Here is a 56,640-nt window from a genome sequence, read left to right as displayed (position 1 = left end):
GCAGCGACTTGGTCTCCGCGGCGAGCACGATCGCGATGGCGATGAGGAGGACACCGATGCAGAGGGTGCCGATGCCGTCCCAGACGCCGTTGCCGGTCAGGAGCGCGATGCCGACGCCGCCGAGGGCGAGGACCAGGCCGACGAGGGCGCCGAGGTCCTCCAGGAGTACGACCGGCAGCTCCGGGGCCTTGGCGTGGCGGACGAACTCCTTCCAGGACTTCTTGCCTCGGATCTCGTTCGACTCCTTGATGGCCGTACGGAACGAGAACGTCTCGGCGATGATCGCGAAAACCAGGACGCCGACCGGCCAGTACCAGGCCTCGATCTCGTGCGGGTCCTTGATCTTCTCGTAACCCTCGTAGATGGCGAACATGCCACCGACGGAGAAGAGCACGATGGAGACGAGGAAGGCGTAGATGTAGCGTTCGCGGCCGTAGCCGAAGGGGTGCTGCGGGGTCGCCTCGCGCTTGGCCTTCTTGCCGCCGAGGAGCAGGAGTCCCTGATTGCCGGAGTCGGCGACCGAGTGGACGCTCTCGGCCAGCATCGAGGACGAACCACTGAAGAGGAACGCCACGAACTTGGCTACCGCGATCGCGAGGTTCGCGGCGAGTGCCGCCACGATCGCCTTGGTTCCGCCTGACGCGCTCATGGGTGTACGTGTTCCCTTCGTCGGTACTCCGGCACTGTTGCCGCCATTCGGCCGGTCATTGTTGCATCAGGGTCGTATCAGGCCACGACGGTGGCGCGGAAGACCGCTCCCGTACCGGACAGTTCGGTCGTTTCGCCCGCCGGGACGAACACCGACTCGCCGGGCGCGAGCGTTACCTCGCCCGCCTTCGGGCGGCCCGCGACCGCGAGGAGGATCTGCGGGGTGGCGGTGGTGACGTCGGTGGGCGCCGCGCCCTCGGCCCGTACGAAACGGGAGAGGCGGAACTCGTCGATGGGCGTGTCGTAGACCTCCTCGCCCGACGGGGAGGCCTCGGGGCGCAGGACGGCCGGCTCGGTCGGCTCGAAGCGGACGATCTTCAGGAGTTCCGGGACGTCGACATGCTTGGGGGTGAGCCCGCAGCGCAGGACGTTGTCGGAGTTGGCCATGATCTCGACGCCGAGGCCGTCGAGGTAGGCGTGCGGCACGCCCGCGCCGAGGAAGAGGGCCTCGCCGGGCTGGAGTTGGACGAAGTTGAGCAGCATGGCCGCGATGACGCCGGGGTCGTTCGGGTAGTGGTGGGCGAGTGTGGCGTACGGGGCGTGGGCGCCGCCCAGGCGTTCGGCGGCGGCCGCGGCCTCGGCGACGGTGTGCGCCATCTCCTCGTGGTCGGCGATCAGCAGGGCCGTCAGGACCTCGCGCAGCGCGGCCTCTTCAGGGTGGGCGTGGAGCAGGTCGACGTACGGCTTGAGGGAGTCGACGCCGAGCGCGGAGAGGGCGTCGGCGGCCTCGACCGGGTTACGGAAGCCGCACAGGCCGTTGAACGGCGTGAGGGCGCAGATCAGCTCGGGCTTGTGGTTGGCGTCCTTGTAGTTGCGGTGCGGCGCGTCGATCGGGACGCCGGCCGCCTCCTCGGCGGCGAAGCCGGCCTTCGCCTGCGCGAGGTCGGGGTGGACCTGGAGGGAGAGCGGGGCGCCGGCGGCGAGCAGCTTGAGGAGGAAGGGCAGGTGCGGGCCGAACTTCCCGACGGCCGGCGCGCCCAGTTCACGTACGGGATCGGCGTCGATGACCTCGTTGAGGGGTCCGCGGTCCGTGCGGGAGGGGGCGCCGGGGTGGGCGCCCATCCACATCTCGGCCTGGGGCTCACCGGTGGGGACGACGCCCAGCAGTTCCGGGATGGCCGTGGTGGAACCCCAGGCGTAGGGGCGGACGGTGTTGACGAGGCGGTCCATGGAGCCTTCCAGCTTTCCTCAGTGCGGTGATGCGGTGATGCGGTGATGGAGGTGGGGGCGTCGTGGGACGTGGCGGCGTCGTGGGACGGGCGTGCCGGTTACGCGGGTGGTGCCGTTGGTGGGGCGATGCCGGCCGAGGCCAGGGAGAGGTAGATCGCGGCGAAGTCGGTGACCGCGAGCAGTTCGGCGAGGGTTTCGAGGAGTTCGGCGTTCTCGCCCGGTGCCTCCTCCGGCGCCAGCGGTTCCAGTTCGCTGATCGCGGTGCCGTGGCTGAGGGCCAGCTCGCGGGCGGCGGGGGCGGCGGTCAGTCCGCCGGTGGCGGACGGGCGGTCGCGCAGCAGGACGACCCGGGCGCGCAGGGCCTGCTGCTCCTCGACGCGGTCGCGGAAGAAGTCGTCGGGGTCGGCGCCGGCCGCGTAGTCGCCGGCGAGCAGGACGCCGTGGGCGGGCAGGGCCTCGGGCAGTTCGGCGGCGAGCGCGGGCAGGCCGGCCAGCTCGGCCAGTACGGCGGCGAAGCGGCGGCCCACGGGGCCGGCGGCGTCGCCCTCGGTCCAGATCAGCGGCAGCGTGTCGGCGAGCTCGGCGGCGAGCGTCTTCGCCGGGTTGTTGTACGTGGCGATGGCCGGGCCGCAGCGTTCGGCCATCCGGTCGAGGCGGTCGGCGACCTTCTCCAGCGTCTCGGGCGGCGCTTCGAGGAGGCCGACGCGGTCGAGCAGCGCGAGGAGCGGGGTGAACAGGGCCCACAGGGCGCCGGGGCCGGCGGCGAGGGTCTCCTCGTACTCCTCGGCGCTCTCGTTCGGGGCCATCGCCATCGGGACGAGGAGGCCTCGGGGGGCGCTGACGGTGTCGGCGAGCGGGGAGGTCTTCGGCGCGACGGCGACGACCGTGATGCCGCGGCGGTACGCCTGCTCGGCGAGGAGCGCGAGGCCGGGTTCGGAGCCGTCGATGGTCGGGATCAGGAGCAGGTCCACGGAGCCGGCCCAGCCGGGGAGGGCCCAGCGCAGGGCCCCGGCGGCGGGGGCGACGCCGGTGGGCTGGAGGCGGATGACGGGGGCGGCGGCGCCGGCGAGGGCGCCGACCAGGTCGGCGACGCCCGCGGCGGCCGTGCCGGGGCCTGCGACGAGGACGGAGCGGGGGCGGCCGTCCGGGCTCAGCTCCGAGATTCCGGCTTCGGCGGCGTGGCGCGCGGCGGTCCGCACCCGTGCGCCTGCCTCGGCGGCGCCGCGGAGGAGGCCGCGGCGGTCGGCGAGGGCGAGGGCGTCCGGGGCGTCGAGGAGGGTCTCGTCGAGCATGGGGCGGTGCCTCCGGGTTGGCGGGGCGGATGCGGGCTCGTGGGGGGGGTGCGGGGCCGGTGCGGTTTGGTGCGGGCTCGTGGGGTGCGGGGCCGGTGCGGGTTCGTGGGGTGCGGGGCCGGTGCGGGTTCGTGGTGGTGCGCCCGGCCTTCGGCCGGGCTTGGGGTTCCCACCCGCACCACCCGTACAACTGAGACGTCGGCTGACGGTCCTCCCGTGGTCGGAACCCGCCGTCGGCGGCGATCCGTCCGTGGGGCGGCCGGGCCGCGCCGCTGCGGGCGGCGGGACGGTCGTCCCGTGGGCGGATCCCACCGTCGGCGGTCATCCGTCCGCCGGGCGGCCGAGCCGCGGCTTCTGCGGGCGCCGGGCCGGTCGCCCTGTGGTCGGAACCCGCCGTCGGCGGTGATCCGTCCGCCGGGCGGCCGGGCCGCGCCACTGCGGGCCGGGCCGGTCGTCCGTGGTCGGAACGCGCCGTCGGCGGAGATCCGTCCGCAGGACGGCCGAGCCGCGCTACTCCGGTCGGCCAGTGGTCGGAACCCCGCCCTCGGCGGCGATCCGTCCGTAGGACGGCCGGGCCATGGTCGGGTCACGCCGTCGGCGGCGAGTCGGCCGTGGGGCGGGCGGGCCGGGCTACTGCGGGTGGCGGGCCTCGTCCACCAGGAGGACCGGGATGCCGTCGCGGACCGGGTAGGCGAGGCCGCAGTCGGGGCTCGTGCAGAGGAGTTCGGGGGTCTCGGCCGCCGTGCGGTCGTTCAGTGGCGCGTGGCACGCCGGGCAGGCCAGGATCTCCAGGAGGCCGGCTTCGAGCGGCATGAGGTTTCCCCTTCGAACAAGCGGTGATGGTGCTGCCCTTTGGGCCAGGTCAGCCTACCGCCGGGGGACGGGGCGCGCCCCCGGCCGCAGAAGGGTGTCAGTCCGCCGCGCGGACCAGCGCCAGGACCTCGTCGCGGATCTTGGCCATGGTGGCCTCGTCGCGGGCCTCCACGTTCAGGCGCAGCAGCGGCTCGGTGTTCGACGGGCGCAGGTTGAACCACCAGTCGGCCGACGCCACCGTCAGACCGTCGAGCTCGTCGAGGGTGATGCCGTCCTGACCTGCGTACGTCGCCTTGACCGCCGCCGTACGGCCGGCCTGGTCGGCGACCGTGGAGTTGATCTCGCCCGAGCCGACGTAACGGTCGTACGAGGAGACCAGCTGCGACAGCGGGCCGTCCTGGCCACCGAGGGCGGCCAGGACGTGGAGCGCGGCGAGCATGCCCGTATCGGCGTTCCAGAAGTCCTTGAAGTAGTAGTGCGCGGAGTGCTCGCCGCCGAAGATCGCGCCCGTCTTCGCCATCTCCTCCTTGATGAAGGAGTGGCCGACGCGGGTGCGGACCGGCGTGCCGCCGTTCTCGCGCACGACCTCGGGGACCGACCAGGAGGTGATCAGGTTGTGGATGATCGTGCCGCCGGGGGTCTTGGCCAGCTCGCGGGCGGCGACCAGTGCTGTGATCGCGGACGGGGAGACCGCCTCGCCGCGCTCGTCGACGACGAAGCAGCGGTCGGCGTCCCCGTCGAAGGCGAGGCCGAGGTCGGCGCCCTCGGCCCGGACGCGGGCCTGGAGGTCGACGATGTTCGCCGGGTCGAGCGGGTTGGCCTCGTGGTTCGGGAAGGTGCCGTCGAGCTCGAAGTACATCGGTACGAGGTCCAGCGGGAGGCCCGCGAAGACGGTGGGGACGGTGTGGCCGCCCATGCCGTTGCCCGCGTCCACGACGACCTTCAGGGGCCGGATCGCGGTCAGGTCCACCAGCGCCTTCAGGTGGGCGGAGTAGTCCTTCAGCGTGTCGCGCTCGGTGATCATGCCGGTCGTGGGCGCGGCCGCGGGGGCGCCCTCCTCCGACCAGCGCTCGACGAGCAAACGGATCTCGGAGAGACCGGTGTCCTGGCCGACGGGGGCGGCGCCCGCGCGGCACATCTTGATGCCGTTGTACTGGGCGGGGTTGTGCGAGGCGGTGAACATCGCGCCCGGCAGGTCGAGGCTGCCCGAGGCGAAGTACAGCTGGTCCGTGGAGCAGAGCCCGATCAGGGTGACGTCGGCGCCGACGCGGGCCGCGCCACGGGCGAAGGCGCCCGACAGGCCAGGTGATGAGGGCCGCATGTCGTGGCCGACCACGATCGCGTCCGCACCCGTCACACGGACGAACGCGGCTCCGAACAGCTCGGCGAGCGTCTCGTCCCACTGATCAGGCACCACCCCGCGGACGTCGTACGCCTTCACGATCTGCGACAGATCAGCAGCCACGGAACAACCCTCCTGAATACGCCATCTCCGGCACGCGTGTGCGGCGCGTGTAGGAGGCCCAACCTACCGGGGGCCGCTCCCGGGACGGCAGAGCGCCCTGGTCGGGGACGTGGCCGTCAGTTGTCCGGGGAGCGCAGGACCCGCAGGTGGCCGCGGCGTCCGACCTCCATGGGGTCCCCGCCTCGACCGCCGCCGCCCTTGCCGCCGGCCTCGGCCGCGCGTTCCTGGGGGCGGGCCGCCTCCCGTACCGCGTTGGCGAGGGCTTCGAGGTCGTCGCCGCTGGGGCGGGACGGAGCGGAGGGATCGGAGAGCCGTACGACCTCCCAGCCGCGCGGCGCGGTGAGGCGCTCGCTGTGCTCGGCGCACAGGTCGTAGCAGTGGGGCTCGGCGTAGGTGGCGAGCGGGCCGAGGACCGCAGTCGAGTCGGCATAGACGTACGTCAGTGTCGCGACGGCAGGGCGGCCGCACGCGGTGCGCGAACAGCGACGTACAGGGCTCACGACGTTGGACGGTACCGCACTCTTGAGCGGGCCGCGACGACTCTCCACCAGGTCACTCCACCGTGTCGCGGTGTGACCTCGACCACGGACCCTCTCCGGGCGGCCGTCCTGACCTGCGCGTAAGGAGGGGAACGGGGGCGGGGACGGCGGTCGATCCGGACAACGTCCGACAGGAATCCGGTCAACCACCGCCAGATGGCCGATCGCGGGAACCTATGGAATCGAGCCCGTGCTTGGCCGGAATGCTCAACTATCGACAGCCGGGGTGCGGGCGACATGGAGGTGGCACGTGTGCACCACGGTCGCCGGGCACCGAGGAGAGTTACGCTGCGTCAGTGATGGACAGTCCTGTGCCGCCGCGCCCCTCGTCCCGTCCGGCCGAGTCCCACGCGGGTGAGCACCCCGCCGGCGAGCCCCACGCGGGCGCGTCCGGCTCCGCCGAGGCCCGCCCTGGCGAGTCGGGCTACGCCGAGGTTCGCCCCGGCGAGGTGCGCCCGGCTCCGGTGGAGCCCCGGACGCGTCGCCGCGACCGGCACGGCCGCGGGATGCGGGGGCCGGTCGCCCCGCCGCAGGTGCCGTTGTCCGCGAGCCGGGCGGACACGTTCCGCGATCTGGTCCTCGACTCGGTGGAGCGTCTGGAGCGGCGCTGGCCGCAGCTGGCGGACGTCGAGTTCATGGTGCTCGACGTGCCGCCGTCGGCGCCCGGCGAGGCCGTACCGCTGGGCGGCTCGGCGCCGGCGGCGAAGGACGGGCCGGCCCGTGTCGTCGTCTACCGGCGGCCCGTCGAGATCCGCTCGAAGAGCCGCGACGAACGGGCCCTGCTCGTCCACGAGGTCGTGGTGGAACAGGTGGCGGAGCTGCTGGGCCTCTCCCCCGAGTCCGTGGACCCCCGGTACGGGCAGGACTGATCCGCGTACGGCGCACTGATCCGCGTACACCGGCGATCCGCGTACACCGGCGCACTGACCCGTGTACGGCCGCTGGCCTGCGTACGGCCGCGCTGACACTCGTACGCGCGCACTGACCCGCGTACGCGCGCGTGGTCAGTTGTCCAGGACCGAGAGGTTCTGCTTGGCCGTCGGGACCTGGACCGTGCCGCGGTCGTCCGCGAGGGTCTGGACCGTGAACATGGGAATGCCGTCGTCCGGGACCGCCAGCATGCGGGCCGCGTGGATCGGGCCGCCCGAGACCGGTTCGACCGTCAGGGCGTAGGAGCCCTTCAGGCCGGCCGGGACCACGTCCGTCACCTTCACCGTCGTCCCCGCCTTGACCGAGACCGTCTTGGAGACGGGCGTGCCGCCCTGCGTACCGGCCGAGGCGGTCACCTTGACCTGGGCCGCGGCGCCCGGCGCGGTCAGGGTGAGCGTGGAGCCGGTCGCGCGGTTGTCGGCGACGGTGGCCCGGGCGCTGATCGCCGCGGTGGCCGGGATGAACGCGACCTCCTGCTTGTCGCCCTTGCCGCGCACGACGCGCAGGGCGGCGACGAACGGCGCCGACTTCTTGGCGTCCGAGGGGGTGAGCAGCAGGGAGCCGGCCTCGCCGCGGGTGACGTCCGCGAGGTCGACGGCCGCGGTCATGCCCGACTTCACGTGCAGGGCCTGCGCGCTGGCCGGGACGATCGTGCCGTTCTCGCCGACCAGCTGGATCTTCAGCTCGGCGTCGTCCTCGCCGGGTGCGTACGCCACCAGGCGCACCGAGGTGGCGTCCGCGGGGATGCCGGGCAGGACGGCGGTGCCGGCCGGGTCGGCGGAGGCGGCGAGCCAGTCGCTGCCGAGCTTGTCGTCGGCGGAGCCGATCACCGCGCCGACCCGGCCGCTGCGGGTCGTGACGTGGACGGTCACGTCGGCTGTGGGGGCCTCTCCGGTGAGCGTGGAGAGCAGGACGGGGACGCTGGAGTGGGCCGGGACGGGGATGCCCTCGGTCAGCTGCGACTTGAGCTCGCCCTCGGGGCCGTAGAGCTCGATGTCGGCGACGGCGGCGGTGGCGTCGGGGTTGGTGAGGTGGACGTAGTCCTGGCGCTGCTTGGCCGTGGAGGCGGCCGGGAACCAGAAGTCCGTGTCGGGGGCGGTGCAGGTGACGCCGAGCAGGCCGCGCGCTCCGCCGGCCGGGACGACGGTGGTCTGCTGGACCGTCCAGCCGGGGGCGAGGCCGCCCGTGGCCGAACCGGCCAGGGCGGGGGCGGCGCCGCCGTTCGCCTCGGCGGCGACGGGCTTGCCGGGCTGGGTGACGGTGGCCGGGGCCTTGGCGGCGCCGGGCTTCTTGGCCGCCGTGCCGCCGGGGGTGGCGGCGGTCGGGGCGGCCTTCAGCTCGGCCTTGGCGACGGTGCCTGCCTTGGCGGTGGTGCTCTTTCCGGGCGGGGTGTACGAGGTGTAGTCCGTCTCGGCCACCTCGGACGTGCTCGGCGCCGGGCACAGCAGGCTGGAGCGCTCGACCGGCATCGGCTCCGTGGCGATCGCCGCGACCGGGGTGGTGCCGTCGGGCGCGGTCAGGGCGGCGAAGCCGGTGAGGGCGGCGAGGGCGGTGGCGACCGCGATCAGGGAGAGGGTGGTGCGCTTCACTGGTTGCTGCTCCCGTCGGGACGCTGCTCGGTCTCGTAGCCGTACGTGTACGGGTCGTACGCCGCCTGCTGCTGCGGGTCGTAGCCCTGCTGGTCGTAACCCTGCTGCTGGTACTGCTCGTACTGCTGCTGCGGGTCGTAGGCCTGCTGGGGGTACTGCTCGTACTGCTGCTGGTACGGGTCGGTGCCGTACTCGGCGTACTGCTGGGGCTGCGCGTAGTAGCCCTGCTGGCCGTACTGCTCCTGCTGCTGGTCCTGGTGCTGCTGCGGCCAGTCCTCAGCCGCGTACGCCTGCTCCTGCGGTACGGGAACGGGCTCGGGCTCCTGCCCCTGCCCCTGCCCCTGGGCGGCCTCCGCCTCCGCGGCGGCACGCAGGCGGCGGGCGCGGCGGCCGTCGCCCTCCATCGCCTGGGCGGGGATGACGACCTCCTCCTCCGGCAGGTCGTCGTCGATCTCGCGGCGCCGCCCGGGCAGGGCGAGGACGAGAAGCACGACGGCGAGGCCGACCTGGGCCCAGATCCACAGGGTGTGGGTGAACGGCTGGTCGTACGTGAGGTCGAGCCGGCCGCCCTCGGCGTCGAGCTCGAAGCCCTGGGCCCAGCCGTCGACGGTGGTCTTCTTCAGTTCCTTGCCGTCGAGGGTGGCGGTCCAGCCCTCGTCGGCGCGGTCGGCGATGCGCAGGACGCGGCCGGCGGGGCCCGCGGGGATCTCGGTGTGCGCCTCGACGGGTCCGGCGGCGACGGCGACCGGCGCGGCGGCCGGGTCGGCGGTCTTCGCCGCGTCGGCGGGCGCGGGGACGATGGTCGCGCGGGCGACCACGCGCTCGCGGTCGACGCTCCAGAGCGCGCTGCCGTCGAGCTGGCTGAGCCGGCTCAGGCCGGGGGTGGCGTCGAGGACGCGGCTCATCTGGCGCGGCGCCCCGTCCCGTACGAGGACGTAGCGGATCGCGAACCCGCTGAGCTCCTCGGTCTGGTCGGCGCCGGAGCCGGCGACCAGGTGCGCGACGACCTTGTCCAGGCGCGGGTCGCTGCCGCCGGCCTCGGTCAGTTCGGCGTCGCCGAGGCGGCCGCCGGAGCCGCGGACCAGGGTGTACGCGACCTCGCCGGGCGAGGTGCCGCCGAGGATGAGGGTGCGGGGCTGGTCGGGGTTGCCGCTCTCTTCGGCGACGAACGCCGGGACCTGGACCGGGTCGCGCCGGGTCAGCGGGCCGTCGGCGCCGCCGATCATCCAGCCGGCGGCGGCCACGACCGGGCCGAGGGCGGCGGCGAGCGCGATGAGCGCGGCGACCGGCTGGCGCCAGCCGAAGCCGTGCGCGGCGACGCGGGTGCGTCCGCGCTCGGCGCCGATCATGCCGGCGGCGATCAGCGCCGTGCCGTAGACGAGGGTGGCGGGACCGGCCCAGCCGGTGCCGCCCGCGCCGTTGGAGAGCACGGCGAAGAGGAACCCGACAAGGGCGGCGGTCCAGGCGACGCCGACGGCGAACCGCCGCTCCTCGCGCAGCAGTCCGGCCAGGGCGGCGAGCACGATGCCGATGAGGAGGAGGCCGCCGGTGGTGCCGGGGCCGCCGGGGCTGATCCCGAGCAGGTCGAGGGCGGAGGCCGTACCCGTACGGATGTCGAGTCCCGCCTCGCGCAGGAAGGCGGAGGGGCTGGTCAGCAGGGAGAGCGACCAGGGGGCGAGGACGAGGACCGGGGTGCCGACGGTGGCGAGGAAGCGCAGGCCGTAGGCGGTGATGTCGTCGCGGCGCAGGACGAGCACGGCGATACCGAGGACGACGGCGAGCGGCCAGACGATCGGCGTGAACGCCATCGTGAACGTCAGCAGGAAGGTGTACGCCCAGGTGGCGCGCCAGCTTCCGCGGCCCTGTCCCTGGGCGGTGAAGCCGTGGGCGGCGACGGCCGCGCGGGCGATGAGGGGAAGCAGGATCGCGAGGACCGCGGTGCCGAGGCGGCCGGCGGCGAGCGCGCCGGTGGCGGCGGGCAGGAAGGCGTACGCGATGGCGCCCCAGGCGCGCAGCAGCGGGGACTCGACGATCGGCCGGGCGGCGAAGTAGGCGGTGAAGCCGGCCAGCGGGACCGAGCAGACGAGCAGCACGGTGAGCGCGAAGGAGGTGGAGCCGAGGAAGAGCGCGGAGAGCCCGGCGAGGACGGCGAGGTACGGCGGTGCGGTCTGGGTGCCGCCGGTGCCGAGGGCGTGCCAGCTGTCCGCGTACCGTCCCCACAGCTCGGAGACGGAGTCGGGGGCGGGCAGCAGGGCGCCGCCGGCGAGCGAGCCGCCGCCGAAGAGGCCGCGGCAGGCGACGACGGAGACGAGCAGGAGGAGGGCGAAGAGGACGGGCCCGGGCTTGCGGGCGATCTTCTTCAGCCGGGCGAACTGCTCGATCTCCATGAAGTCGGCGTCGTCGCCGCCGGGGCCGGATTCGACGGCGCCGTGGCGCGAGCCGCCGGAATCGGCGTCGGAGCCACCGAAGTTCGCGACGATCTGTTCGGCGGTGGCGCGGACGGTGGCGCCGGGCGGCGGGAAGAGCGGGCGGAGTTCGCTCGCCGGGACGGCGGGGTTCTTGCGGCGTCTGCGGGCGGCGAGGATCTTCTCGGGGCGCAGCAGGGTGGCGAAGAGGCCCATGACCTCGTCGACGGCCTGGCCGGGGACCTTGCCGACGAGGTAGGCGAGGGTGCGCAGCAGCGTGCCGACGATCAGCCGGATCAGTACGTAGGGCAGGGCGGCGCCGCGGCTGTTGGCGAGGAGCGTGTAGACCGCGCCGGCCTTGTCGACGCGGTGCGGGTTGGCCACGGAGCGGCCGGCGCAGTCGACGGTGCGGCGTTCGCGGGCGGAGGCCTCGGCGTGCCGCAGGACGGCGTCGGGGGCGACGAGAACGCGGTGGCCGGCGGCGTGGGCGCGCCAGCACAGGTCGACGTCGTCGCGCATCAGGGGCAGGCGCCGGTCGAAGCCGCCGAGTTCCTCGAAGACGTCGCGGCGGATGAGCATGCCGGCGCTGGAGACGGAGAGGACGGAGCGGACCTGGTCGTGCTGGCCCTGGTCCTGTTCGCGGCGGTCGAGGCCGGTCCAGCGGCGGCCGCTGCGGGCGATGGAGACACCGGTTTCGAGCAGCTGCCTGCGGTCGTACCAGCCGCGGAGCTTGGGGCCGACGACGGCGGCGTACGCGTCCGAGTCGGCGACGCGCAGGAGTTCGGCGAGGGCGTCCGGCTCCGGGGCGCAGTCGTCGTGGAGCAGCCAGAGCCACTGCACGGGCTCGCCGTGCGGCAGTTCGGGCAGGTCGTAGGCCTCGTCGCTCCAGGTTCTGCTGACCGGGTCCCAGCCGCTGGGGCGCTTCAGATAGGTGAGCTCCTCAGGTCCGAGCACGGGCGCGGTGCGGGCGGCCTCCTCGACGGCGGCACCGAAGCCCGTACGGCGCGCGAGGTGCAGCACGCGGTCGACGCCGATCGCGTCGGCGAGCAGCTGTGCGGAGTCGTCGGCGCTGCCGGTGTCGGCGGCGACGACGTTCTGCACGGGGCGTTCCTGGGAGAGCAGCCCGGCGAGGGCGTCCGGCAGCCAGCGGGCGCCGTCGTGGGCGACGAGCACGGCGGTGACGACGTGTCGCGGAAACTCAGGAGTTGAGGACATCGAGGTACGGGCCCTCCGGCCGGGGGTCGCCCGCGGGGGGCGTGGGTACGTCTCGGACGGGGCCCCACACTAACGGCTGTCAACAAGACGGTCCGCCTCCTGTGGACAGAGCACAGGAGGCGGACCGTTCGTTGTGTACGGGTGTGGGTGGTTCGGCGGGTGCGGATGCCGAAGGCGTGGGAGCCGTGTACTTCAGACGGCGGCCTTCTTGAGGCGGCGGCGTTCGCGCTCCGACAGACCGCCCCAGATTCCGAATCGTTCGTCGTTCTGCAGGGCGTACTCCAGGCATTCGGAGCGGACCTCACAGGCGAGGCAGACCTTCTTGGCCTCGCGGGTCGAGCCGCCCTTCTCGGGGAAGAAGGACTCGGGATCGGTCTGGGCGCACAGCGCGCGCTCCTGCCAGCCGAGTTCCTCGTCCGCGTCCTCGACCAGCAGTTCCTGGAACAACTCGGTCATGTGCGCCCCTCGTCTGTCTTCGCGTCCCCGTGATGTTGCCGCTACCGATTCCGGCCGAACGACACGAGTGAAATTACAAGTTCGTGCTCTGTGCGAGTCAAGCCGGAATCTGCTATTGGGCCCGGTATTCACTCTGCGGAACCAAGGCTATGCGGAAAGTGTTCAAATCACCAAAAACCTGACACATGCCACGGGCCTGGCCGCACCGTTCCCTCTCGAGGAGAGAGACGCCCGGAGCGTGGATCTTGTTGCGATCCAGCCACGGAAGCGATCCGGATCACAGTCTGATCACGGGACCTCAGCCGCGTTTACGGGCACGGATGTTGCGCCATGTCTCCCGGTCGGCGCCTGAACAAACCTTTCTCCAGGCACGGTAACCGGATGAGGTGAAACATTACCCCCAAAACGGGCATTGAGTTGACAGTCGGGTGGCCCGCCCGTCACCTTTGGTGGCATGCCAGCGACCTCAGCGCCCGCCGCGACCCACGCCCGTGGGTTCCGCCGCGCTGTCCAGGCCCGCTGTTGCTGTTGCTGTTCCAGCTGTTGATGCCCCCGAGCTCCAGCGCCTTCTCCGTATGTGCTGCGCCAGCAGCGTTTCCCGCGTGACCCCCCTGCACGACTTCTGTTTCTGCCGAGGAACCCCGCACCCATGAACAGCGACAGTGACCTTCAGATCGCCGGCGACATCCTCGAGGTCCAGCACCTCCTGCAGCCCGCCCGCGAGCACCCCGCCAGCGTGGCCGAGTTCGTCGGCCTCGCCCGCTCCATCGCCGCCGACCGCGCGCAGTGGGCCCCCCACGTCGAGTACGACGCCACCACCCGCTGGTACCACCGGCTCCGCACCGGCCCGGGCTACGAGGTGTGGCTGCTCTCCTGGGTCCCCGGCCAGGGCAGCGGACTGCACGACCACGGCCCGTCATCCGGCGTACTGACCGTCCTGGAGGGCGAACTGACGGAGCGTACGGAGAGGGGCGTACGGACGCTGTCAGGGGGCGCGCAGCGGGTGTTCGCGCCGGGGTACGTGCACGAGGTCGTGAACGACTCCCTCGAACCGGCGGTCAGCCTGCACGTCTACTACCCGGGGCTGACGGAGATGCCCATGCACGAGTCCCGCCAGGCTCAGTGCGCCCCGGCCGCCCCGGCCCATTCCGCCCCGTCGACCCCGGGTGTCGTACCGGCCTGACAGACTGATCCACATGCGCATTGTGGTTCTGGCCGGTGGCATCGGTGGTGCCCGCTTCCTTCGCGGCCTCAAGCAGGCGGCTCCGGACGCGGAGATCACGGTCGTCGGCAACACCGGTGACGACATCCATCTCTTCGGGCTGAAGGTCTGCCCGGACCTCGACACGGTGATGTACACCCTCGGCGGTGGCATCAACGAGGAGCAGGGCTGGGGCCGTGAGGACGAGTCCTTCACGGTGAAGGAGGAGCTCGCGGCGTACGGGGTGGGGCCGGAGTGGTTCGGCCTCGGCGACCGCGACTTCGCGACGCACATCGTCCGTACGCAGATGCTGGGCGCCGGCTATCCGCTCAGCGCGGTCACGGAGGCGCTGTGCGCGCGCTGGCAGCCGGGCGTGCGGCTGCTGCCGATGTCCGACGACCGCGTCGAGACGCATGTCGCGATCGAGATCGACGGCGAGTCGCGGGCGGTGCACTTCCAGGAGTACTGGGTGAGGCTTCGGGCGTCCGTGGACGCCCAGGCCGTGGTGGCGGTCGGCGCGGAGGCGTCGAAGCCGGCGCCCGGTGTCCTGGAGGCCATCGCGGAGGCGGACGTCATCCTCTTCCCGCCGTCCAACCCGGTCGTGTCGATCGGCACGATCCTGTCCGTGCCGGGCATCCGCGAGGCGATCGCCTCTGCGGACGTGCCGGTGGTCGGCCTCTCCCCCATCGTCGGCGACGCGCCCGTGCGGGGCATGGCGGACAAGGTCCTGGCGGCGGTGGGCGTGGAGTCCACGGCCGCGGCGGTGGCGCGGCACTACGGCTCGGGGCTGCTGGACGGCTGGCTGGTCGACACGGTCGACGCGGGCGCGGTCGAGGACGTCGAGTCGGCGGGGATCCGCTGCCGGGCGATCCCGCTGATGATGACGGACCTGGACGCGACGACGGCGATGGCACGCGAGGCGCTGACGCTGGCGGAGGAGCTGGCGGAGGAGGTCCGGGGATGAGGGGTCCTGCGGACGGCGGGGCGGACGGTGCGGTGCCGGGCGGGGCGGTGGCCGGTGGCGCGGTGGCCGGTGCCGCGGTGGCCGGCGCCGCGGTGACCGGCAGGGCGGTGGCGGGCCGCGCGGCGAGCGGTGGCGCGGTTACCGGGGGCGCGGCGATGGGCCTCGCGGCGACCGGGGGCGCGGTGACGGGCAGCGCGGTTGCCGGCGACGCGGTGGGGGGTGACGGGTATCGGGTGTGGGCGCTCGGTGGGTTGCCTGAGGTCAAGGCCGGGGACGATCTCGCCAAGCTGATCGCTTCCGTCTCCCCCGGTCTCGAGGACGGTGACGTCCTGGTCGTCACGTCCAAGATCGTGAGCAAGGCGGAGGGGCGGGTGATCGCCGCCGACGACCGGGAGGAGGCGATCGACGCCGAGACGGTACGGGTGGTGGCGCGGCGCGGCACCCTGCGGATCGTCGAGAACCGGCAGGGCCTCGTCATGGCCGCGGCCGGGGTCGACGCCTCCAACACCCCCGCCGGGACCGTCCTGTTGCTGCCCGTCGACCCGGATGCCTCCGCCCGTGCGATACGGGACGGGCTGCGCGACGCGCTCGGCGTCGACGTCGGTGTCGTCGTCACGGACACCTTCGGGCGGCCCTGGCGCAGCGGACTGACCGACGTGGCCATCGGCGCGGCCGGTGTGCGCGTGCTCGACGACCTGCGCGGCGGGACCGATGCGTACGGCAATCCGCTCAGCGCGACCGTCGTCGCCACCGCCGACGAACTCGCCGCCGCCGGCGACCTGGTGAAGGGCAAGGCGAGCGGGCTGCCGGTCGCCGTCGTGCGCGGTCTGCCGCACGTCGTGGACGCCTCCGCCGAGGAGGGCGCGCGGGCGCTGGTGCGCGGCGCCGCCGACGACATGTTCCGGCTCGGGACCTCGGAGGCCGTGCGCGAGGCGATGTCCCTGCGGCGTACCGTCCGGGAGTTCACCGACGATCCGGTGGACCCGGGCGCCGTACGGCGGGCCGTCGCCGCGGCCCTCACGGCCCCGGCGCCGCACCACACCACGCCGTGGCGGTTCGTGCTCCTGGAGTCGGCGGAGTCACGGCTGCGGCTGCTCGACGCGATGCGGGACGCGTGGATCGCAGACCTGCGGCGGGACGGCAGGTCGGAGGAGTCCATCGCCCAGCGGGTGCGGCGTGGGGACGTGCTGCGCAACGCGCCGTATCTGGTGGTGCCGTGTCTCGTGACAGACGGCTCGCACCACTACGGCGACCCGCGCCGGGACGCCGCCGAACGCGAGATGTTCGTGGTCGCGGCGGGCGCGGGCGTCCAGAACTTCCTGGTGGCGCTGGCGGGCGAGCGGCTGGGCTCGGCGTGGGTGTCCTCGACGATGTTCTGCCGCGAGGTCGTACGGGACGTCCTCGGGCTCCCGGACGACTGGGACCCGATGGGCGCGGTGGCCGTGGGTCGCGCGGCGGCGCCCCCGAAGGAACGGCCGGCGCGGCAGGCGGGGCGGTTCATCGAGGTGCGGTGAGGGGGTTGGGGGTGAGGCTGGGGTGAGGCCAGGGTGGCGCCCGGGTGAGGCCTGGGAGGTCGGGGTGAGGCCCGGAGGGCCGTCTGGGCGAGGCCCGGAGGGCCGTCTGGGCGAGGCCCGGAGGGCCGTCTGGGCGAGGCCCGGAGGGCGGTCTCGGGTGAGGCCCGGAGGTCGTCGGGGTTGAGGCCGGCAGGCCGGTCGGGTGCGGCCCGGAGGGTCGTGGTTGAGGCCCGGAGGGCGGTCTGGTGATGCCCGCAGGGCCGTCGGGGTTGAGGCCCGCAGGCCGGTCCGGCGAGGCCTGAAGCGTCGGGGTTGAGGCCCGGAGGACGGTCCGGTGAGGCCCGCACGGCCGTCGGGGTTGAGGCCCGCAGACCGGTCCCGCGAGGCCCGGAGGGCCGTCGGGGCTTGGCTTTGCGGCTCCCGTTGCCCGTTCTCAGAGCGCCGCGATGTTGCCCGGGGTCATGCGCGGTGCTCGGCGCGGTGGCGTCTGGCCGCTGAGCAGGATCAGGCGGGCCGCGCGGTGGCGTTGGCCCGCGTAAGGGGCGAGGAGTTCGAGCATCGCCGCGTCGTCGGTGGTCCGGTCGCCCGCGAGGGCGTAGCCGACGATGCTCGGAAGGTGGTAATCGCCGACGCTCACCGCGTCCGGGGCGCCGTTGCTCCGCTGGATCGTCTCCGCCGAGGTCCAGGGGCCGATGCCGGGGATCAACTCCAGCCGCTTCTGGGCCTGTTCGGGGTCCATCGCCGCGGCCTCCTCCATGCGGCGGGCCACCTTGGCCGCGCGCAGGATCGTCGCGGCGCGCTTGTTGTCGACGCCCGCGCGGTGCCACTCCCAGGACGGGATCAGCGACCAGGTGCGCGCGTCGGGCATCACATGGAGGCGGTGGCCGTCGGGGCCGGGGGCCGGCTCGCCGTACTTCCGTACCAGCAGCCGCCAGGCTCGGTAGGCCTCGTCCGTGGTGACCTTCTGCTCCAGGATCGAGGGGATCAGCGACTCCATCACCAGGCCCGTGCGGGTCAGCCGGAGGCCGGGGCGGCGGCGGTGCGTGGCGGCGAGGAGGCGGTGGCGGGGGGTGAAGGCGTCCGGGTCGTCCTCGGCGCCGAGGAGCTGCGGCAGCCGGTCCAGGAGCCAGTCCGCGCCCGGGCCCCAGGCCTCGGCCTCCGCCGTGCCGTCGGCCTGCCGGAGGGCGACCCTGAGCGTGCCGGGGCCTTCCGGCGTGCGGACCGCGCGCCAGACGGAGCCGTCCGGGGTCGTACGGAACGTGGGGTCGGCGGGGCCGCGGCGGAGGGGGCCGAGGGTGAGGCCGAGGTCCGTGGGGGCGGCGGGGGTCCAGCGGCGGGTCGCCCCCGAGACGGGGGTGGGTTGCCGGGAGGCGGGTATGGGGATGTGGCCGCCGCGCACGGTGGTGCGGGTCGTGGGGGTGCGGGGGGCGAAGCGGCCGGCCATGGGTATGAGCGTAGCCGGGCGGGTGCAGGGCGGTGGGTGTGCGGCCCCGGTCCTCGGGGTGGACCGGCCCGGAACGGGCGTCGGCCCCGTGGGCGGCGGGCGCAGGGGGCGGACGCGCCCGCCAGGGCGCCGTTCCGTTGTGCCCACCCGTTCCGCCCCAGCGGAACGAATGCCCACAACGGGGGTGGGAGGCGGAACGAATGCCCCCACAACCGGGTGGGGTGGGGCGGAACGGGTGCCCGCAACGGGGTCGGCTACTGGTCCGAGGAGAAGCGGATGGCGCCCGCTGGGAGGTGCGTGTCGCACCAGATGCGGATGCCGTCGCGGAGTTCGTTGTCCGGGCCCACGTGCGCGCCGTCGCCGATGACCGCGCCCGTCAGGACCGTACGCGCGCCGATGTGGGCGCCCGCGCCGATCAGGGAGTCGGTGATCACCGCGCCCGATTCGACCACCGCGCCCGCGTGGAGCGTCGAGCCCGTGATGCGGGCGCCCTCGCCGACCACCGCGCCCGCGCCGACGACCGTGCCGCCCGTTAGCTTGGCGTCCGGGGCAACCCGGGCCGTCGGCAGGATCAGGCGGTCGCCGCAGCGGCCCGGGACGGCCGGGGACGGAGCGCGGCCCAGGACCAGGTCGGCGGAGCCGCGGACGAAGGCCTGGGGCGTGCCGAGGTCTAGCCAGTATGTCGAGTCCACCAGGCCCTGGAGATGCGCACCCGTGGCGAGCAGCTCGGGGAACGTCTCCCGCTCCACTGAGACCGGGCGCCCCGTCGGGATCGTGTCGATGACCGAGCGGCGGAAGACGTAGGCCCCCGCGTTGATCTGGTCGGTGACGATCTCCTCGGGCGTCTGCGGCTTCTCCAGAAACGCCGTCACCCGGCCCGTCGGGTCCGTCGGCACCAGGCCGAACGCCCTGGGGTCCTCGACCCGGGTCAGGTGCAGCGAGACGTCCGCCCCCGAGGCGTCGTGCGTGGCGACCAGCGCCCCGATGTCCAGGCCGGTCAGGATGTCGCCGTTGAAGACCAGGACCGGCTCGTCCGGGCCCGAGTGCAGGCGCGAGGCGACGTTCCGGATCGCGCCGCCCGTGCCGAGCGGCTCCTCCTCGGTGACGTACTCCAGGCTGAGCCCCAGCGACGAACCGTCCCCGAAGTGCGGCTCGAAGACCTCGGCCAGGTAGGACGTGGCCAGCACCACGTGCTCTACGCCCGCCGCCCTCGCCCGCGCCAGCTGGTGCGTCAGGAACGGCACACCCGCCGCCGGGACCATCGGCTTCGGCGTGTTGACCGTCAGGGGCCGCAGCCGTGTGCCCTTGCCACCGACCAGGAGGATCGCTTCTGTCACCTGTCGTCTCTGCTTCCTGTCCGGGGCCGGTCTCATCGCCCGTCACGCTCGTCTGTTCGCTCGTCTGTCGCTCGTCCGGGCGATATGACCGGTCAGTTTATGCAGATGGTCGGACCGGCGACCCCATCACCGTCGCCCCTGGTACTTCGCCGACGTGCTCCGGGTGGTGCCGAGCTTCCCGTAGAGGCGCGCTCCGGGGCAGGCCGTGGCGTAGCCGTCACGGTGTCCCGCGATGGTGTGGAACGTGACCTTCTTGCCTTTCTTGTACTTCCCGCCCGCCGAGGTCAGCGTCGTCTTCCCCTTCGGATTTCCCCCGTGCAGCCCCAGCTTCCATGCCGTCAGCTTCGCGATCGCGTTCGTCACGGCGGCCGGCGGGGTCGTCGAACTGTAGGTGCCGAGGACCGCGATGCCCATGCTGTTGGTGTTGAAACCGAGCGTGTGCGCGCCCCGCACCGGCTTGGCCACGCCCCCGGCGCGGCCTTCGTAGATGTTTCCGCACTTGTCGACGGCGAAGTTGTAGCCGAAGTCACGCCAGCCACTGCTCAGGGTGTGGTAGCGGTAGATACTGCGGAGGACGGAGGGCGCCTGCTTGCAGGTGTAGTTGTTGCCGGTCGCGGTGTGGTGCACGAAGGCCGCCTTGACCGACTTGGTGTAGATGAAGCCCTTCTCGCGCAGCTTCTCGTCGGCCCCCCAGCCCTTGCGCGTGATGATCTTCGGGCGGGGTCCGATGTACGGCTTGGCCGCGGCGGCGGCCGGGATCGCGGCGGGGGCGAGCGCCGTGCGCGTCTGGGGGTCCTGGTCGGTGGCCGGCTCCTGGTCCTGGTCCTGGTCCTGGTCCTGGTCCTGGTCGGTGGCCGGGTCCAGCTCCGGGTCCCCGCCCGTCTCCGGGCCCGGGTCGACCAGTTCGAGGCGGAGCCCGGCGGGGAGCGGATCGGCGGCGGCCGCGTGGCCCTCGGGCCGTTCCGGCTGTACGCGGATCTCGACGCCGTCCGAGTCGCCGACCCACAGCGGCGCGGTGGACCCGCGAGCCGCGGCCGACGCGGCCTCGGCGGTGCCGGGGTCGGCCCCGTGCTCGTCGTTGTGGACCTCCACGTCCTGCCACTCCGACCAGTCCGCGCCCCCGTTCGGTCGGGTGCGGACCTGGACCGTGCCGTGCAGGTGCGCGCGGGCGTCGTCCCAGACGACCCCCACGAGGGAGAAGGGTCTGACGTCCCGTCGGGTCAGGCCTTGCGCCGCCCCTGCCGAACCGGCGGGCCCGATGGCCCGGCGGCCGTCGCCGAGCGGGGCGAGCGGCGCGAGCGGCAGGGACTGGGTGGACCCGGCGACGACGTCCGCCTGCGGGGCGAGTTCCACGGCGGACCCCGCCGCGGACTGCGCGGCGGACTGCGCGGCGGACTGCGCGGCGGACTGCGCGGCTGATGAGGCTGACTTCGAGGCGGGCGACACGGCGGGCGGCGCAGCGGCTGACGCGGCTGATTTCGCGGCGGGCGACACGGCGGACTCGACGGCGGACTGCCCGGCGGGCGACACCGCGTTCGGTACCGCGGCCGGCACCGCGTTCGGCGCGGCGGGCGGCAACGCGGTCGGCGCCGATGGCGCTGCCGACGGCGCCGAGTTCGGCGCCGCCGGGTCGCCCGGCTGTAGCGATGCCGCCGGGGTCGCGAGGGAGAGCGGCAGGGCGAGCGCTGCCGCGCACGTGATGGCGATCGAGGAGACGAGGTTGGCACGCATGAGGCGATCGTCCGTACCCCAGGCCCGTTCCGCTCGGCGGGATTCCGCCCGGAAACTGACGGCCCGTCGGTCCGACCGGAGGACGGTGTCACCGGTACGGCGGGTCCCCGCACCCCTCCCCGCGTACCCTTGCCCGCGTGAACGCCAGCGACCGCACCCCCGCCGACCTGCTGCGATCCGCGCTCGCCGCGGACCCCGCCCGCCCCTTGGTCACCTTCTACGACGACGCCACCGGTGAGCGCGTCGAATTGTCGGTGGCCACCTTCGCCAATTGGGTGGCGAAGACGGCCAATCTGCTCCAGGGCGAGCTCTCCGCCTCCCCCGGCGACCGGCTCGCGCTGCTGCTGCCCGCGCACTGGCAGACCGCCGTCTGGCTGCTGGCATGCTCCTCCGTCGGGGTGACCGCGGAGCTCGGCGGCGACCCGGCGGACGCCGACTACGTCGTCGCCGGACCCGACACGCTCGACGCGGGGCTCGCCTGCTCCGGGGACCGGATCGCGCTCTCCCTCGCCCCGCTGGGCCGCCGCTTCCCCTCCGCGCCCGCCGGGTACGCGGACTACGCGGTCGAGGTGCCGAGCCAGGGTGACCGGTTCGCCCCGTTCATCCCGGTCGACGCGGACTCCCCGGCGCTCCTCATCGACGGTACGGAACTGACGGGCGCCCAGCTCGTCGAGCGGGCCCGCGCGGACGCCGAGGCGCTCGGCCTCGCCCCCGGGGCGCGTCTCCTCTCCGGGCGTCCGTACGACACCTGGGACGGGGTCTCCGCCGGGCTTTACGCGCCGCTGGCGGCCGGCGCGTCCGTCGTCCTGTGCCGGAACCTGGACCGGCTGGCGCCCGACGGGCTCGAGAAGCGGGTGGAGAGCGAGCGGGTCACCGTGACCGCCGTATGACGCCCGCGGCGGTATGACGCGCGCTGCCGCCGTATGACGCGCGCCGCCGCATGACGACCCGCCGCTGCATGACGCGCGCCGTCATATGACAACCCGCTGAGGTTCCACCCGTATGGCGCACCGACTCGCCGAGTCCCCGGGTCCGTGCGTCAACTCCGGTACATGATCGGCGGATGGACTCAGACGTGACGGACAGTGCCGGCACGCCCGCCGAACCGGAGGCCCCGCGCAAGCGTCACTGGCTGCGCTGGACGGCGCTCGGGGTCTCGGTCGTCCTCCTCGCCGGGGCGGGTGCCGGCTGGTGGGTCTACCGCAAGCTCGACAGCAACATCACCACCGACACCGATGCCGCCGCCGAGCTGCTCAGGTACGAGAAGGAGCGGCCCACCGCGGTCCCGATGGGCGGCCAGAACATCCTGCTGATCGGCTCCGACACGCGGTCGGGCGCGGGGAACACCACGTACGGGAAGGACAAGGGCACCCAGCGCTCCGACACCACGATCCTGCTGCACATCTCGGCGGGGCGGTCGAGCGCGACGGCCGTGTCCATCCCGCGCGACCTGATGGTGACGATGCCAAGTTGCCGCACACCGGACGGAACGCGCACACGGGAACAGTTCATCCAGTTCAACTCGGCCTTCGAGATCGGCGGCACGGCGTGCACGATCCGGACCGTGGAGCGGCTGACCGCGGTCCGGATCGACCACCACATGGTGATCGACTTCCGGGGCTTCAAGAAGATGGTCGAGGCCGTCGACGGGGTGGAGATCTGCCTGAAGGAGCCGATCGACGACAAGGACGCCAAGCTGAAGCTGCCGGCCGGGCGCCAGACACTCCGCGGCGAGCAGGCGCTCGGCTTCGTGCGGGCCCGCAAGACGCTCGGCGACGGCAGCGACACCGAACGCATGGACCGCCAGCAGCAGTTCCTCGGCGCCCTGGTCAGCAAGGTGCAGAGCAACGGCGTCCTGCTGAATCCGACCCGGCTCTACCCGGTCCTGGACGCGGCGACGAAGTCGATCACGACGGATCCCGGCCTCGACTCGCTGCGCGACCTGTACAACCTGGCCCGGTCGATGCGGGCGATCCCCACGGAGAAGGTGCAGTTCCTCACGGTGCCGCGGCGGCCGTACTCGTACAACCCGAACCGGGACGAACTCGTACAACCCGAGGCGGGTCAACTCTTCAAGCGGCTGCGCGAGGACGCGCCCGTCACGGTCACGCCGGGCGGCGCGCCCTCGCCGTCTCCCCGCGCGCGTGGGGGCGGGGTCACGGACAGCGACGGGAAGCCGGACGACGGGAGTTCCCCGGGCCCGACGCCGAATCCGACCTTCGCGGGGCGCAGCGCGGCGGAGGGCGCGTGCTCCTAGGGGCGGGTGAGTAAAGGGGATTCCAAGGGGAGGGCGCGGTGGATGAGTTTGGGCAAATTGCCCAGTTGTAAGGGGCGTGGAATTTGTCACGGACGTCGTCGCACGCTGAACTGGGCGGATAGTGTGACGCGATCCGGTGCTCACGACCTCCTGGTCGCGCACTCAACGGATCGAACGACCGAGCGCCAGTCGGGGGAGGCGCCTCGCGTGGCACCGACGGAGGATTCAAGTAACCGTGGACGCGCACAGCCGTGGACAGGCGGATGAGATCGACCCCGCCGACCAGTGGGTCCTCAACCCGCAGACGGGCAACTACGAACTGCGACTGAACCACTCCGCTGGGCAGTCGGCACCGTCCCGCCCCCGCGGCGCCACCACTCCGGGTCCGAGATCCGCCGAGGGTTCCCGCTCCGCCCAGCGCTCCCGTACGACCGGAACTCCGACCGAGGCTCCCGTACCCGGCCAGCGCCGGCGCCGCGCCCCCGAGGGCCCCGGTGGCGGGCAGCCGCACCCGAGCCGTCGTAAGCGCAAGCCCGCGAAGTCCCGCAAGAAGAAGGCTCTGATCTGGACCGGCGGGACGATGGCGTTCCTGCTCGTGGCCGGCGGCGTGGGCGTGTACGCGCTCTATGACCACTTCAACGGCAACATCAGCACCATCGACGTCGGCGACGCCGCCAAGGGCGGCGACACGATGGAGGGGCCGCTGAACATCCTGATCATCGGCAACGACGTCCGCACGGGCGAGGGCAACACGAGTTACGGAAACAAGGACAACGTCACCGGCCACGCCGACACGACGTTCCTCTTCCACGTCTCGGAGGACCGCACCAACGCGACGGCCCTGAGCATTCCCCGGGACCTCAAGATCAAGATCCCGGACTGCCCGACGAAGCAGCCGGACGGTTCGACCAAGGTCATCCCCGGCTCGGTCACGACCACGAAGTTCAACGAGTCGTTCGGCGTGAACGGCCGCGACCCGGGCTGCACGATGCGCACCGTGAAGGACCTCACGGGCGGGATCGAGATCAACCACTTCATGATGGTCGACTTCAACGCCGTCAAGACGCTGTCGACCGCGGTCGGCGGCGTGAAGGTCTGCCTGAACAAGCCCATCCGCGACAAGAGCTACTCCAAGCTCAACCTCTCGAAGGGCGAGCACACGATCATGGGCGAGGACGCGCTCGCGTTCCTCCGCAACCGGCACGGTCTCGGCAACGAGAGCGACCTGGACCGGATCAAGATGCAGCAGCAGTTCCTCGCCTCGATGATCCGGCAGATGAAGGAGGACACGCTCGACAGTCCGACGAAGCTCTACAAGGTCGCGGACGCAGCTACCAAGGCGCTCACGGTGGACAAGGGCATAGGCACCGCCATGAAGCTGACCACCCTCGCCAAGGAGCTCGGCAAGGTCGACCTGAAGAACATCAGCTTCATGACCGTTCCGGTGGTCGACAACCCGGACGAGCCGCCGAACAAGAGGGCGACCGTCGTCCTCGACCAGGTCAAGGCGCCGCAGGTGTTCAGCATGGTGCAGAACGACGTCTCCTTCACCGAGGTGAAGAAGAAGCAGCAGGACGCCAAGAACGCGCAGGCTCAGGCCCAGGCGAAGCTGCTCCAGGGACCGCGCGCCGAAGCCGTCGACGTACGCGTCGACGTCTACAACGGCAGCGGCATCCAGGGCGCGGCGCAGTCGACGATCAACTGGCTGCAGGTCGAGCAGGGCGTGACGCGGTCCACGAACAAGGCCAACGCCCCCGAGAAGGCGGCGAAGACCACGCTCACGTACGCACCGAACCAGGCCGACCAGGCCCGCAAGCTCGCTGACCTGATGGGTCTGCCTGCCACGGCGCTCAAGCCCGGCACCACGGACGCCGCGGAGCGCGAGCCCATGACGCTCGTCCTCGGTTCCGACTTCAAGGGCGCGGGGGTGCCCATCACCGCTCCGGTGAAGGCCCCGGATGTGGGACAGGTGGAAGCCGACAAGAAGGTGTGCGCCCAGTGACCCGGGAACACCGGGCCGTGGCGCATTCCTGAGACGAGGGGGACCAGGGGTGGGACAGAACAGCGTGCGCAGGGAGGGGACGCGGGAGCGCGTCCCGCACGCCCGCGATTTGGGCTGGGACGAGAGTCTCTATGGGGATGGGGACGGGGGCGAGCGCGCTTCGGCCGACCGCGCTTCGGCCGACCGCGCTTCGGCCGACCGGACGTCGGGCGAGGGGACTTCGGGCGACGGGGGCAAGGGCGGCAGTGCAGGCGAAGGGGGCCGTACGAGCCACCGGCGCAAGGGACCGCGCAGACGCGCCAAGAAGAGCGGCAAACGCAAGGTGCTGCGCTGGGTCGCGGCGACCCTGTCGTTCCTGATACTTGGGACGGCCGCCGCCGGATACCTGTACTACCAGCACCTCAACAACAACATCCGCGGCGGCAGCCGCGCCGGCGGCGACAGCGGCGTGAAGAAGGCCGCGCCGAACGCGCTCGGCGACACCCCGCTCAACATCCTGCTGATCGGCTCCGACAGCCGCGCCGACGCCAAGAACGTGGCGCTCGGCGGCGGAAAGAACGAGCGGGACCGCAAGCCGCTCGCCGACGTGCAGATGCTGCTGCACATCTCGGCGGACCGGAAGAACGCCAACATCATCTCGATCCCGCGCGACACGATCGTCAGGATCCCGGAGTGCAAGGACGAGAAGGGCACTACGTACCCTGCCACGACCACCAGCCCCATCAACGAGACCCTGGCCCGCGGCGGTCCGGGCTGCACCCTCACCACGTGGGAGAGCATCACCGGCGTCTACATCGACCACTGGATGATGGTCGACTTCGCGGGTGTGGTCGCGATGGCGGACGAGGTCGGCGGCGTCCCGGTCTGTGTGAAGACCGGCGTCCACGACAGGTCGACCCGACAGGTGAAGGGCGGTTCCGGCCTGAAGCTGAAGGCAGGAACCACCGAGATCAAGGGCGAGCAGGCGCTCCAGTGGCTGCGCACCCGGCACGCGTTCGGCAACGACCAGAACCGCGCCAAGGCCCAGCACATGTACATGAACGGCATGATGAAGAAGCTCCAGGAGCAGAACGCCTGGACCGACACGGGGCGGCTCACGGGCCTGGCGGAGACCGCCACGAAGGCGCTTACGGTCTCCGACGAGATCCGTTCGGTGTCGAAGCTCTTCGATCTGTCGATGCAGCTCAAGAACGTGCAGCTCGACCGTCTCACGACGGCGACGGTCCCCACGGTCGCCTGGTCCGGGAACAAGGACAAGCTGGAGATGGTGCAGAGCTCCGCCGACAAGATGTGGGCGATGCTCCGCGACGACGTCGCCTTCGACAAGAACGGTGACCCGGCCGGCGCCAAGCCGTCCGCGTCCGCCTCCGCGAAGCCGAAGGGCCCGACGGCGGCCGCGCCCGGGACGCTCGGCGTCACAGTCGTCAACGGCACGGCGGGTGACGGTCAGACGGCCACGGAGGGCCGGGCCAGCACGATGGCCGAGACCCTGCAGGGCAAGGGGTTCACCCAGGCGGAAGCCTCGCGGAACGCGGAGCCCCGCAAGGACACCGTGGTCAAGTACCCCAAGTCGAGCGGCGATCAGGGCAAGGCGGACGCGCTGTCCGTGGCCAAGGCGCTCGGACTGCCCGACTCGGCCGTCCGCGCGGACGCCGAGGCGGAGAGCATCACCCTTGTCATCGGCGCGGACTGGCGCGAGGGCGCCACGTACGAGAAGCCGAAGACCGAGGCGGGCGACCTGCCGGAGGGCGCGGACGACAAGGTGGCCTGCATGGACGTCTACAGCGTCTACAAGTGGGACGGCAAGAGCTGACCGCGTAGGACGTGTTACGGCGACGGCCGGGCCCCCGCACAGGGACCCGGCCGTCGCCGTATTCGTACCTCGTACCTCGTACCTCGTACGGAAGTGATCAGACCTTCGCGGTCTTCACGGCCGGGCGGCGGCTCGCGATGACCTTCTTCGCGAGGGCGCGCGGGCTGGTGAGGAAGCCGTAGCCCCAGGACATGTGCATCGTCGCGAGGGCCAGCGGGATCTGGAGGCGGGCCTTCAAGGGGAGGCCCTTGCCCGCCGGGATCGAGCCCGCGATGATCGCGGCCAGATAGCCGGCCGGGATCAGGAAGCCCAGCGGGGTGAGGACCGCGCCCACCACCACACCGGCCGCGATCGCGCAGACGGCGGTCGGCGGGGCGAGGTAGCGGAGGTTGATGGAGCCCTGGTGGTAGCGGGCCACGACATGGCGCCAACGGCCGTAGTCCTTGTACTGCTTCGCCAGCGCGCGCACGCTCGGCCGCGGGCGGTACTGGACGCGCAGCTCGGGCGAGAACCAGATCAGGCCGCCGGCCTCGCGGATACGGAAGTTCAGCTCCCAGTCCTGGGCGCGGATGAACTCGACGTTGTAGCCGTCCTGCTGCTCAAGCGCCTCGCGGCGGAAGACACCCAGATACACGGTCTCGGCCGGGCCCGCCTCGCCGCCGGTGTGGAAGGCCGCGTTGCCGACGCCGATCTTCGAGGTCATCGCTGCGGCGACCGCGTGCTCCCAGTCGTTCTCGCCCTCGGCGTGCATGATGCCGCCGACGTTCTGCGCGCCCGTCTCCTCCAGGAGGCGGACGGCGGTCGCGATGTAGTTCGGCGAGAGCATGCCGTGACCGTCGACCCGCACCACGACCGGGTGGCGGGAGGCCTTGATCGCCGCGTTGAGGGCGGCGGGCGTCCGGCCTGTGGGGTTCGGCACGGTGTGGACCCGAGGGTCTTCTCGTACGAGTTCGGCGGCGATCTCGTCGGTACGGTCCGTGGAGGGGCCCAGCGCGATCACCACCTCCATCTCGCCGTCGTACTCCTGCTGGAGGATGTGACGGACCGAGTTGCGCAGGTGCCGCTCCTCGTTGAGGACCGGCATGATCACGGAGACGGGGGGCTGCATGTGTTCCTCGGGGGTCCGGGGGTCGTCCCCCGGGAGACAGCAGTATCGCCGGACACGTTACCGCGAATGGGGGACAGGGAGCGCGTCACGCGGACCGCCGCACCCTTGCGCTGATCGTATGGGCCTACGGTGCTCACGGTTCCCCTTGTCACACCCGCGGAGGTGTCCCCCGGTGCCCACACCGCCCCGCACGCCCCGTCCCCGGCCCGCCGCCCGTCCCGTACCGGGCCGCCGCGTCAGACGGGCCGAGCGGCCAGGGCAGCCAGGGCGGCCCCGGTGGGGCATGCGGATGGCGACGACGCTGTCCGTGCTCGTCCTGGGCGCCGGCGGGATCGGCCACGCGCTGGTCACCGGCCTGGACACCGGGATCACCCGGGTCGACCCGTTCAAGGACATGAAGAACCGCCCCCAGGCCGGGCACGGCATGAACCTGCTGGTCGTCGGCACGGACGGGCGCGACGGGATCACGGAGGAGCAGCGCAGGGCGTACCGGCTGGGCGGGGAGCCCTGCCACTGCACGGACACGGTGATGATCGTGCACATCAGCCAGGACCGGGAGCGGGCGAGCGTGGTGAGCCTGCCCCGTGACTCGTACGCCGAGATGCCCGAGCATGTCGACACGACCACGGGGACGCTCCACCAGGCGCACCCGGTGAAGCTGAACGCCGCGTACGCCGAGGGCGGGCCCGGGCTCACGGTGCGGACCGTCGAGAGCATGACGGGCGTCAAGATCGACCACTATCTGGAGGTCGACTTCACCAGCTTCATGAAGACGGTCGACGCGGTCGGCGGGGTGGAGATCTGTACGACGCGGCCGATGAAGGACCCGTACACCGGGCTCGACCTGGCGGCCGGGCCGCACGAGCTGACCGGCGGGCAGGCGCTGCAGTACGTACGCTCGCGCCATGTCGACGGGGCGGCCGACATCGGCCGGATGCAGCGCCAGCAGCGCTTCCTCGCCGCGCTGGTCGACCGGGCGACGAGCGGCGGGGTGCTGCTGAACCCGGTGCGGTTCCAGGAGGTGGCCACGACGATGCTGAGTTCGGTGCGGGTCGACCGGGGCTTCGGTACGGAACAGCTGCTGGCCCTCGCGAAGGCGATGCGGGGCTTCACCCCGGCGTCGTCGGAGTTCGTCTCCGTACCGGTCGGGGAGATGAGCTTCCCGGTGAAGGGCATCGGCTCGACGGTGAAGTGGGACGCGCCCAAGGCGCAGAAGCTCTTCCAGGCCCTGCGGGACGACCAGCCGCTCGCGCCGCGGCGGGAGGCGGCGAAGGGCCCGGGGCCGGCCGTGGTGGACGTGGCGCCGAAGACGATCCGGGTGCAGGTCTACAACGGGACGCGGACGGACGGCCTGGGCCGCAAGGTGGACGACGCGCTGCGGGCCGCGGGCTTCGACACGACGCGCGCGCCGCGCACCGGGGACGGGCCGGAGCGGGCCCGCACGCTCGTGGAGTACGACCCCGGCTGGGACCGCTCGGCGAAGTCGCTGGCGGCGGCGTTGCCGGGGGCGGAGTTGCGGGAGGTGAGGGGGCTGGGCGGGATGCTGCGGGTTCTTGTGGGCGGGGACTACAAGGGGGTTTCGCCCGTGCGGGCGGCCGACACGTCCAAGGGGCCGTTCGAGGCGGTGACCGGGGACCGGGTGGTTTGTCCGTAGGCACCGGTCTTGGGGTGCGGGGGCAGTCGGAGCGGACGCGCCCGCCAGGGCGCCGTCCCGTGTGCCCACCCGTCCCGCCCCAGCGGGACGATTGCCCACAACGGGGTGAGGTGGGCGGCTCTCAGTCCTCGTAGCCCTCGGCCGCTCTCTGTTCCCTCAGGTCCTTGATTGCGCGGCGGCGGGCCAGGCGGTGGGTGCGGCGGATCTGGGCCTCCTGGTAGCGGCGCTTGTCCCGCTCCGTCTCGGGGATGACCGGCGGCACGGAGCGCGGCTTGCCGTCGGCGTCGACGGCCGCGAAGACCAGGTAGGCGGAGCCGACCTGCTGAGCGGGGGTGGACTCGTTCCAGCGTTCGGCCATGACCCGGACGCCGACCTCCATGGAGGACCGGCCGGTCCAGTTGACCTGCGCCTTCACATGCACCAGGTCCCCGATCCGTACCGGCTCCAGGAACACCATCTCGTCCATGGACGCCGTCACGGCCGGCCCGCCGGAGTGGCGGCCCGCGACAGCGCCCGCCACGTCGTCCACCAGCTTCATGATCACGCCGCCGTGCACCGTACCCAGGAGGTTGGTGTCGTGGCTCGTCATGATGTGGCTGAGGGTGGTGCGGGACGCGGAGGTGGGCTTGCCCGGAATATCGCCTTCCGGGCGGTCCGTGCGCTGGGCCTGGTCTGTCATGCCCTCCACCTTATGCCGGGTCCCGGACCCGTCCCCTTTGCATCAGCTTGGCAACAGCGCCGCCCCGATTCCCCACCCGGCCTGTCGGGCCGGAGGCGGCGGCCTGCACACTGGTCCGCATGAATGACTGGCCCGAAGACAGCGGATACGGCCGTGGCGGAGCGAACTCGCAGCCCGAGGGCGCTCGCCGGATGCGCCATGTGCAGCGCCCGCAGGTCCCTCAGCAGCCGCAGCAGTACGGCCAGGGACAGCAGGGCTACAACCCGAACTTCACGCAGCAGCAGGCGACGGGGTACGACAGCGGCTACAACACCGGACAGGTCTACGGCGGCCCGCAGGGCGGAGGCCGCGGCACCGTACCGCCGCAGCACGACCCCCGGTACGCGCCCCAGCCGCAGCCCGGCCGCCCCGCCCCGGACTGGCGTCGCCGGGTCAAGATCGGCTCGATCGTCCTGGTCGTCGCCCTGCTCGGCTGGAGCGTCGGCACCTACGCCTGGGCCAGCTCCCGGATGCGTAACGAGGTCGATCTCGCCAAGGTCATCGAGCGGCCGGCCGAGGGCGACTGCACGACGTATCTGATCGTCGGCTCCGACAGCCGTGAGGGCATGTCGGCCGAGGAGAAGAAGAAGCTGCACACCGGTTCCGCCGAGGGCAAGCGGACCGACTCGATGATGATCCTCGCGGCCTGCTCCAGCGGGAACACGATGGTCTCGCTCCCCCGCGACTCGTGGGTCACCATCCCGTCCTTCGTCGGCTCGGAGTCCGGCAAGAAGTACGGGGCGCGCGGCGGCTCCAAGCTCAACGCGGCGTACGCGATGGACGGGCCGGAGCTCCTGGTCCGTACGGTCGAGTTCAACACCGGGCTCCGCATCGACCACTACGCGGAGATCGGCTTCGCCGGTTTCGCGAACATCGTGGACGCGCTCGGCGGTGTCGAGCTGAACATCGAGAAGGGCTTCAAGGACAAGAAGTCCGGCGCCGACTTCCAGGCGGGCGAGCAGACCCTCAACGGCGAGCAGGCCCTCGCCTTCGTCCGTACCCGGTACGCGTTCGCCGAGTCGGACCTCGCGCGGACGAAGAACCAGCAGAAGTTCCTCTCCGCCCTGGCCAACCAGGCGGCGACGCCGGGCACGATCCTCAACCCGTTCAAGCTGTACCCGACGCTGGGCGCCGGCCTGGACACGCTGGTCGTGGACAAGGACATGTCGGTGTACGACCTCGGCAAGATGTTCTTCGCGATGAAGGGCATCAGCGGCGGCGACGGGAAGTCGATGAACATCCCGATCTCGGGCAGCGCGCCGCAGGGCTCGCTGAAGTGGGACATGCCGAAGGTGAAGCAGCTGGTGTCGCAGATCCAGAACGACGAGCCGGTGACGGTGACGTCGGACCGCTGACGGGCGGGGGCGACCGGCGGGGTGACCGGCGGGTAGGGGCCTAGCCTGAGAGAGAGGTTTCCTACCCGAGCACCCGAGGCGGTGTGTCATGTCCGAGGAGAGCAGGTACTGGGCTTCTGGAAACTGGCAGGTCTCCGAGGGCGATGTCGACGAGTTCGTCGACCGCTGGAGGGCCTTCCTCACGTGGACCAGGGAGGCCAACGACGGCTTCCTCTCCGCGCGGCTCATCCGTGATCTGAACGAGCCGCGCCACTTCGTGTCCTTCTCCTCCTGGCGGGACCCGGCGGCGATGAAGGAGTGGCAGAGCAAGCCCGAGTTCGCCGAATACTTCGGCGCATGCCGGGCCCTGTGCGACGACATGTCGAGCGGCGGTTACGAGCTGGCTGTGGCCGTGTGAGCGAGTAGAACCGCCGTCACCGAGTCGGTCGTCGGCCCCCGTCGGCGTGGCCCGACGCCGGGCCGACGTCCTCTTCGCGATGTCCCGCGACTCCACCTCGGACGGCACCGCGCGCCCCCTCGGAGTACTGACCCCCACCCCTGGGACCCCCATCAGATCCGGAGCCTGTCGGCAGGAGAGTGGTGGGTGACGGCAAGCGACGCGTGTTGCCGGAGATGTCCTGATCATCCTGCTACGTTCCTGCTCGCGTGCCACCCCCCTGCGACCTCGGCAGTGGTTGCTGACGTGCAGTGTCGTGTTGGGCGCATACCGACCTCACAGCAATGAGGAGCGTACGTAGTGATCAGATCCGTACCGCTGAGGCGCCCCCTTGGGGCAGCGTTCTTGGCCGTATCACTCGCCGGCGTGTTCGGCATGCAGGCGTCGCCGGCTCTGGCGCTGGCCGCAGCCCAGCCGTTGTGTTCGACGGCGGACGTGCTGGACGGCAGCCACTTCGAGATCGACGAGAACGCCAACCTGGTCGTCAACGGTGCGGCGGCCACCTGCATCGACTGGCTCGCCGGTGGCACGGGCACCCAGTTCCGCAGCGGCGTGCTGGTGAAGCCCGACAGGCCGAGCGGATCCAACGACAACTCGTTCGGCCAGGGCACGGACGAGAACGACACGACCCCGACGATCGTGACCGGCTCGGTCCCGCCCAACAAGAGCGACCTGCGGAACTTCGGCGTCTACACGGAGACGAACACGACGCCGAAGTTCCTCGAACTGTTCTGGCAGCGGGTGAACAGTCCGCAGGGCACCACGAACATGGACTTCGAGCTGAACCAGAAGTTCTGCAACCCGTTCGGCCAGCCGACGAACTGTGCGGACAACGGGCCCGTCGAGACCGCCACCCCGGTCCGCACTGTGGGCGACAAGCTGATCACGTACGACCTCTCCAGGGGCGGCACCGTTCCGACCATCTCCATCCGCGAGTGGGGCGGCACGGTCTGGGGCCCTGCGAACGTCATCAGCGATGGCGCGAACCCGGACGCGCTGGGTTCGGTCAACACCAGCACCATCACCGCCGCCAATTCGGGCGGCCTCGGCCAGCTGGACCCGTTCACCTTCGGTGAGGCGGCGATCTCCTTCGACGCGCTCTTCCCGCCCGGCTCCGACTGCAGGACGTTCGGCTCTGCCTACGTGAAGAGCCGCGCCTCGGACTCGTTCAACTCCGAGCTGAAGGACTTCATCGACCCCACGCGGGTGAACATCACCAACTGCACGTCGCTCATCACCACCGCGACGCCGAGCGTGACGATCGGCGACCCGATCCGTGACACCGCCACCCTCGGCGGGGGCGCCAGCCCGACCGGAACGATCCTCTTCGAGCTCTTCAACAACGCGCAGTGCAGCGGCACGCCGGTCTTCACCAGCACCGTCAACGTGAACGGCAACGGCAACTACAACTCCGCGCAGTTCACCCCGACCGCCGTCGGCACCTACTTCTGGACCGCCGAGTACAGCGGTGACTCGAACAACTCGCCGTCCTCCACCTCCTGCGGCGATGCCAACGAGTCGTCCGTGGTGACCAAGACGATGCCGTCGATCACCACAGACCTCTCCGCCGACGAGATCATCGTCAACGGCACGGCGTTCGACACAGCGACGCTGACCAACGCGACCCCCGACGCGGGCGGCACGGTCACGTACACCGTGTACACCGACGCGGCATGCACGCAGAACCCGCGTGACGCCGGCACGAAGACGGTCGTGAACGGAGCCGTGCCCAATTCGAACACGCTGACGTTCACCACGACCGGCACCTTCTGGTGGCAGGCCAGCTACAGCGGCGACGCCAAGAACAACCCCGCGACGAGCGCCTGCGAGACCGAGCCGCTGAGGGTGGTCAAGGCGGCCGCGAACATCTCGACCGAGCAGTTCGTGTACCCGCAGGACAGCACTACGGTCACCGCCACGGCCGGTGGGCAGCCGACCGGAACCGTCGTGTTCAAGCTGTACGGCCCCAACGACACCACCTGCTCGATGCCGCTCCTCACCACGGCCCCGATTCAGCTGGTCAACGGCCAGGCCTCGACCAACAACACCACCTTCCGGGTGGACGCCGACAACGACGGCGACTACAAGTGGACGGCCGCGTACAGCGGTGACGACACCCACGACCCCGTCACCAGCCAGTGCGGTGCGGAGCACACGAACATCACGATCACCGACAGCTAGTTCTGCGGCGCGGATGATCCTCTGACACCGCGACGCAACACTGCGGCCCCCGGCACGATGCCGGGGGCCGCAGCCGTACCGCCTACGCCACGCCCTACGGGAGGTTGCGGGTCAATGATGCGCTGGACCTGGTTGGTGTCTTCGTAGATCCGCGGCGCCGAAGAAGGTCAGGTCACCGTCCACGCGCTCGGACTTGGCGGCGACGGGAAGTCGATGAACATCCCGATCGCGGGCAGCGCGCCGCAGGGCTCGCTGAAGTGGGACATGCCGAGGGTGAAGCAGCTCGTGTCGCAGATCCAGAACGACGAGAAGGTCACGGTGACGTCGGACCGCTGACCTTCCGTGCGCCCGCACGGGAAAGGCCCGCCGGCTCACGGCGGATTCCAGCGATCGTCGCAACACTTGATCAGTTGTGTGCGGTCCCAAGCAGTTCAGAGAGGCGCTCGGCTGGGCTTTCCCAGCCGAGCGCCTTTCTGGGTCTGGCGTTCAGCTCCGCGGCCACCGCGCGTAGGTCCTCGGGTGTGTGCCGGGAGAGGTTCGTTCCTTTCGGGAAGTACTGCCGGAGCAGGCCGTTGGTGTTCTCGTTGGATCCGCGCTGCCAGGGGCCGTGGGGATCACAGAAGAACACGGGCACGTCGGCGGCTGCCGAGAACACGGGGTGGTGTGCCATCTCGGCGCCTTGGTCCCAGGTCAGGGAGCGTTTCAGGTGGGCGAGGAAGGGTTTGAAGGCTGCAGTGAGAGCGGTGCTCAGCCCCAGCGGGCTGTAGCCGTGCGGGAGGTGCACGAGCAGCGTGTATCGCGTGCTGCGCTCGACCAGAGTGCCGATCACTGAGCCGCTCTTCTCGCCGACGATCAGGTCGCCCTCCCAGTGGCCGGGAACGGAACGGTCTGCTGCTTCGGCCGGGCGCTCGCTGATCACCGTCATCGATCGGCCGAGGCGTGGCCGGCGCTCGTGGGCTTGTCGCCGGGGCTTGCGCAGGGACCGGCCGGTACGAAGGCGTCGGGTGAGCTCGTGCTGTAGGCCCTCGTCGCCCCGCGCATAGAGGGCGCGGTAGATCGTTTCGTGTGCGACGTGCCTCTCGGGCCGATCGGGGAACTGGGTGCGAAGCACGTTCGCGATCTGCTCTGGACTCCACCGCAGCGCCAGGCGCTCCTGGACGAAGGCCCGCAGCTCAGGGACCTGTTCGACCTTCCTTGGCTTCGGCCGCAGCCGACGCGTTTCCGCACGCTTGTGGGCTGCGAACGGCCGGTAGTACGACGAGTGGCGCCGCCCTACGTTGGAGTTGCCATTGCGCCTGACTTCGCGGCTGATGGTCGAGGGACTTCGTCCCAGCTTGGCCGCGATCTGGCGGATGGAGAACCTCTCTCGCAGCAGGTCAGCGATCTGGATGCGCTCGGCCTCGGAGAGATAGCGGCAAGAGGCGGCGGCCTGCCGCCTCACCCTCTCCGCATGGAGAGGGTGAGGGGCGAAGTCGCGACGCTCGCCCGTGATGGGCTGCACCGCGGGCCTCAGCTGCTTGCCTACGGCCCTCGAGGTCTTCGAACGCTCTGCCCCACCGTTCAGCCATTCCTGTCCGGTTCGACGGTTGATGCCGACGATCCGACTAGCCGATCTGATGCTCACGCCATCGTGAACGAGTTCAAGAAACCTTCGTCGCTCCTCGGCCTTCGGCCGACCTCGTCCAGCTCCGCTGTCCATCGCATCCCATGCATCGCTTGGGCGTTGCGACGATCGCTAGAACTCAAGCACGACCGGTGGGGCCTTTCTCTGTTGCTCAGCGGACAGACGCGACCCAGGTCACGGGTCGATGTCGAGGACGCAGTTGTACACGCCCGGCGGCAGGTTGTTGATGTTGAGCTGCACGGAGGCCCCGGGATCCCCGGGGCCCGCGCTGTGGCTGTTGCACGTGATGGTGGACACGATCTCGCCCGACCCCTTGTCGTCGATGCGCACCAGGACGTCCGCCAGCGGCGCGTTCGTGAACGTGGCGGTGGCCGCGGTGGTCGCGCAGGTCGACCCGGCGACGACCGTGACCTGCTGGTTCGTCTGGGTCGCGGCGCCGTATCCCGGGGGAGGCGTCTTCTCGTTGATGGTGTACGTGCCGGCCGCGAGCCCCGATACGCAGACCTCGCCGGTGGTCGGGTCCTCGTCGGGCACCGCCATGGACCCGTCGTCGGTCACGTCCTGGTTGTAGCCGCCGGGGCCGGTGATGTTGAAGACCGTGCCGGTCCGGTTGACCAGGGGGTTGCCCTCCTTGGTGCTCTTCTTGAAGATCTTGAGCGCGCCGGGGCGGGCCACCTCGCCGATGCAGAACGAGATGTGGCTGAGGCCGTAGAAGCGGTTGTTGCTCGGGTTGACCGGGGAGTGGAGCCCCGTGTCGGCCGTGTTGCCACCGGGCCGGTAGTCGTAGAAGTTGACGTTCGGACCGCCCTTGACGGCGACACCGAGGGCGGTGAAGTCACCAGTGAAGGTGTAGTCGAACACCTGCCCCTGCGTGGCGTTGCGGACGTCAATGGTGAGCGAGCCCGTCAGCCCGTTGAAGGACAGCGGGATCGGGGTTTCGTCGTTCGCTTCCGAGGGGTCGTTGATCCGGTGCTCGAACAGATAGGCGCCCGGCATGAGCTGGGCACAGTTCTGGTTGCCCACTGCCTCCACGGGCTGCTCGCCGTCCCCGCTCGGGGGCCCGGCCACCCGCGGCTGGGCGCCCGCCGTGGCGGCGAAGGGGAGGGCGAGCGCCGTGGCCACGCCCACGCAGAGCAGCGAGGCCCTGAGTCTCGCCCGCCTCGGCCGTGTCGTTTCCCGGGATGCTCCAACGGTTACTGCCATGTGGTTGCTCCACCTTTCGTGCACGAGACCCCGGCCATGTCTCTGGCCAGTCGGGCGTCGAGCCATCGCAGAGTTTCGCCAGAGATCGAGCTCCCACGGCCACGCCACGAGCATCACTACGCCGACCAGACGCAGCCAACAGCCCGGTAGGCCCAGTGCCGTGACGCATTCGGAGCAGCCGTGACGCCTACAGCCACGTGCCGGCGCCGGAAGGGGCTCCAGCCGTGCAACCGGCGGGTAGGGGCCTAGCCTGAGCGGAGGGGAACCCCTGCCGAGGTGGTGTGTGCCGTGTCCGAGGACAGCAAGTACTGGGCTTCTGGAAACTGGCAGGTCTCCGAGGGTGATGTCGACGAATTCGTCGACCGCTGGCGGGCCTTCCTCACCTGGACCAAGGAGGCCAATGACGGCTTCCTCTCGGCGCGGCTCATCCGTGATCTGAACGAGCCGCGCCATTTCGTTTCCTTCTCCTCCTGGCGAGACCCGGCAGCGATGAAGGAGTGGCAGAGCAAGCCCGAGTTCGCCGAGCTCTTCGGCGCCTGCCGCGCCCTGTGCGAGGACATGTCGAGTGGCGGGTACGAACTGGCTGTCGCTGTGTGAAGCAACGAGGGAAGCGCGTTTCACTCGATGCCGCGAAGGAGCCCGCTCTCCAGCAGGTCGAGCGCGCCCGGCGGCTTCCGGATGTGCGGTGCGCACCCCGGGCAGGCGTAGACGTTGAACCCCGGGCCCGAGCCCGCGTGCACCTCGGAGACGACCACGGGGTCCGCGGTGAGCCGCTCGCAGCGGACGCACATCCGCGCGGGCACCCGGGCGGGGCGTCGCGCGGCCATCAGGCCGCACCGACGAGGCCGACGAGGTGCGTGTCGAGATCGATCCCGAAGTCCGCGGCGAGGACGAGCGCGAGGCGGCGGCTCCGTTGCTCATCGGCCCGCAGGTACGGACGTACCAGCGCCGTCTCCGTACCGTCGAGTGGGACGTCGAGCCCGTACGGCGAGCGGGGGGTGGGGAGTTGGGCCGCCGGGGGCGGGGTGAATCCGGGCACGGGCGGTGCGCACAGGCGTCCTGCGGCGCGCGACACGCTCCGTAAGGCCGTGCAGGTCCTCAAGGACGAAGGGCTGGTCCACACGGTCACGGGCATGGGCGTCTACGTCGTCGACGAGACGACCAAGTAACGGCAGTGGCCCCCGGCATACCGCCGGGGGCCGTGGCCGTACCGCCTACGCCGCGCCCTACGGGAGGTTGCGGGCCATGACGATGCGCTGGACCTGGTTGGTGCCTTCGTAGATCTGGGTGATCTTGGCGTCGCGCATCATGCGCTCGACGGGGTAGTCGCGGGTGTAGCCGTAGCCGCCGAGGAGCTGGACGGCGTCGGTGGTGACCTCCATGGCGACGTCGGAGGCGAAGCACTTGGCCGCGGCGCCGAAGAACGTCAGGTCGCTGTCGACGCGCTCGGACTTGGCGGCGGCGGCGTAGGTGAGCTGGCGGGCGGCCTCGAGCTTCATGGCCATGTCGGCGAGCATGAACTGCACGCCCTGGAAGTCGGCGATCGGCTTGCCGAACTGCTTGCGCTCCTGCACGTAGCCCTTGGCGTAGTCCAGGGCGCCCTGGGCGATGCCCAGGGCCTGGGCGGCGATGGTGATCCGGGTGTGGTCCAGGGTCTTCATCGCGGTGGCGAACCCGGTGCCCTCCGCGCCGATCATCCGGTCGGCGGGGATGCGGACGTTGTCGAGGTAGACCTCGCGGGTCGGGGAGCCCTTGATGCCCAGCTTCTTCTCCGGCGCGCCGAAGGAGACGCCCTCGTCGCCCTTCTCCACGACGAACGCGGAGATGCCCTTGGAGCGCTTGTCGGGGTCGGTGACGGCCATCACCGTGTAGAACTCCGACACCCCGGCGTTGGTGATCCACCGCTTCACACCATTGAGCACCCAGAAGTCGCCGTCGCGGACCGCACGGGTCTTCATCCCCGCCGCGTCCGAGCCGGCGTCGGGCTCGGACAGGCAGTACGAGAACATCGCATCGCCCTTGGCCAGCGGACCGAGGTACTTCTGCTTCAGCTCCTCCGAACCCGACAGGATCACCGGCAGCGAGCCGAGCTTGTTCACCGCCGGGATCAGCGAGGAGCTGCCGCACGCCCGGGCGACCTCCTCGATCACGATCACCGTCGCCAGCGCGTCCGCGCCCGCGCCGCCGTAGGACTCCGGCACGTGCACCGCGTGCAGGTCCGCCGCGACCAGCGCGTCCAGCGCCTCCTGCGGGAACCGGGCCTCCTCGTCGACGGCCGCCGCGAACGGCGTGATCTTCGCCTCCGCCAGCGCACGGACCGTCTCCCGGAGCATCTCGTGCTCCTCGGACAGGCGATACAGGTCGAAATCAGACGAACCCGCCACGTTCATTCACTCCCAGACTCTGCTAACTACCGTTAAGTAACCCAAAGGGTAGGGCGTGTCCGGGCGGCGGGCCAGGGCCCGACTATGCTCGGGCAGGCATTCCGCCCGACCTCACTGGAGTCCCGTATGGCCCTCAAGATCACCGTGATCGGCACCGGCTACCTCGGCGCCACACACGCAGCGGCCATGGCGGAGCTCGGCTTCGAGGTCCTCGGCCTCGACGTCGTGCCCGAGAAGATCGAGCTGCTCGCCACCGGTCGCGTACCGATGTACGAGCCCGGCCTGGAGGAGCTGCTCTCCCGGCACGTCGCCGGGATCGAGGGGTCGACGGGGCGACTGCGCTTCACGACCTCGTGGGAGGAGGTCGGCGCCTTCGGCGACGTGCACTTCGTCTGTGTGAACACGCCGCAGAAGCACGGTGAGTACGCGTGTGACATGTCGTACGTCGACGCGGCGTTCGGCTCACTGGCGGGCGTGGTGCGGGACGGCGCGCTGGTCGTCGGCAAGTCGACCGTGCCGGTCGGCTCGGCCGAGCGGCTGGCGGCGCTGCTGCCGGAGGGTGTGGAGCTGGCCTGGAACCCGGAGTTCCTGCGGGAGGGCTTCGCCGTGAACGACACGCTGCGCCCGGACCGGGTGGTGGCGGGCGTGCGGAGCGAGCGGGCGGAGAAGCTGCTGCGCGAGGTGTACGCCGGGCCGATCGGCGAGGGCACTCCCTTCGTGGTGACGGACTTCCCGACCGCGGAGCTGGTGAAGACCGCGGCGAACTCCTTCCTGGCGACCAAGATCTCCTTCATCAACGCGATGGCGGAGGTCTGCGAGGCCGCGGGCGGCGACGTCGCGAAGCTGGCGGAGGCGATCGGCTACGACGAGCGGATCGGGTCCAAGTTCCTGCGGGCCGGGATCGGCTTCGGCGGCGGCTGCCTGCCGAAGGACATCCGCGCGTTCATGGCGCGGGCGGGCGAGCTGGGCGCGGACCAGGCGCTGACCTTCCTGCGCGAGATCGACTCCATCAACATGCGGCGGCGCGGCCAGATGGTCGAGATGGCGCGGGACGCGGTGGGTGGCGGGTCGTTCCTGGGGAAGCGGGTCGCGGTGCTCGGCGCGACGTTCAAGCCGGACTCGGACGACGTACGGGACTCGCCGGCGCTGAACGTGGCGGGCCAGATCCACCTCCAGGGCGGCCAGGTCACGGTGTACGACCCGAAGGGCATGGAGAACGCGCGCCAGCTCTTCCCGACGCTGGGGTACGCGCCGACGGCGCTGGACGCGGTGCGCGGGGCGGACGTGGTGCTGCACCTGACGGAGTGGCGCGAGTTCCGCGACGAGCTGGACCCGGCGGAGCTGGCGGAGGCGGCCGGCTCGCGGGTGATCCTGGACGGCCGCAACGCGCTGGACGCGGAGCGGTGGCGCGGGGCGGGGTGGGTGTACCGGGCGATGGGGCGGCCGCGGGCGTAGGGGGCGACGGGGGCGGGTTCCCTCGCGGGGCGGGTTCCTGGCGGGGCGGGTTCCCTGGCGGGGTGGGTGCCTCGCGGGGTGGGTTCCTCGCGGGGCGGGTGCCTCGCGGGGCCCCCGCCGACGCGCCAGTTTAGCGTTGTGGGCGAGAACCCGACGCCGGGTGCGTTCAGCGCGAAGGTCCCGGCTCCTTCGGGAGGCGGGACCTTCGCGTACTCAGGCCGCGCGGCGCATGCGGGTCGTGCGGGAGAGGAACTCCGCCTCGCGGAGGGTGCGGGTGGCGTTGGCGTGGGAGAGGGCGACCAGGTCCGGGGCGGGCCAGTCGCGGCGGAGGAGTTCGGCGAAGAGCGGTGCGTAGCCGACGGCCGGGTCCGTGGTGTGCGAGAGGCCCACGCAGTGCGGGCCCGCCAGCGCACGGACGCGGTCGAGGGCGCCGGCGGTCGCCGACAGGTCCTCGGTCACCGGGACCATGCACACGCCGCCGTTCTCGCCGATCAGCCCCAGGACGTCGTCCGGCAGCTCCTCCGGGTCCGCGCGGGTCAGCAGGACCGGGGCCCTGGTGAGCGCGAGGGTCCGGCGGATCGACTCCGGGTCGGCCCCGGAGAGGTCCACGACGAGCCCGAGCCGGTTCATCTCCCGTACGGCCTCGCGGGCGAAGCCGTCGAACCGGGTCAGGCCGACCGCCCGTACCCCGAGCGCGTGGTACGCCCGCAGCGCGGCGATCGAGCCGGACAGCGCCGACCAGCTCACCGGGCCCAGGAGCGCGGCGACCCGGCCGCAGTTGACGGCGTGGGCCATCTCGGCGGTGGTGTGCGCGAGGCGCAGGTCCTCGGGGCAGGTGGCGACGAGCGCGCGGATCGCGTCGATCCGCCGCAGCGTGCCGATCACGCCCTCGTCGGGCTCGGTACGCAGGGACCAGAGCTGCGCGGACGTCTCCGCCGCCCGCACCGGCGGAAGGTCCTCGGGGTCGAACGCCCGGGGTGGGTCGGTGTGCCCCTCGACGACGGGCTGCGCCGCGAGCAGCGCTTGCGCGCGGGTCAACTCGTCGAGCGGCGGCGGTTGTTCAGGGATGTCGAGGTCACCGGAGGCGGCGCCGGTGTGCTCGGCGGTGAAGGGGTGGTGATCTTCCAGATCTGCCATGGCGTAACAACTCCGAACTGAACGAGGCAGTACCGCCCACCGTGACACGCAGCCCGACGTGACGGGCGGTGGAGTAGCCCGTTCGGGGGACGACCGGGTCACCACAGCGGGTCACCGCGGAGGGTCATCACACCGGGGGCACCGCCCGGGTCACCCGGCCGGGTCACCAGGCCGGGTCACACGGCCGGGTCACACGGCCGGGTCACACGGCGGGTCACACGGCGGGTCACTCAGCCGGGTCACCACAGCCGAGTCACCACAGCCGGATCCCGACCGGCCGTCACCACGGCCGGTCACCACGGCCGCTCGCCAGAGCAGGCCGCCATGGCCGGGCACCGCGGCCAGGGCCCGACCGGCCGTTCGCCGGTCCCGATCCGCCCGGGCACCCCCGCCCCTCGCCTCGCCCTCAGGGCGTCGGGCCGTCCAGGGAGGCGAGTGTCGCGTTCGACGGGGCGCGGTGGGCGCTCAGGTCTCTGGAGACCGCCTCCGCGTCGCGTAGGGCGCGGACCGCGTTGGACCAGGTGAGCTTCGCGAGGTCCGCGTGGGACCAGCCTCGGTGGAGCAGTTCGGCGATCAGGTTCGGGTAGCCCGCGACGTCGTCGAGACCGGACGGGGTGAACGCCGTACCGTCGTAGTCGCCGCCGATGCCGATGTGGTCGATGCCGGCCACCTCGCGCATGTGGTCGAGGTGGTCCGCCACCGTCGCCGCCGTGGCGATCGGGCGCGGGTTCTCGGCCTCGAAGGCGCGGTGGAGCTTCATCGCCTCGGGGGTGGTGTCGAGGGGGTGGAATCCGTGCGCCCGCAGGTTCTCGTCCGCCCGGGCCGTCCACTCCACGGCCTCGGGCAGGATGAACTTCGGTACGAACGTGGCCATCGCGACACCGCCGTTCGCAGGCAGCCGCTCCAGCACGTCGTCGGGCACGTTCCGCGGGTGGTCGCAGACCGCGAGCGCCGAGGAGTGCGAGAAGATCACCGGCGCGACGGAGGTGGCGAGCGCGTCCCGCATCGTCGTCGCCGCGACGTGCGAGAGGTCGACGAGCATCCCGATCCGGTTCATCTCCCGGACGACCTCGTGCCCGAAGGGGGAGAGCCCCCCGACGCCCGGCTCATCCGTCGCCGAATCCGCCCACGCGGTGTTGTCGTTGTGCGTGAGCGTCATGTACCGCACGCCCAGGGTGTGCAGCGCGCGCAGGGTGGCGAGGGAGTTGTTGATGGAGTGGCCGCCCTCGGCGCCCTTGAGGGAGGCGATACGGCCCTGCTGCCGCGCCGACTCCATGTCGTCCGCGGTCAGCGCGGGGGCGAGATCGGCGGCGTACCGCACGAGGAGCTGGTCGACGATGTCGATCTGCTCCAGGGTGGCGCTGACCGCGTCGTCCCCGGTCAACTCGCAGGACACGTACACCGACCAGAACTGCGCGCCGACCCCGCCGGCGCGCAGCCGGGCGAGGTCGGTGTGGAGCGTGCCGGTCTGGTCGGCCGCGATGTCGAGCCGGTCCAGGTCGTAGTGGACCTGCTTGCGCAGCGCCCACGGCAGGTCGTTGTGGCCGTCGACCACGGGGTGATCCGCGAGCAGTTCGAGCGCCTCCGCCAGACGCTCCGACGCGCTCACCGGGCTGCTCACCTCGCGAAGCCGAACGTCTCCGAGCCCTCGACCTTGGCCCGCAGCCGCTTGCCCTTCTCGGTCGCCTGGTCGTTCAGCTCCTGCTGGAACTCCCGCATCCGGCCGAGGATTTCGGCGTCGTGCGCGGCGAGGATCCGGGCGGCGAGCAGACCCGCGTTGCGCGCGCCGCCCACCGAGACCGTGGCCACCGGCACACCCGCCGGCATCTGCACGATGGAGAGCAGCGAGTCCATGCCGTCGAGGTACTTCAGCGGCACCGGCACGCCGATGACCGGCAGCGGGGTGACCGAGGCGAGCATGCCCGGCAGATGGGCGGCGCCGCCGGCGCCCGCGATGATCGCCTTCAGGCCGCGGTCGGCGGCCTGCTCGCCGTACGCGATCATCTCGCGGGGCATCCGGTGGGCGGAGAGGACGTTGACCTCGTACTCGATCTCGAACTCGTCTAGCGCCTGGGCCGCGGCCTCCATGACCGTCCAGTCGGAGTCGGACCCCATCGCGATGCCAATGAGCGGATTACTCAACGATCGTTCCTCGCAGATAGCCGGCGGCGTGACGCGCGCGCTCCAGCACGTCGTCCAGGTCGTCGCCGTAGGTGTTGACGTGCCCCACCTTGCGGCCGGGCTTCACGTCCTTGCCGTACATGTGGATCTTGAGCTGGGGGTCGCGGGCCATGCAGTGCAGGTAGGCGTAGTACATGTCCGGGTAGTCCCCGCCCAGTACGTTGCACATGACCGTCCACTTCGCGCGCGGGCGGGGGTCGCCCAGCGGCAGGTCGAGGACGGCCCGGACGTGGTTGGCGAACTGCGAGGTGATCGCGCCGTCCTGGGTCCAGTGGCCGGAGTTGTGCGGGCGCATGGCGAGCTCGTTGACGAGGATCCGGCCGTCGCGCGTCTCGAAGAGCTCCACGGCCAGATGCCCGACGACGTCGAGCTCCTTGGCGATCCGCAGCGCGAGCTCCTGGGCCTGTCCTGCCAGCTCGTCCGACAGTCCGGGCGCGGGGGCGATCACGGTGTCGCAGACGCCGTCGACCTGCTGGGACTCGACGACCGGGTAGGCGACGGCCTGGCCGTGCGGGGAGCGGACGATGTTCGCGGCGAGCTCGCGCGTGAAGTCGACCTTCTCCTCGGCGAGGACGGCGACACCCGCCAGGAACGGGTCGCGGGCCTCCTCCTCCGTACGGACGAACCAGACGCCCTTGCCGTCGTAGCCGCCGCGCACGGTCTTGAGGATGACCGGGAAGCCGCCCACCTCCGCCGCGAAGGCGGCCGCGTCCGCCGGATCGGCGACGATCCGGTGGCGGGGGCTCGGTGCGCCGATCTCGTCGAGCTTCGCGCGCATCACCCCCTTGTCCTGGGCGTGCACCAGCGCGGCGAGGCCGGGGCGGATGACGATGCCGTCCGCCTCCAGGGTTCGTAGATGTTCGGCGGGGACGTGTTCGTGATCGAAGGTGATCACGTCACAGCCGCGCGCGAAGTCACGCAGCGTAGCCAGGTCGCGATAGTCGCCTATGACGACCTCGCTCACCACCTGGGCCGCCGAATCCTGCGGGGTGTCACTGAGCAGCTTGAACTTGATGCCGAGGGGGATGCCCGCCTCGTGGGTCATACGGGCGAGCTGACCGCCACCGACCATGCCGACTACCGGGAACGTCACCCTCTTAGGGTATCCGCACGATGCGTGGAGCCTCTCCCGCCTGTGCTTTACGACAGCGGAACGGGATTTTCCGTGGTTTGCAATGTCCCCGGGCGGGCCACAGATGGGCTGGTTAGCATGGCTGGGTGACACATTCGAACGGACGGGGCTGATTGATCACCATGAGTGAACGAAGCGCACTACGTGTGCGGCTTGACCAGCTCACACGCGAGTTCGCGAAGTTCGGCGCGGTCGGTGGTGTCGGCCTGCTGGTGGACCTCGGGGTCTTCAACCTCATCCGCCACTTCACGGATCTGCCCGTCGTCCGGGCGAGCATCATCGCCACGGTCGTCGCGATCGGCTTCAACTATCTGGGCTTCCGGTACTTCACCTACCGGGACCGCGACAAGAGCAGCCGGACGAGGGAGATGTCGCTCTTCCTGCTGTTCAGCGTCGCGGGTCTGGTGATCCAGAACGGTGTGCTGTACGCGGCGACGTACGGTTTCGGCTGGGACACCCCGCTGCAGAGCAACTTCTTCAAGTTCTTCGGGATCGGCGTCGCGACGCTGTTCCGCTTCTGGTCGTACCGGACGTGGGTGTTCCGGACGTTGCCGGCCCGGGAGGCCGTGCAGACCGCGGAATCGTTCCTGGAGCAGGCGCCGAAGCAGTCGACGAGGAAGCAGCCGGACCGGGTGCTCTGAGCCGCGTGTTCTACGGCTTCCAGCGTTCTAGCGGACCGGGCGCTCTCGCGCTTCGTCCTTGCGGCCTCTGACCTCGCGGCTCAGGAAGAGCGCGAAGACCGGGGGATGCTGCTGGAGCAGCTCCAGACGGCCGCCGTCCGCCTCCGCGAGGTCCCGGGCGACGGCCAGACCGATGCCGGTGGAGCTGCGGCCGCTGACCGCCCGCTCGAAGATCCGCGCGCCGAGATCGGCGGGAACGCCCGGCCCCTCGTCGGTGACCTCGATCACGGACTGGTTGCCGGTGACGCGCGTACGGAGCGCCACGGTGCCGCCGCCGTGCATGAGGGAGTTCTCGATCAGCGCGGCGAGGACCTGGGCCACGGCCCCCGGGGTGCCGACCGCGCGCATGCCCTGCTTGCCGGAGTGGACGATGGCGCGGCCCGCGCTGCGGTAGGCGGGGCGCCACTCCTCGATCTGCTGCTTGATCACCTCGTCGAGGTCGAAGGCGAGAGCGGAGCCGGTGCGGGGGTCGCGGGAGTTCGTGAGCAGCCGCTCGACGACGTCGGTGAGCCGCTCGACCTGGGTGAGCGCGATCGTCGCCTCCTCCTTGACCGTGTCGAGGTCGTCGGCGACGGCGACCTCCTCCAGGCGCATCGAGAGCGCCGTGAGGGGCGTACGGAGCTGGTGCGAGGCGTCGGCGGCGAGCCGGCGCTCGGCGGTGAGCATCCGGGCGATCCGCTCGGCGGAGGCGTCGAGGACGTCGGCGACCCGGTCGAGCTCCGGCACGCCGTACCGCTTGTGGCGTGGGCGCGGGTCGCCGGACCCGAGGCGCTCGGCGGTCTCGGCGAGGTCCGTGAGCGGGGACGTGAGCCGGTTCGCCTGCCGTACGGCGAGGAGGACGGCGGCCACGACGGCGAGCAGGGCCACGGCGCCGATGATCAGCAGGGTGCGGGTGACCTCGCTGGTGATGGTGGAGCGGGACTCCTCGACGGTCACGGTCTCGCCGCGCTCGCCCTCGGCGCTCCCGCGGATGACGCTGCCCTCGGGGCGGGTGCCGATCTCGATGGGGGCGCGGCCGGGGATCTCGATCAGGGCGTACCGCTTGGCGCCGCTCTGCTCGGCGAGGATGTCGGGGTTGACGGGCTCCCCGCCGAAGAGCCGGCTGTCGACGATGGAGACGAGCCGCAGGGCCTCGGAGTCGATGCTCTCCTGGGCGCTGGAGGAGATGGTGCGCGTCTCGACGATCACGAGGGACACGCCGAAGACCGCGATGACGACGAGCACTACGGCGAGGGTGGAGTTGATCAGACGACGACGCACGGGTTCCAGCCTACGGGGGCGGGCGACGGCGACGCGTCCGCGTCAGCTCTTCTCGAAGCGGAAGCCGACGCCGCGGACCGTCGCGATGTAGCGGGGGTTCGCCGCGTCGTCGCCGAGTTTCTTGCGGAGCCAGGAGATGTGCATGTCGAGGGTCTTCGTCGAGGACCACCACGTCGTGTCCCAGACTTCCCGCATCAGCTGGTCGCGGGTGACGACCCGGCCCGCGTCGCGGACGAGCACCCGGAGGAGGTCGAACTCCTTCGCCGTCAGCTGGAGCTCCTCGTCACCCATCCACGCGCGGTGCGACTCGACGTCGATACGGACGCCGTGCGTCGCGGGGGCGACGGCCGGCTCCGTGGCGCCGCGCCGGAGCAGGGCCCGGACCCGGGCGAGGAGTTCGGCGAGGCGGAACGGCTTCGTCACGTAGTCGTCGGCGCCCGCGTCGAGTCCGACCACCGTGTCGACCTCGTCGGCGCGGGCGGTCAGGACCAGGATCGGGACCGTGTGCCCCTCGGAGCGCAGCCGCCGGGCGACCTCCAGGCCGTCCATCCCGGGCAGCCCCAGATCGAGCACGACGAGGTCGATGCCGCCCTGGAGTCCGGCGGCGAGGGCGGTCGGTCCGTCCTCCCGCACCTCGACCTCGTACCCCTCTCTGCGCAGCGCGCGGGCCAGCGGCTCCGAGATGGATGCGTCGTCCTCGGCGAGCAGTACACGGGTCATGGAGTGATGGTAGTCCGCACCGCCGATGCCCCGGGGCATGATCCACAGGCTCGCCAGGGACCCTGCGGATCAGGGGCGTTAACCTGCACATGACCTTCGAATAGGGCCTGTTGGTTCCTTGGTCACCTGTGATCCATCTCTCAAGTCCTTTCATATCAGGCACTGTCGTGTCGTATGGTGTCGAGAGTTCTGATGCGGTAATCGAGGACCTTTGGCCTGCTTCGGGCGCCAAGGGTCCCTTTTCTGCGCGAGGTCGGCTGCGCCGGCCTCGAGGACAGTGCAACGACCTGTGGGCCGGGTTCCGTGACGTGATGACGCGTCCGGGGCGTGGATCCCGGCGCGGTGCGACCGCTCCCGCCGGTGCCGGCCTCCCCCACCGGGCGCACCACGCTCACAAGGCGCGCGTCCCGACAGAGCAAGGATCGACATGGCGTCCAGCCTGACGAAGGATTCGGCAAGCAGTCCTGATGCCGAGAAGACCTTCTTCGGCCACCCCCGCGGTATGGCCACGCTTTTCATGACGGAGCTGTGGGAACGCTTCTCCTGGTACGGAATGCGCGGCATTCTCGTGCTCTACCTGGTGGCCGCCGTGCTCGACGGCCCGCTGGAGGACCGTGAGGCACTCGCCGCCTCGATCTACGGCGTCTACAACGCGGTCGTCTACATGGCCGCCATGCCCGGCGGCTGGGTCGCCGACCGCCTCTGGGGCGCGCGCAAGGCCGTCCTCGTCGGTGGCATCGTCATCGCCCTGGGCCACTTCACGCTGGCGATCCCGAACAACATCGCCTTCTTCTGCGGTCTCGGACTCATCGCGGTCGGCACGGGCCTGCTGAAGCCGAACATCTCCGCGATGGTCGGTGGCCTGTACGAGGGTCAGTCCGGCGCCCGCCGCGACGCCGGCTTCACGCTCTTCTACATGGCGATCAACGTCGGCGCCATGATCGCCCCGCTGGTCGTCGGCTACCTCGGCGAGAACGTCAACTGGCACCTCGGCTTCGGTGTCGCCGGTGTCGGCATGACCCTCGCCGTCGTGCAGTACGTCCTCGGCGGCCGCTACCTCGGTGAGGTCGGCAAGGAGCCCAGCACCCCGGCCACGCCGGAGGAGAAGCGCGCGGTGCTCCGCAAGTCCGGACTGTGGGCCGGTGTCGCCGTCGTCGCGCTGCTCGCGGACGTCGTGCTCGGCACGTTCGACATCGAGCACATCGTCAACGTGCTGGCCATCCTGGGCATCGTCGTCCCGGTCGTGTACTTCCTCGCGATCTTCCGTAACCCGGCGCTGAAGAGCGAGGACCGCCCGAAGATCAAGGCGTTCATCTGGTTCTTCGCCACCGCCGTGCTGTTCTGGATGATCTACGACCAGTCGGGCTCGCTGCTGACGATCTTCGCCGACAACAAGACGGACCGTGTGATCGGCGGCTGGGAGTTCCCGGCCTCCTGGTACCAGTCGGTCAACCCGATGATGGTCATCGTCCTGGCGCCGGTCTTCGCCGCCGTGTGGGTCAAGCTCGCGCAGCGCAACCGCGAGCCCAGCACGCCCATGAAGTTCGCCCTGGCGATGCTGCTCATCGGTGGCTCCTTCGCCATCATGGGCCTGGCGGGCGCCGCCGCGGCGAACAGCGAGACCGGCAAGGTCACGGTCTTCTGGCTGCTGAGCGTCTACCTGGTCCAGACCCTGGGCGAGATGTGTCTGTCCCCGGTGGGCCTGTCGCTCTCGACCAAGCTGGCCCCGAAGCTGTTCGTCGGCCAGATCATGGGTCTGTGGTTCCTCGCCACCGCGACGGGCAACGCCCTGAACGGATGGACGGTCAAGCTCAACGCCCCGCTGGGTGACGCCGCCTACTACACGATGTGGGCGATCATCGCCGTCGCGGCGGGGCTCGCCTTCATGACGGCCGGCAAGAAGATCCGCGCCCTGATGGGCAACGTCCGCTGACGACCCGCTCCGTACGGGCCTGAGGGCCGCCCGCACCAGTTCCGGTGCGGGCGGGCCCTCCGCCGTTTCCGTACGTCCGTCAGCGCCTCAGACGCGCCCACGGCGTGAACGTGAACACGGCGCCGCCGAGGAGGATCACCGTGCCCGCGACCAGGGCGAGGGCGCGTAGGGCGCCGTCGTCCTCGGCGCCGGTGTTCGCGAGGCCGCCGCCCGAGCCGGCGGAGCCGGAGCCGGAGCCGGAGCCGGTGCCCCCGGCCGTGGATCCGCCCGCCGCGCCGCCGTCCTGCTTGGCGGTGTCGAGCTCCAGGGAGGCCTGGACGGCGCCCTTGACCTGGCAGGGGATCACGATCGGCGAGCCGCCGAGCGAGACGTTGATGGTCAGGGTGCCGGGGCTGAGCGTGGACTTGCCGCTCGCGCCGGGCTTGTACGTGCCCTTCATGTCCGGCAGGTCGACCGGCTTGCCCTGCTCCAGCGGGGCGGGGTTCGCCGGCCCGTCGACCTTGACCGTGCCGCTGTCCGCGCCGCCGAGCTTGACCGCCATGGACGGCTTGAGCGCGCCCGCGGGAAGCGGGGCCGGGCTGTTCATGACGCCCTTGGCGGTCTTGACCGTGAGGTCGTAACTGCCGCCGTTCTTCTTGGCGTTGATGGTGACCTTGGAGGTGATGTTCGCCGGGCCGGGCGACTGGCAGGAGAACTGGACCGAGACCTCCTTGCCCATGAAGTCGGTCTGCCCGCCGCCGCCTCCGGAGGAGCTGCTGCCCGAGGAGCTGCCGCCGGAGGTGCTGCCGCCCGAGGTGCTGCCGCCGGAGGTGCTGCCGCCCGAGCTGCTCGTCGAGCCTCCTGACGAGCCCCCGCCAGCCGTCACCTTGATCGTCGCGCCGACCGCCACCGTCTCCTTCGGCGAGCACTTCGTGTCCGTCGACATCGGCTTCGAGACGTTGATGTTGTACTTGTCCGGCGTCAGCGTGATCTCGCCCGCCTTCTCCAGCTTCAGCTTGCCCTTCATGTCCGGCAGCACCATCGGGCTGTTCTTCGGGATCGGCGGGTTCTGCCGCGGCCCCTCCATGGTGAGCGTGCCGCTCGCCGCACCGCCGATCTTCATGACGCCCGTCGGCTTGACCGTGTCCTTCTCCAGGTCGATGACGTCGGGATTCTTCGACGCCGCCTCGACCGTCTTCCAGACGACCTCGACCTCGTCGCCGACCTTCGCCTCCGCCGGCGCGGTGATCTGCACCTTCGTGGTGCCCTGCACCGGCGGCATACCGGAGATGGCGGGCGGAATGCACTCTGTCTTGAACGAGACCTCGGCGGCCTGAGCGGGGCTGGCGGCCAGCATGATCCCCGCGCCGCCGAGCATCAGCGCGACTCCCGCCGCGCTCATCCTCCGTTGCGTGCTCACTGATGTCCCTTCGTCGTCGGGCTGTGCTCTGACGGTGCGGACGGTGCGGAGTCCGGGGTGAACCACGGCAGGACCGCGGTGGTTATGGATTCGTCCCGCTCGGGGACGGGGCCGAGTTGGGACGTACGTACGAGAGTGCGGCGACGGCGGTGTCCCGAGCGGGCTCCGGTGGCGGCGCCGGGCCGGACCCGGTCCACCACCGCCATGCCGACACGGAACAGGGCGGCCGGGACGACCACAGCGAGCAGCAGCCAGAACAGCGTCACGCCCCAGGGCCGGCCGACTCCCCACGGCTGGTCGACGAGGACCTTGCCGGCGTACTTCACCGACACCTCGTAGTCGCCGTGCGCGCCCGCCGCCAGCTCGACGGGCAGCGTGATCCGGGCCTTTCCGCCGGGCTCGATCGTGCCGCGCCACTGCCGTTCCTCGTACTGCGGTGAGAAGACGCCGTGGCTCGTGCCGACCTGGAAGACGGGGTCCTTGACGGGGGTCTGGCCGAGGTTGCCGACGGTGAGGACGACCTCGCGGCGGGCGGGCGCGCCGAACCACACGAGGACGCCGCTGGAGCCTTCGAGGCGTACGGAGGCGAGCACGGCGAGCCTGCCGACGCCGGAGGCCTCGGGAAGCGGAGCTGTCGGATGGCCGGCGACGGTGAACGCCACGTCCACCACGTCCTGCTGCCCGGTGACTCCGGCGACGTGCACGACGCAGGGGCAGGGCTTGGGCGGTTCGGCCACCGGCATCTTCTGGCTGAAGGCGCCCTGAGCGTCGACGGTGGCGGCCCGGCCGAGGGTGTTGGCGCAGGAGTTGGTGCCGCCGATGACGCCCTTGCCGGGTGCGCCCTGTCCGCACATCAGCAGCATGAGCAGCGCGCCCGGCTTCCACCCGGCCCCGCTCACGGTGATCTCGCCGCCCAGACCGCCCTCGGCCTGCGACAGCGCGACGGTGGGCCCGGGGGCGTTCGCCCGGGCGGCGGGCGGCAGGAGGGCGAGTACGAGCGCGGCGAGGAGCAGGCCCACGGCGACCCCGGCCGCCCTTCGGTGGCCGCGCGCCGCACGGGCGCCCGCCTCGGCGAAGGCGGCGGCCACGCCGGCCACGCGGACCGGCCCGATGGCCGGACGGCCGCTTCGCGCCGCGAGGCGGCGCGCCGGGGCCGCCGGTCCACCGTCGGCACGGGGAGCCGCGACCGTACCGCTGCGTGCCTGGAGGGCACGGACTCCGTCTGCCCGGCTGCCGTCGTCTGCCGGGCATGGGCCGAGCGCTTCACGACGGGGGCGGGGCGCGTCGTCCACGCGCGGGGCGACGGCCGGCGCCGCGCCGGAACCCGCCGCGCGGGCGCGCGTCACAGCCGCGCTCGGCGCGTCGGCGCCCACGACGAGCCGAACGCTCCGGTCAGCCCGCCCCGTACGGCTCACCCTCATCGGTCCGCTCCTGCCGTCACGTCCGCCAACTGGGGTTCCTCCACGGGGAGTCCGGGGTCTTCCGCGGCCCGGTCGCGGCGTCTTCGGGCCACGAGTACGGCCGCTCCCGCCGCCGCGAAGAGGGCGCCCGCCCCGGCGGCGAGCGCGCCGCCGGACACGAACACGCGCTCCGCGCGGGCCTCCGCGGCCGGGGCGCCGGGGGCGGTCGCGCGGACGTGGAGGGTGACCGAGTCGAGGGCGGGCGGGTCGGGCCAGGGATCGGCGCGGGTGGCGTGCTCGCCGGGGCGGAGGGTGAGCGGCAGGGCGCGGGAGGGGCGGTCGAGGACCGTCCCGAACACGCCGTCGGCGCGCACGGAGAGCCTCGGCGCGAGGACCGTGCTGCCCCGGTTGACCAGGGTGTAGTGCAGGGTGCCCGAGGCGTCGAGCCGTACCTTCTCGACCGTGAGCGCCGCCAGGCTCGGCCCGCTGACCCGCAGATGCACCGGCACCCGCACCTCGCGCCCGCCGGCCTCCGCCGTGACTGTGCCCCGGTGCTCTCCTGGGGCCGTGTCGGCCGTGACGGTGACGGCGAACGGGACGTCCGCGCGGGTCCGCGCCGGTACGGTCACCGTCCGCGCGGCGAAGGCGAGCGGGGCACCCTGCCCGCTCAGCCGTACCGTGAGCGGCCGTGTGCCCGGGTTGCTCACGGAGAGGGTGTCCTCCAGGACGCTGCCGGCCGCGCCTTCGAGGTAGACGTACGGCCGTCCCTGCGCCGCCTCAGCCGTCCACCCAGGAGCGGGCGCGGGCGCCGCCGCCACCGCCGTCCATCCCGGCGCGGGCGCGGGCGCCGCCGCCACAGCCCCGAGCGCGACGGCCACCACCCACGCCCCCCGCATCAGCGTGCCGTGCGCCGGGTGAGCCAGAGCACGCCGGCGGCGCCGGTCAGGAGCACCGTGCCGCCGAGGGTGCCGAGCGCCGTCGCGGAGTCCAGCGGGCCGGTCTTCGGCAGCTCGCCCCCGCTCGTGGACGGGGTCCCACCGCCCTCGGCCGTGACGTCCAGTTCCAGCGACGGCGCAGGGTTGTTCTTCGGGGTGCAGACGGCGGCGTCCATGCCGAGCGCGTGGACGGTGAGCAGCCCGGCCGTGAAGGTGACCTTGCCGCTCTTCTTCGGCGTGTACGTGCCCGTCAACTGCCCGATCTTGATGGGCGTGTTGGGCGGGATGGCCGCCGTGTTCGGCGTCCCCTTGACCTTGAGCGTCCCCTCGTCCGCGCCGCCGAGCTTCAGTTCGGCGCGCGGGGTCATGACGCCTTTGGGCAGCTCGATCGGGCTGTCCGAGACGCCCTTCTCGAAGGACATGGTGATCGTGTAAGAGGCGCCGCTCTTGACGGCCTTGATGTCGACGGGCGAGACCGCGGCCTTGGGCCCGATCTTCGTCTCGCAGGCGTAGTCGACGTCGACGACGGTGGCCTGCGCGGCGGGAGCCGAGGCCAGGACGGCCGAGCCCGCCACCGCCGCTGCCAGCGTGAACGCTGTTCTCCTCCGGTACGGCACCTCTAGCACCCCTCACCGCAAAGTTACTGACGGCTTATCAGATTGCGCGTCAAGGTACGCCTGGGGCGTTGCGGAGGGAAGACAAAGGGAGGAGCGAAGTGCGCGCCCATCGCGGTGCGCTGCACCCACCCCGTACACAAGTACTACGCGGGAGCCGCCAGTTCGGCCCAGACCGTCTTGCCGGGGGCCCCCGCCCTGCGCTCGATGCCCCAGTCGAGGCAGAGCCGCTGCACGATGAACATGCCGTGCCCGCCGGGCCGCCCGGCCCGGTGCGGGGTGCGCGGCGCGGGCTGTCCGGCGCCGCGGTCGGTGACCTCCAGGCGCAGCACCTTGGCCCGGCGCAGCACGCGCAGCGTCTCGGGGCCCTCGGCGTGCAGACAGGCGTTGGTCACCAGCTCGGAGACGACGAGCAGGACGTCCTCGGCGGCGGCCCTGGCGTCGGCGGTGGCGGCCGGCAGCCAGCCCCATTCGTACAGCGCGGTCCGGGTGAAGTCGCGGGCGAGCGGAACGGTGCCGCTGGTGGCGCCGAGCGCGAGCGTGCGTACGTCGACGGCGGCGGCGTCCACGACGGGACCCACCGACTCCTCGACCTCCCTGCCACCGGCAGCAGTGTCCATCAGCGCTTCACCTCACCGATTCACCAGACAGATTCACCAGACAACGGACCAAACCGGGGCTCTTCTGCCCGGTCCTCTCGCGACGACACCCGCCGCGTTCAGTCGGGCAGTGCCGCCTCGAGCGATTCGTGCACGGTGAAGACGACGTCCGCACCGGTGATCTCGAAGACCCTGGCCACCACCGGCCGCATCCCGGCCAGATGGACGCCTCCCCCCGCGGCGTCGGCCTTCAGCCGGGCCCCGAGGAGCACGTTGAGGCCGGTGGAGTCGCAGAAGTCGAGGTGTGAGCAGTCGACGACGAGGCGTGACCGGCCCGCGTCGAGCGCGGCGTCGAGTGGCGCACGCAACACGTCGGCCGTGTGGTGATCGAGCTCACCCACCGGGGTGAGAACCTCGCTCGCCCCCACGGTGCGGACCTCGACCCGCAGCCGTCCTGGCTGCGCGCTGCCGGTGTGCTGGCGGTCCATGCCCGTGCCTCTTCTCGCTCTCGCGGATGCCGGTTGACGTGCCTCGAACCATACAAGCGCGGCGCCAGGGCTTGCACCCGAACACCGCAACATACTCCCGCAAACCGGACAATTGACACTTGCAACCTTGTGCGTCGAGCAGGTAGGGCTAGTAGGGAACATTCGAAACGGCCGGCTTGGAGGCGCCGCAAACCGCAGCAGGAAGAAACGATGGAGGAGACCATGTCACCCCGGCTCGACGCCCCGCGTCCCCACGGCGCGCCGTCGACAGCAGCACCCTCAGCCACTCTGCCCCCCACTCTCGAGACCCTCGAAGACCTTCACCTCGAAGAGCTCCCCGAGATCGCCGACATCACGGAGATCGGGCCCTTCGACCAGGTCGACCCGCTGGACGCGCGGGCGCTCTCGAAGACGCTGTTCGCCCGGCTCGACGCCCTCGAAGAGGGCACGCACGAGTACGCGTACGTCCGCAACACGCTGGTCGAACTCAACCTCGCCCTGGTCAAGTTCGCCGCCTCCCGGTTCCGCTCGCGCAGCGAGCCGATGGAGGACATCATCCAGGTCGGCACGATCGGCCTCATCAAGGCCATCGACCGCTTCGAACTGACCCGCGGCGTCGAGTTCCCCACCTTCGCGATGCCGACGATCGTCGGCGAGATCAAGCGCTTCTTCCGCGACACCTCGTGGTCCGTGCGCGTCCCGCGCAGACTCCAGGAGCTCCGCCTCGACCTCGCCAGGGCCGGTGACGAACTGGCCCAGCGGTTCGACCGCGCCCCGACGGTCGGCGAACTCGCCGAGGAGCTCGACCTGAGCCGCGACGAGGTCGTCGAGGGCATGGCCGCCAGCAACGCGTACACCGCGAGCTCGCTGGACGCCCAGCCCGAGGAGGACGAGAGCGAGGGCGCGCTCGCGGACCGGATCGGCTACGAGGACCACGGCATCGAGGGCATCGAGTACGTCGAGTCGCTCAAGCCGATGATCGCCTCGCTGCCGCCCCGGGAACGGCGCATCCTCTCGCTGCGCTTCGTCGCCGGCATGACCCAGTCGGAGATCGGCGAGGAGCTCGGCATCTCCCAGATGCACGTCTCCCGGCTGCTCGCGCGGACGCTTGGCCGGCTGCGCAAGGGGCTGACCCTGGAGGAGTGACCTCCCCTCGCGCCGCGCGCGCACCCCAAGTGACCTGTGGAAAGGGCCCGTTC

General features: G+C 71.5%; 49 protein-coding genes and 1 pseudogene (1 of these 50 only partly in view). 19 read left to right on the top strand and 31 right to left on the bottom strand.

Annotated elements, in window-relative coordinates; all coding sequences use genetic code 11:
• The 6 genes from ACZ4VI_RS18485 to ACZ4VI_RS18460 all read right to left on the bottom strand — a co-directional run.
• Positions 1-649: the 5' portion of a cation diffusion facilitator family transporter gene (locus ACZ4VI_RS18485; protein WP_468000290.1), read on the bottom strand. The gene continues 317 nt to the left of window position 1, outside the view; only the first 649 of its 966 coding nucleotides appear in the window; it begins with the start codon at positions 647-649; the stop codon falls past the left edge of the window.
• A gap of 77 nt (positions 650-726) precedes the next feature.
• Complete coding sequence (manA, locus tag ACZ4VI_RS18480) at positions 727-1,878, bottom strand: mannose-6-phosphate isomerase, class I (protein WP_468000289.1); 1,152 nt, start codon at positions 1,876-1,878, stop codon at positions 727-729.
• Positions 1,879-1,976: 98 nt separating this feature from the next.
• Positions 1,977-3,170 carry an SIS domain-containing protein gene (locus ACZ4VI_RS18475; RefSeq protein ID WP_468000287.1) on the bottom strand — a complete coding sequence of 398 codons (1,194 nt, stop codon included), beginning with the start codon at positions 3,168-3,170 and terminating at the stop codon, positions 1,977-1,979.
• A 630-nt stretch (positions 3,171-3,800) separates the two neighbouring features.
• The gene (locus ACZ4VI_RS18470; RefSeq protein ID WP_468000285.1) at positions 3,801-3,983 is read right to left on the bottom strand and encodes a Trm112 family protein; all 183 of its coding nucleotides are present in this window, start codon (positions 3,981-3,983) and stop codon (positions 3,801-3,803) included.
• A 97-nt stretch (positions 3,984-4,080) separates the two neighbouring features.
• The gene (locus ACZ4VI_RS18465) at positions 4,081-5,448 is read right to left on the bottom strand and encodes a phosphomannomutase/phosphoglucomutase (RefSeq protein ID WP_468000283.1); all 1,368 of its coding nucleotides are present in this window, start codon (positions 5,446-5,448) and stop codon (positions 4,081-4,083) included.
• A 116-nt stretch (positions 5,449-5,564) separates the two neighbouring features.
• The gene (locus tag ACZ4VI_RS18460) at positions 5,565-5,996 is read right to left on the bottom strand and encodes a DUF3499 domain-containing protein (RefSeq protein WP_468000282.1); all 432 of its coding nucleotides are present in this window, start codon (positions 5,994-5,996) and stop codon (positions 5,565-5,567) included.
• A gap of 290 nt (positions 5,997-6,286) precedes the next feature.
• On the opposite strand from ACZ4VI_RS18460, the gene ACZ4VI_RS18455 reads away from it, so the two are divergent.
• Complete coding sequence (locus ACZ4VI_RS18455; RefSeq protein ID WP_468000281.1) at positions 6,287-6,856, top strand: metallopeptidase family protein; 570 nt, start codon at positions 6,287-6,289, stop codon at positions 6,854-6,856.
• 135 nt (positions 6,857-6,991) lie between these two features.
• Here the strand turns inward: ACZ4VI_RS18455 and ACZ4VI_RS18450 are convergent, their stop codons facing one another.
• The 3 genes from ACZ4VI_RS18450 to ACZ4VI_RS18440 form a co-directional block, all read right to left on the bottom strand.
• Positions 6,992-8,506 (bottom strand): DUF5719 family protein, encoded by a 1,515-nt coding sequence (locus ACZ4VI_RS18450; protein WP_468000279.1) that lies wholly within the window; start codon positions 8,504-8,506, stop codon positions 6,992-6,994.
• Complete coding sequence (locus ACZ4VI_RS18445; protein ID WP_468000277.1) at positions 8,503-12,126, bottom strand: glycosyltransferase family 2 protein; 3,624 nt, start codon at positions 12,124-12,126, stop codon at positions 8,503-8,505. The genes ACZ4VI_RS18450 and ACZ4VI_RS18445 overlap by 4 nt, the downstream gene beginning before the upstream one ends.
• A gap of 192 nt (positions 12,127-12,318) precedes the next feature.
• Positions 12,319-12,582: a WhiB family transcriptional regulator gene (locus ACZ4VI_RS18440; RefSeq protein WP_015033978.1), complete on the bottom strand. Its 264-nt coding sequence runs from the start codon at positions 12,580-12,582 to the stop codon at positions 12,319-12,321.
• Positions 12,583-13,231: 649 nt separating this feature from the next.
• On the opposite strand from ACZ4VI_RS18440, the gene ACZ4VI_RS18435 reads away from it, so the two are divergent.
• The 3 genes from ACZ4VI_RS18435 to ACZ4VI_RS18425 all read left to right on the top strand — a co-directional run bounded on the left by ACZ4VI_RS18435 (position 13,232) and on the right by ACZ4VI_RS18425 (position 16,261).
• Complete coding sequence (locus ACZ4VI_RS18435; protein WP_468000275.1) at positions 13,232-13,765, top strand: cysteine dioxygenase; 534 nt, start codon at positions 13,232-13,234, stop codon at positions 13,763-13,765.
• 13 nt (positions 13,766-13,778) lie between these two features.
• Positions 13,779-14,747, top strand: coding sequence for a 2-phospho-L-lactate transferase (gene cofD, locus ACZ4VI_RS18430; protein WP_468000273.1), 969 nt, complete (start codon positions 13,779-13,781; stop codon positions 14,745-14,747).
• A 155-nt stretch (positions 14,748-14,902) separates the two neighbouring features.
• Positions 14,903-16,261: a coenzyme F420-0:L-glutamate ligase gene (locus ACZ4VI_RS18425; protein ID WP_468000332.1), complete on the top strand. Its 1,359-nt coding sequence runs from the start codon at positions 14,903-14,905 to the stop codon at positions 16,259-16,261.
• Between the two features lie 433 nt (positions 16,262-16,694).
• On the opposite strand, the gene ACZ4VI_RS18420 is transcribed toward ACZ4VI_RS18425, so the two are convergent.
• The 3 genes from ACZ4VI_RS18420 to ACZ4VI_RS18410 all read right to left on the bottom strand — a co-directional run bounded on the left by ACZ4VI_RS18420 (position 16,695) and on the right by ACZ4VI_RS18410 (position 20,773).
• On the bottom strand, positions 16,695-17,705 hold the full coding sequence (locus ACZ4VI_RS18420) for a DNA-3-methyladenine glycosylase family protein (protein WP_468000271.1): 1,011 nt from the start codon (positions 17,703-17,705) through the stop codon (positions 16,695-16,697).
• 254 nt (positions 17,706-17,959) lie between these two features.
• Positions 17,960-19,042: a mannose-1-phosphate guanylyltransferase gene (gene manB, locus ACZ4VI_RS18415; protein WP_468000269.1), complete on the bottom strand. Its 1,083-nt coding sequence runs from the start codon at positions 19,040-19,042 to the stop codon at positions 17,960-17,962.
• A gap of 126 nt (positions 19,043-19,168) precedes the next feature.
• Positions 19,169-20,773: a peptidoglycan recognition protein family protein gene (locus ACZ4VI_RS18410; RefSeq protein WP_468000268.1), complete on the bottom strand. Its 1,605-nt coding sequence runs from the start codon at positions 20,771-20,773 to the stop codon at positions 19,169-19,171.
• Positions 20,774-20,910: 137 nt separating this feature from the next.
• Between ACZ4VI_RS18410 and ACZ4VI_RS18405 the strand changes: the two genes are divergently transcribed.
• The 4 genes from ACZ4VI_RS18405 (at position 20,911) to ACZ4VI_RS18390 (ending at position 26,845) form a co-directional block, all read left to right on the top strand.
• Positions 20,911-21,663: a TIGR03089 family protein gene (locus tag ACZ4VI_RS18405; protein WP_468000266.1), complete on the top strand. Its 753-nt coding sequence runs from the start codon at positions 20,911-20,913 to the stop codon at positions 21,661-21,663.
• Between the two features lie 173 nt (positions 21,664-21,836).
• Positions 21,837-23,030, top strand: coding sequence for an LCP family protein (locus ACZ4VI_RS18400; protein ID WP_468000264.1), 1,194 nt, complete (start codon positions 21,837-21,839; stop codon positions 23,028-23,030).
• A 235-nt stretch (positions 23,031-23,265) separates the two neighbouring features.
• The gene (locus ACZ4VI_RS18395) at positions 23,266-25,032 is read left to right on the top strand and encodes an LCP family protein (protein ID WP_468000263.1); all 1,767 of its coding nucleotides are present in this window, start codon (positions 23,266-23,268) and stop codon (positions 25,030-25,032) included.
• A gap of 49 nt (positions 25,033-25,081) precedes the next feature.
• Complete coding sequence (locus ACZ4VI_RS18390) at positions 25,082-26,845, top strand: LCP family protein (protein WP_468000262.1); 1,764 nt, start codon at positions 25,082-25,084, stop codon at positions 26,843-26,845.
• A 97-nt stretch (positions 26,846-26,942) separates the two neighbouring features.
• Here ACZ4VI_RS18390 and ACZ4VI_RS18385 read toward each other — a convergent pair whose 3' ends face one another.
• Positions 26,943-27,953 carry a glycosyltransferase family 2 protein gene (locus tag ACZ4VI_RS18385; RefSeq protein WP_468000260.1) on the bottom strand — a complete coding sequence of 337 codons (1,011 nt, stop codon included), beginning with the start codon at positions 27,951-27,953 and terminating at the stop codon, positions 26,943-26,945.
• A 172-nt stretch (positions 27,954-28,125) separates the two neighbouring features.
• Here ACZ4VI_RS18385 and ACZ4VI_RS18380 point away from each other — a divergent pair, with 172 nt between their 5' ends.
• A complete protein-coding gene (locus ACZ4VI_RS18380; protein WP_468000259.1) occupies positions 28,126-29,607 on the top strand; it encodes an LCP family protein in 1,482 nt (493 codons plus the stop codon).
• 121 nt (positions 29,608-29,728) lie between these two features.
• Here the strand turns inward: ACZ4VI_RS18380 and ACZ4VI_RS18375 are convergent, their stop codons facing one another.
• Positions 29,729-30,286, bottom strand: coding sequence for an acyl-CoA thioesterase (locus tag ACZ4VI_RS18375; RefSeq protein WP_468000257.1), 558 nt, complete (start codon positions 30,284-30,286; stop codon positions 29,729-29,731).
• Positions 30,287-30,405: 119 nt separating this feature from the next.
• Between ACZ4VI_RS18375 and ACZ4VI_RS18370 the strand changes: the two genes are divergently transcribed.
• The 4 genes and pseudogenes from ACZ4VI_RS18370 to ACZ4VI_RS18355 form a co-directional block, all read left to right on the top strand.
• On the top strand, positions 30,406-31,680 hold the full coding sequence (locus ACZ4VI_RS18370; RefSeq protein WP_468000255.1) for an LCP family protein: 1,275 nt from the start codon (positions 30,406-30,408) through the stop codon (positions 31,678-31,680).
• Between the two features lie 88 nt (positions 31,681-31,768).
• Complete coding sequence (locus ACZ4VI_RS18365) at positions 31,769-32,077, top strand: antibiotic biosynthesis monooxygenase family protein (protein WP_468000253.1); 309 nt, start codon at positions 31,769-31,771, stop codon at positions 32,075-32,077.
• Positions 32,078-32,461: 384 nt separating this feature from the next.
• Positions 32,462-34,297: an Ig-like domain repeat protein gene (locus tag ACZ4VI_RS18360; RefSeq protein ID WP_468000252.1), complete on the top strand. Its 1,836-nt coding sequence runs from the start codon at positions 32,462-32,464 to the stop codon at positions 34,295-34,297.
• Between the two features lie 195 nt (positions 34,298-34,492).
• Positions 34,493-34,633, top strand: a pseudogene (locus tag ACZ4VI_RS18355) (LCP family protein); the annotation flags it as partial.
• 70 nt (positions 34,634-34,703) lie between these two features.
• Here ACZ4VI_RS18355 and ACZ4VI_RS18350 read toward each other — a convergent pair.
• Together ACZ4VI_RS18350 and ACZ4VI_RS18345 are read right to left on the bottom strand one after the other, a co-directional pair.
• Positions 34,704-35,996 carry an IS30 family transposase gene (locus ACZ4VI_RS18350; RefSeq protein ID WP_468000250.1) on the bottom strand — a complete coding sequence of 431 codons (1,293 nt, stop codon included), beginning with the start codon at positions 35,994-35,996 and terminating at the stop codon, positions 34,704-34,706.
• 99 nt (positions 35,997-36,095) lie between these two features.
• The gene (locus tag ACZ4VI_RS18345; protein ID WP_468000248.1) at positions 36,096-37,049 is read right to left on the bottom strand and encodes a SpaA isopeptide-forming pilin-related protein; all 954 of its coding nucleotides are present in this window, start codon (positions 37,047-37,049) and stop codon (positions 36,096-36,098) included.
• Between the two features lie 363 nt (positions 37,050-37,412).
• Here ACZ4VI_RS18345 and ACZ4VI_RS18340 point away from each other — a divergent pair, with 363 nt between their 5' ends.
• Positions 37,413-37,721, top strand: a complete 309-nt coding sequence (locus ACZ4VI_RS18340; protein WP_468000246.1) for an antibiotic biosynthesis monooxygenase family protein — start codon at positions 37,413-37,415, stop codon at positions 37,719-37,721.
• 20 nt (positions 37,722-37,741) lie between these two features.
• On the opposite strand, the gene ACZ4VI_RS18335 is transcribed toward ACZ4VI_RS18340, so the two are convergent.
• Together ACZ4VI_RS18335 and ACZ4VI_RS18330 are read right to left on the bottom strand one after the other, a co-directional pair.
• Positions 37,742-37,951 carry a hypothetical protein gene (locus ACZ4VI_RS18335; RefSeq protein ID WP_468000244.1) on the bottom strand — a complete coding sequence of 70 codons (210 nt, stop codon included), beginning with the start codon at positions 37,949-37,951 and terminating at the stop codon, positions 37,742-37,744.
• Complete coding sequence (locus tag ACZ4VI_RS18330) at positions 37,951-38,163, bottom strand: hypothetical protein (protein ID WP_468000242.1); 213 nt, start codon at positions 38,161-38,163, stop codon at positions 37,951-37,953. Before ACZ4VI_RS18330 ends, ACZ4VI_RS18335 begins: the two co-directional genes overlap by 1 nt.
• Here ACZ4VI_RS18330 and ACZ4VI_RS18325 point away from each other — a divergent pair.
• Positions 38,150-38,293 carry a hypothetical protein gene (locus ACZ4VI_RS18325; RefSeq protein ID WP_468000240.1) on the top strand — a complete coding sequence of 48 codons (144 nt, stop codon included), beginning with the start codon at positions 38,150-38,152 and terminating at the stop codon, positions 38,291-38,293. The genes ACZ4VI_RS18330 and ACZ4VI_RS18325 overlap by 14 nt on opposite strands.
• Positions 38,294-38,350: 57 nt before the next feature.
• On the opposite strand, the gene ACZ4VI_RS18320 is transcribed toward ACZ4VI_RS18325, so the two are convergent.
• Complete coding sequence (locus ACZ4VI_RS18320; RefSeq protein ID WP_468000238.1) at positions 38,351-39,508, bottom strand: acyl-CoA dehydrogenase family protein; 1,158 nt, start codon at positions 39,506-39,508, stop codon at positions 38,351-38,353.
• 126 nt (positions 39,509-39,634) lie between these two features.
• On the opposite strand from ACZ4VI_RS18320, the gene ACZ4VI_RS18315 reads away from it, so the two are divergent.
• Positions 39,635-40,963 (top strand): UDP-glucose dehydrogenase family protein, encoded by a 1,329-nt coding sequence (locus tag ACZ4VI_RS18315; protein ID WP_468000236.1) that lies wholly within the window; start codon positions 39,635-39,637, stop codon positions 40,961-40,963.
• A gap of 213 nt (positions 40,964-41,176) precedes the next feature.
• Here ACZ4VI_RS18315 and ACZ4VI_RS18310 read toward each other — a convergent pair whose 3' ends face one another.
• From ACZ4VI_RS18310 to ACZ4VI_RS18295, 4 genes are all read right to left on the bottom strand, one after another.
• Positions 41,177-42,100: a membrane dipeptidase gene (locus tag ACZ4VI_RS18310; RefSeq protein WP_468000234.1), complete on the bottom strand. Its 924-nt coding sequence runs from the start codon at positions 42,098-42,100 to the stop codon at positions 41,177-41,179.
• A gap of 406 nt (positions 42,101-42,506) precedes the next feature.
• Positions 42,507-43,709, bottom strand: coding sequence for a dipeptidase (locus ACZ4VI_RS18305; protein ID WP_468000232.1), 1,203 nt, complete (start codon positions 43,707-43,709; stop codon positions 42,507-42,509).
• Between the two features lie 8 nt (positions 43,710-43,717).
• Positions 43,718-44,215, bottom strand: a complete 498-nt coding sequence (gene purE, locus ACZ4VI_RS18300; protein WP_468000331.1) for a 5-(carboxyamino)imidazole ribonucleotide mutase — start codon at positions 44,213-44,215, stop codon at positions 43,718-43,720.
• Positions 44,216-44,234: 19 nt separating this feature from the next.
• A complete protein-coding gene (locus ACZ4VI_RS18295) occupies positions 44,235-45,374 on the bottom strand; it encodes a 5-(carboxyamino)imidazole ribonucleotide synthase (protein ID WP_468000230.1) in 1,140 nt (379 codons plus the stop codon).
• Positions 45,375-45,535: 161 nt separating this feature from the next.
• Between ACZ4VI_RS18295 and ACZ4VI_RS18290 the strand changes: the two genes are divergently transcribed.
• Positions 45,536-46,054: a GtrA family protein gene (locus tag ACZ4VI_RS18290; RefSeq protein WP_468000228.1), complete on the top strand. Its 519-nt coding sequence runs from the start codon at positions 45,536-45,538 to the stop codon at positions 46,052-46,054.
• Positions 46,055-46,081: 27 nt separating this feature from the next.
• On the opposite strand, the gene ACZ4VI_RS18285 is transcribed toward ACZ4VI_RS18290, so the two are convergent.
• Positions 46,082-47,353 (bottom strand): ATP-binding protein, encoded by a 1,272-nt coding sequence (locus tag ACZ4VI_RS18285; RefSeq protein WP_468000226.1) that lies wholly within the window; start codon positions 47,351-47,353, stop codon positions 46,082-46,084.
• Positions 47,354-47,395: 42 nt separating this feature from the next.
• Positions 47,396-48,073 (bottom strand): response regulator transcription factor, encoded by a 678-nt coding sequence (locus ACZ4VI_RS18280; protein WP_468000224.1) that lies wholly within the window; start codon positions 48,071-48,073, stop codon positions 47,396-47,398.
• A 427-nt stretch (positions 48,074-48,500) separates the two neighbouring features.
• Here ACZ4VI_RS18280 and ACZ4VI_RS18275 point away from each other — a divergent pair, with 427 nt between their 5' ends.
• On the top strand, positions 48,501-50,006 hold the full coding sequence (locus ACZ4VI_RS18275; RefSeq protein ID WP_468000222.1) for a peptide MFS transporter: 1,506 nt from the start codon (positions 48,501-48,503) through the stop codon (positions 50,004-50,006).
• 79 nt (positions 50,007-50,085) lie between these two features.
• Here ACZ4VI_RS18275 and ACZ4VI_RS18270 read toward each other — a convergent pair whose 3' ends face one another.
• From ACZ4VI_RS18270 to ACZ4VI_RS18245, 6 genes are all read right to left on the bottom strand, one after another.
• Entirely contained in the window at positions 50,086-51,387 is a 1,302-nt protein-coding gene (locus tag ACZ4VI_RS18270; RefSeq protein ID WP_468000220.1) for a hypothetical protein, read from the bottom strand.
• Positions 51,388-51,401: 14 nt separating this feature from the next.
• Positions 51,402-52,424: a hypothetical protein gene (locus tag ACZ4VI_RS18265; protein ID WP_468000329.1), complete on the bottom strand. Its 1,023-nt coding sequence runs from the start codon at positions 52,422-52,424 to the stop codon at positions 51,402-51,404.
• A 398-nt stretch (positions 52,425-52,822) separates the two neighbouring features.
• Positions 52,823-53,701: a COG1470 family protein gene (locus ACZ4VI_RS18260; protein ID WP_468000218.1), complete on the bottom strand. Its 879-nt coding sequence runs from the start codon at positions 53,699-53,701 to the stop codon at positions 52,823-52,825.
• The gene (locus ACZ4VI_RS18255; RefSeq protein ID WP_468000216.1) at positions 53,701-54,357 is read right to left on the bottom strand and encodes a peptidase; all 657 of its coding nucleotides are present in this window, start codon (positions 54,355-54,357) and stop codon (positions 53,701-53,703) included. Before ACZ4VI_RS18255 ends, ACZ4VI_RS18260 begins: the two co-directional genes overlap by 1 nt.
• A 143-nt stretch (positions 54,358-54,500) precedes the next feature.
• Entirely contained in the window at positions 54,501-54,974 is a 474-nt protein-coding gene (locus tag ACZ4VI_RS18250) for an ATP-binding protein (RefSeq protein ID WP_468000215.1), read from the bottom strand.
• A gap of 98 nt (positions 54,975-55,072) precedes the next feature.
• Positions 55,073-55,441 (bottom strand): STAS domain-containing protein, encoded by a 369-nt coding sequence (locus ACZ4VI_RS18245; protein ID WP_468000214.1) that lies wholly within the window; start codon positions 55,439-55,441, stop codon positions 55,073-55,075.
• A gap of 210 nt (positions 55,442-55,651) precedes the next feature.
• Between ACZ4VI_RS18245 and ACZ4VI_RS18240 the strand changes: the two genes are divergently transcribed.
• Positions 55,652-56,587, top strand: coding sequence for an RNA polymerase sigma factor SigF (locus tag ACZ4VI_RS18240; protein WP_468000213.1), 936 nt, complete (start codon positions 55,652-55,654; stop codon positions 56,585-56,587).
• Positions 56,588-56,640 lie beyond the last annotated feature (53 nt).

The sequence above is a fragment of the Streptomyces sp. NPDC029169 genome (assembly GCF_055563935.1).
This window is presented reverse-complemented; position numbering and strand designations above follow the sequence as displayed.

What these genes read in the sequence shown, in the direction of transcription:
- manA (WP_468000289.1), bottom strand. Translation starts at nt 1,878, where the DNA reads ATGGACCGCCTCGTCAACACCGTCCGCCCCTACGCCTGGGGTTCCACC.
- ACZ4VI_RS18475 (WP_468000287.1), bottom strand. Translation starts at nt 3,170, where the DNA reads ATGCTCGACGAGACCCTCCTCGACGCCCCGGACGCCCTCGCCCTCGCC.
- ACZ4VI_RS18470 (WP_468000285.1), bottom strand. Translation starts at nt 3,983, where the DNA reads ATGCCGCTCGAAGCCGGCCTCCTGGAGATCCTGGCCTGCCCGGCGTGC.
- ACZ4VI_RS18455 (WP_468000281.1), top strand. Translation starts at nt 6,287, where the DNA reads ATGGACAGTCCTGTGCCGCCGCGCCCCTCGTCCCGTCCGGCCGAGTCC.
- ACZ4VI_RS18445 (WP_468000277.1), bottom strand. Translation starts at nt 12,126, where the DNA reads ATGTCCTCAACTCCTGAGTTTCCGCGACACGTCGTCACCGCCGTGCTC.
- ACZ4VI_RS18440 (WP_015033978.1), bottom strand. Translation starts at nt 12,582, where the DNA reads ATGACCGAGTTGTTCCAGGAACTGCTGGTCGAGGACGCGGACGAGGAA.
- ACZ4VI_RS18435 (WP_468000275.1), top strand. Translation starts at nt 13,232, where the DNA reads ATGAACAGCGACAGTGACCTTCAGATCGCCGGCGACATCCTCGAGGTC.
- cofD (WP_468000273.1), top strand. Translation starts at nt 13,779, where the DNA reads ATGCGCATTGTGGTTCTGGCCGGTGGCATCGGTGGTGCCCGCTTCCTT.
- ACZ4VI_RS18425 (WP_468000332.1), top strand. Translation starts at nt 14,903, where the DNA reads ATGGGCCTCGCGGCGACCGGGGGCGCGGTGACGGGCAGCGCGGTTGCC.
- ACZ4VI_RS18420 (WP_468000271.1), bottom strand. Translation starts at nt 17,705, where the DNA reads ATGGCCGGCCGCTTCGCCCCCCGCACCCCCACGACCCGCACCACCGTG.
- ACZ4VI_RS18410 (WP_468000268.1), bottom strand. Translation starts at nt 20,773, where the DNA reads ATGCGTGCCAACCTCGTCTCCTCGATCGCCATCACGTGCGCGGCAGCG.
- ACZ4VI_RS18400 (WP_468000264.1), top strand. Translation starts at nt 21,837, where the DNA reads ATGGACTCAGACGTGACGGACAGTGCCGGCACGCCCGCCGAACCGGAG.
- ACZ4VI_RS18385 (WP_468000260.1), bottom strand. Translation starts at nt 27,953, where the DNA reads ATGCAGCCCCCCGTCTCCGTGATCATGCCGGTCCTCAACGAGGAGCGG.
- ACZ4VI_RS18375 (WP_468000257.1), bottom strand. Translation starts at nt 30,286, where the DNA reads ATGACAGACCAGGCCCAGCGCACGGACCGCCCGGAAGGCGATATTCCG.
- ACZ4VI_RS18370 (WP_468000255.1), top strand. Translation starts at nt 30,406, where the DNA reads ATGAATGACTGGCCCGAAGACAGCGGATACGGCCGTGGCGGAGCGAAC.
- ACZ4VI_RS18365 (WP_468000253.1), top strand. Translation starts at nt 31,769, where the DNA reads ATGTCCGAGGAGAGCAGGTACTGGGCTTCTGGAAACTGGCAGGTCTCC.
- ACZ4VI_RS18350 (WP_468000250.1), bottom strand. Translation starts at nt 35,996, where the DNA reads ATGGACAGCGGAGCTGGACGAGGTCGGCCGAAGGCCGAGGAGCGACGA.
- ACZ4VI_RS18335 (WP_468000244.1), bottom strand. Translation starts at nt 37,951, where the DNA reads ATGGCCGCGCGACGCCCCGCCCGGGTGCCCGCGCGGATGTGCGTCCGC.
- ACZ4VI_RS18315 (WP_468000236.1), top strand. Translation starts at nt 39,635, where the DNA reads ATGGCCCTCAAGATCACCGTGATCGGCACCGGCTACCTCGGCGCCACA.
- ACZ4VI_RS18310 (WP_468000234.1), bottom strand. Translation starts at nt 42,100, where the DNA reads ATGGCAGATCTGGAAGATCACCACCCCTTCACCGCCGAGCACACCGGC.
- purE (WP_468000331.1), bottom strand. Translation starts at nt 44,215, where the DNA reads ATGGGGTCCGACTCCGACTGGACGGTCATGGAGGCCGCGGCCCAGGCG.
- ACZ4VI_RS18290 (WP_468000228.1), top strand. Translation starts at nt 45,536, where the DNA reads ATGAGTGAACGAAGCGCACTACGTGTGCGGCTTGACCAGCTCACACGC.
- ACZ4VI_RS18280 (WP_468000224.1), bottom strand. Translation starts at nt 48,073, where the DNA reads ATGACCCGTGTACTGCTCGCCGAGGACGACGCATCCATCTCGGAGCCG.
- ACZ4VI_RS18275 (WP_468000222.1), top strand. Translation starts at nt 48,501, where the DNA reads ATGGCGTCCAGCCTGACGAAGGATTCGGCAAGCAGTCCTGATGCCGAG.
- ACZ4VI_RS18270 (WP_468000220.1), bottom strand. Translation starts at nt 51,387, where the DNA reads ATGAGCGCGGCGGGAGTCGCGCTGATGCTCGGCGGCGCGGGGATCATG.
- ACZ4VI_RS18260 (WP_468000218.1), bottom strand. Translation starts at nt 53,701, where the DNA reads ATGCGGGGGGCGTGGGTGGTGGCCGTCGCGCTCGGGGCTGTGGCGGCG.
- ACZ4VI_RS18250 (WP_468000215.1), bottom strand. Translation starts at nt 54,974, where the DNA reads ATGGACACTGCTGCCGGTGGCAGGGAGGTCGAGGAGTCGGTGGGTCCC.
- ACZ4VI_RS18245 (WP_468000214.1), bottom strand. Translation starts at nt 55,441, where the DNA reads ATGGACCGCCAGCACACCGGCAGCGCGCAGCCAGGACGGCTGCGGGTC.
- ACZ4VI_RS18240 (WP_468000213.1), top strand. Translation starts at nt 55,652, where the DNA reads ATGGAGGAGACCATGTCACCCCGGCTCGACGCCCCGCGTCCCCACGGC.